This is a genomic window from Streptomyces cyslabdanicus (assembly GCF_052663305.1).
Window position 1 is genome coordinate 1 of record NZ_JBQRUW010000034.1, and the last position, 55,695, is coordinate 55,695.

Sequence of the window (55,695 nt, forward strand, 5' to 3'; positions counted from 1 at the left end):
GTGGGGGGGGGGGGGAAGGGGGGGGGGGGGGGGGGGGGGGGGAGGGCACCCCCCCCCCCCCCCCCCCCCCCCCCCCGGCACCCGGCGGGCGTCAGGAGGACTTCGTCCAGTCCTTGCAGCCCGTGGTCTTGAAGTAGGCGTCACCGGCGGCGACCGTGACGACGGCGGTCCCGGTGACGTTGTCGTTGGCCGCGATGGACTCCAGGGAGTGCAGGGCGTCCTTGGTGCGTTCCCAGTAGCACCCGTCGTCCTTGTTGCCGGCGGACTTGTAGGTGCCGGGGGCGATGTCGACGCCGACCCGGAGCATCCCCGCGTCGCCGCCGATCTTCTGGGTGGCGGGCGCGCCGGACGGCTTCCCCCCGACGGTCTGCCAGCCCTCGCAGCCATTCGTCTTGAAGAGCTTGTCGCTGGCCTTGACGGTCACATAACTCGTGCCGGTGACATTGTCGTTGGCGAGGATCGACTCGAACTCGCCCGAGGCGTCCCTGGCGCGCTCCCAGTAGCAGCTGTCGGAGTTGCCGGCCGTCTTGTAGGTGCCGGGCTGGATGTCCTTGCCGACCACATAGCTGCCGTCGCCGTCGAATGCCGGGGCCTTGTCTTCCTTGTCCTTCGTGCCGGCCCCGCCCTTGTCGCCGGACCCCGATCCGGAGTGCTGTCCGGAGGACGCGGAGCCCTTGTCGGCCTTGTCGGTCGTGCCGTCGCCGCCCCCCGCGGTGGACACCGCCCCGATCACGACGACCCCGACCACCACGCCCAGCGCGATCTTGCCCTTCATGCCCATGACAGGCCCCTCCCCCCGCGATGCGCCGGTGTCCCGGCGGATCGCCCGTTCGATGGGTTAATAAGACCAGAGCTTGTGAACCGAGTCAACACGGTTCACGCTTCGAGTCATGTGCACGCGCGTGAAGGGGGAGCTATTGCATGCATCGGTATGCTCGATGCCACACGGAAGGTGCGGAGCGTGCGCGGGGAACCGGGACGACGCCGCACCCAAGGGCTGCACGGGGCAGAGGGGAGCCGGTGGGTGGAGGACAACGGGACAGAGGTGACCGCCGCCGGTATCGCCCGGCTCGCGGGGGTCGGCCGGGCCGCCGTCAGCAACTGGCGCCGCCGCCACCCCGACTTCCCCCGGCCGGTCGGCGGCACCGAGACCAGTCCCTCCTTCGCACTCACCGAGGTGGAGGACTGGCTGCGCCGCCAGGGCAAGCTCGCCGAGGTGCCGCTGCGGGAGCGGGTGTGGCAGCAGCTGGCCGGCCATCCGGAGGGACCCTTGACGGCACTCGTCCAGGCGGGCTGTGTCCTGGTACTCGTCCATGACCGGCCCGGGGCCTGGAAGGAGGCGAGCGACGGGTCCGACGCGCACCTCGCCGAACTGCTGCCCACTGCCCTCGAACAGGTGCTCACGGTCCGTTTCGGCGCGCCCGTCGTGCCCGTCCCGGACGCCGAACGGCTCCGGGCCTCGGCCCCGCTGCTGCGCGGCGTCGCCGAACTCGCCGCCGAACTGGGCGCCCCGGGGGCGTACGAGTTCCTCCTCGGCCGGCACCTCGACGCCAACCCCCGCCAGTACACGCTCACCCCGGGCGGCCCGGCGGCCCTGATGGCCGACCTCGCGGGACCCGCCCGCACCGTCCTCGACCCGGCCTGCGGCACCGGCGCCCTGCTGCGCGCCGTCGCCCCCGTACCCGACCAGCGGCTCCACGGCCAGGACAGCGACCCCGGACTGGCCGCCCTCACCGCGCTGCGCCTCGCCCTGCACACCGGGGCGGCCGTGCGCACCGCCGCCGGGGACAGCCTCCGGGCGGACGCGTTCGACACCCTCAGGGCCGATGTGGTGCTGTGCCACCCGCCGTTCAACGAACGCAACTGGGGCCATGACGAACTCGCCTACGACCCCCGCTGGGAGTACGGCTTCCCGGCCCGTACGGAATCCGAACTCGCCTGGGTGCAGCATGCGCTGGCCCGCCTCAGGGACGGCGGCACGGCCGTCCTGCTGATGCCGCCCGCCGCCGCCTCCCGGCGCTCCGGCCGCCGCATCCGGGCCGATCTGCTGCGCCGCGGCGCCCTGCGCGCCGTGATCGCCCTGCCGGCCGGCGCGGCGCCCCCGTACAACATCCCCCTGCACCTGTGGGTGCTGTGCCGCCCCGAACGGGCGCCCGCGCACCCGGAGCTGCTGGTCGCGGACGGCGGCGCGGCCGTCGCCGAGGCCCGCGGCGACTCGGACTGGGAGTCCGTGCGCACCGCGGTCCTCGACGCCTGGCGCCCGTTCGCGCGCGGCGGCAGCGCCCCGGAGGTGCCGGGCGTGAGCCGCTCCGTACCCGTCATCGAACTGCTCGACGACGATGTCGACCTGGCCCCCGCCCGTCATCTCCCGCCGCCCGCGGCGGGCGGCGGCGCCGAGGAGCTCACGGCCCTGAGCGCACGTCTCGGCGAGACCCTCCGCCGCACCGCCGAACTCTCCCCGCCCTTCCCCGCGCCCTCGTCCGGGTCCGACGGCGCCCCCCTCGGCACCGCCGAGCCGGCCCGCTGGTCACTCACCACCGTCGGCGAACTCGCCCGCGGGGGCGCCCTGGTGCTGCGTACCGGAGGAAACGGCCCGTCCGCGCGGGTGCTCACCGACCATGACGTCCTGGCCGGCTCCCCGCCGTCCGGGACGCTGCCCGCGGTCGGCGAGGAACCGGTTCTCGTCGAGGAGGGCGACGTCGTCGTGCCCGTCCTCGGCGGCGGCGCCGTCGCACGGGTGATCGACCGGGCGACCGCCGGAGCCGCCCTGGGGCGCAACCTCACCCTGCTGCGCCCCGACCCGGCCGCGCTCGACCCCTGGTTCCTCGCCGGCTTCCTGCACGGCACCGCCAACAACCGCCAGGCCAGCAGCTACGCCTCCACCGCGACCCGGCTCGACGTGCGCCGCCTCCAGCTGCCCCGGCTCCCCCTGGACCGGCAACGCCGCTACGGCGAACGCTTCCGGGCGCTCGCCTCGTTCGAGGAGGCGCTGCGCCTCGCCGGCCGCCTCGGGGAACAGCTCGTCCGCGGCCTGTACGACGGACTGACGGACGGCACGGTCGCACCGGACTGACAGACGGCACACTCACACCGGACTGAGCGCCCGGGCGCTGCCGCGCACCGCACCCGCGACAGCGCCCGCCCGCACCGTTCGGCCGGGGGACACAACGGTTCCGCACAACCCGTGACCGTGTGTCCGAGGAGGGCTATACGCTCGGACTTCGACCTTCGTCCGTCCTCACCACGGTCCAGGAGCAGCCATGTACGGCCACGGCGCGCAGCCGCCCACCCGCACTTCGGGCACGGTCATCTTCCTGCGCGTACTGTTCGCCGCCACCGGCATCCTCACCTGCGGACTGCTCGCCTGCCTTCCGCTGTTCCGGGTGGCCATGCTGCGCGGAAAGGCGAGGGACTGGGTACTGGCCTCGGTCAGCCTGCCGCTGTCCATCGTCTGTTTCGCCGTCGTCGGAGAGCTCCCGGAGGACGATCACCGGAGCGACATCGCGCTGTGCCTGCTCCTTCTCCTCGCCGTGTACAGCACCGTCTACTTCCTGGTCGTCGACATAGCCCACCACCGCACCGCGCCGCCCGTCGGTCCGATGCCGTCGCAGGCCACGACCTATGCACCGCCGGTCTGTCCGACGCCCACGCCGCCGCAGCCGGGCTACGGCTACCCGCCCGCGCAGCCCTACGCCGTCACCCAGTCCACGCCGGTGCCGCCGGCCCCGTACACGCCGGTCCCGCCGCCCCCGCAGCCGCAGCATCCCGCCCCCGCGCGCATCGACCAGGTCCGGGCCGAACTCGACGAGCTCAGCGACTACCTCCGCAAGCACGAGGACGGCCGGTGACCATGGCGACCGGACGCGTCGTAGCCGGACGCTACGAACTGTCCACGATCATCGGCCAGGGCGGCATGGGCCAGGTCTGGACGGGGTACGACCAGCGCCTGGACCGGCGGGTGGCGGTCAAGCTGCTGCGCCCGGACAAGGTGGCCGGCCAGGAGGCCGACGAACTGCGCCGCCGCTTCGTGCGGGAGTGCAGGGTGACAGCGCGGGTCGACCACCCCGGGCTGGTCACGGTGCACGACGCGGGCAGCGAGGGCGAGGAGCTGTTCCTCGTGATGCAGTACGTCGACGGGGCAGACCTCGCCGACCACCTCGCCGAGCACGACCCCTATCCCTGGCAGTGGTCGGTGGCCGTCGCCGCGCAGCTGTGCGCCGTGCTGTCGGCCGTGCACGCCGTGCCGATCGTGCACCGGGACCTCAAGCCCCGCAACGTGATGGTCAAACAGGACGGCACGGTCACCGTCCTCGACCTCGGTGTGGCCTCGGTGATGGACACGGACACGACCCGCCTCACCCACACCGGCTCCCCCATCGGCTCGCCCGCCTATATGGCGCCCGAGCAGGCGATGGGCGGAGCGGTCGGCCCGTACACCGACCTCTACGCCCTCGGCGTGCTGCTGCACGAACTCCTCAGCGGGCAGGTGCCCTTCACCGGAACCACCGCCCTCGGCGTGCTGCACCGCCACCTCTACGAGCCACCCGTCCCGGTACGCCAACTACGCCCCGAGGTGCCCGAGGCGCTCGAAACGCTCGTGCTGCGCCTGCTCGCCAAGGACCCGCAGCATCGTCCGGCCTCGGCCCAGGAGACCTACGAGCAGCTGCTCCCGCTCCTCCCTGGGCGCGGTACGCCCACGGGCGCCCCCCTCGACCCCACACGCCCCTTCCTCCGTCCGCACGCCCCGTGGCCGGACCGGGCCCGTGTCCCGGCCCCCCGGCCGCAGCCGGCCACGGCGGTCGGGAGACCCGATGTCGCGGGGGCCGTGGACGAGGTCAAGCGGCTGCTCGGGGAGGGCCGTGTCACGCAGGCGGTGGACGTCCTCGGCGCGATCCTCCCGGCCGCCGCCGCCCAGCACGGCGAGCACTCCCCGGTCGTACGCACGCTGCGCAAGCAGTATGCGGCCACGCTGATGGACGACGGCCAGTACCGGCTGGCCCTGCCCGAACTGCGGCGCCTGGCCGACGAACGGGCCGCCGAGGCCGGCCCCGCCGACCCGCAGTCCCTCCGGTTCCGCTACGACGCCGCGCAGTGCCTCGAACAGCTCGGCGAACCGGCCGCGGCGCTCACCGAGTACCGGGCCCTGCTGCCGTACTTCGAGAATCGGTTCGCGGAGAACCCGTACACGGCCGCCGACCCCGACCTGCCCTTCGAGCTCCGCCGCCGCATCGGGCATCTGCTCCTGGCCCTCGGCGACCGGGCGGCCGCCCACGACACCCTGCTGCGCCTGCTGCACGACGCGGAGCGCCGCCATGGCCCCGGACACCCGCTTCCGGGCGAGGTCCGGCGGACCCTGCAGTGGCTGGGGCAGGTGCACGGCTGACCGCGGGTTCACCCCGGGGCGCGGTGGCATGCGCCGCGGGTGGCGCCCTGGAGAGCGGCTACCACGCGCGTGTTTTTGCTGCGGCTTGAGTGATTCTTGTGGCCTGCGAGGCGAAAGCTTTTGTGATCAGAGAGGTTTCGTCGACTAGCGTGCCCCCACAGTGCGCACCAGCACGTACACGACAAAAGGGGTGGGGATGGCCGAGCACCGGCAGTCGAAGAAGCGCAGATATCTCACATGGGCGGCGGCCGGGGCCGTCGTCGTCGCCGGCGCCGGGATCGCGGCCCAGACGTCCATGGCGGCCACCACCGCCTGGCCCGCGCAGAAGACCTTCACCGGCCGCGCCTTCGACACCTGCACGGCGCCGTCGCTGAACGCCATGAAGGCCTGGCGCGCCGACAAGTACTACGGCGCCGCCGCCGTCTACATCGGCGGAAAGAACCGCGGCTGCGCCCAGCCCAACCTCACCGCCTCCTGGGTGAAGTCGGTCAGCTCCCAGGGCTGGAAGCTCGTCCCGTTGTACGTCGGCGCCCAGCCGCCCTGCCAGAAGAGCGCCAACCCGGAGAAGCTCACCGCCGCCACCGCCTCCTCCCTCGGCACCGCCGACGCCAAGGACGCGGTGGCCAAGGCCTCCGCGCTCGGCATGAAGGCCGGCAGCCCGGTCTACCTCGACATGGAGCCGTACGACATCACCGACAAGGCGTGCAACAACGCCGTGCTGGCCTACGTCCGCGCCTTCGGCAAGGAGCTGCGCGCCAAGACGTACCGGGCCGGCTTCTACGGCTTCACCAGCTCCAGCGCCAAGGCCGTCGCGACCGCGACGGACAGGACCGACCTGCCGGGCAACCTCTGGTACGCCCTGTGGGACGGCAAGGACACCACCACCACGGACTGGCCGTTCGGCAAGACCCAGTTCACCGACCACAGCCGCGCCCACCAGTACATGGTGAACAGCAAGGAGACCCGCGGCGGCTACACCCTCACCGTCGACCGCGACGCCTGGGACGCCCCGGTGGCGATCACCGGGTGACGTCCGCCAGGGCGGACGTGGAGTGACGGTGCCCGAAGTCGTGGTGAATCGTTGGTCGAATGGGTTGGCCAGAGCCCGGCCGCTGCCTACCATCGATCATCGCAAGACTTTGTGCACCGCCGCACAATCTCCACCCCGGGAGGTTTCCTTGCACCGCCGCCGTCGCACCGCGCTCGTCCTGTCCGCCGCACTCCTCGCGGCGGCACCCCTGCTCACCGCCTGTGGAAGCGACGCGCGTCCGGGCGCGGCGGCCGTGGTCGGCGGTCAGCGGATCACCGTCGGGCAGTTGCAGAGCCGGGTGAGCGAGGTGCGCGAGGCGCAGCGGGCCTCGGTGGCCGACGAGACGCAGTACCAGCAGGCCGTCGCCGCGACCGCCACCCTCACCCGGGACACGCTGCACCAGATGGTGCTCGACCGGGTGCTGGACCGCGCCGCCCGGAACGCCGGCCTCAGCGTCGACCGCAGTGAGATCCAGCAGCTGCGCGCCGGTCTCGAACAGCAGGCGGGCGGTGCCAAGGCGCTCGAGGACACCTGGCTTCAGCGGTACGGAGTGCCACCGCGGCGCCTCGACGACAACCTCCGCCTCCAGCTGGAGGCGCAGAAGCTCGCGGACCATCTGCACACCGACGCCGGCCAGCCGGCCTTCTGGAAGGCGCTGTCCGAGGCCTCCGCCGAACTCCACGTCGACCTCAACCCGCGCTACGGCAGTTGGGACGTCGAGAAGAGCACCCTCGTGGACGCCAAGACGCCCTGGCTGCGGGAAGTCCCGGCGGAGCAGGCGCAGCAGCCGGCCTGACCGGACCCGGGCGGCCGGACGGTCGGACGGTCGGATACCGGAAGGCCGGACGCCGGGCGGCCGGGCCTGTGGACAACCGGGCCGGGGGACCGGCCCCCGGCCTGTGGACAACCCGGGGTGACGTCGCCGGTGTGCGTTACGTTCGGACCGTGAACACCACCAGCGCGACCACCTCCGCAGCGGCCACGGGCCGGATCGTCCTGCTCACCACCAGCCACCGGGTCGCCCCCGGGCTGCTGTCCTGGCCCTCCTGGCAGGCGCTGCGGGCGGCCGACCGGGTGCTGTGCGCGGACGGCGCCCATCCGCAGCTGCCGTATCTGCGCGAGGCCGGCATAGCCGTGGACGAGGCGGCACCCACCGCCGAGGAACTGGTCGACGCGTGCGCCGGCGGGCGTACGGTCGTCGTCGTGGCCACCGGCGAGGGCGAGCCCGCCCTGACCGACGGACTGGCCCGCCTGGCCGGCTCCGGCCGTGTGAACATGCCGGAGCTGGAGCTGCTGCCCGCCTCCTACGACCTGCCCGGCGCCCGCCTGCTCGACCTCGTCCAGGTCATGGACCGCATCCGCGCCGAGTGCCCCTGGTCGTCCCGGCAGACCCACAAGGGCCTGGCCAAGTACGGCATCGAGGAGGCGTACGAACTGGTCGAGGCGATCGAGGACGGCGACCGCCAGGAACTGCGCGAGGAACTGGGCGACGTCCTGCTCCAGGTGGTCTTCCACTCCCGGATCGCCGAGGAGGACCCCGAGGAGCCGTTCTCCATCGACGACGTGGCCGGCACCATCGTCGCCAAGCTGATCCACCGCCACCCGCACGTCTTCGGCGACGAGACCGCCACCACCCCGGAAGAGGTCAAGGAGCACTGGCTGCGCACCAAGGCCGAGGAGAAGCAGCGCACCTCCGTGACCGAGGGCGTCCCCCTCGGCCAGCCCGGCCTCGCCCTCGCCGCCAAGCTGGCCTCCCGGGTCCGCACCGCGGGCCTGGAGGTCCCCCTCCCGCAGAGTGAGGGCTACGGGTACGAGCTGCTGGCCCTGGCCGCCCGCGCCGAGGCGGAGGGCGTCGATCCGGAGGCGGCGCTGCGCGCGGCGGCGCGCGCGTACCGGGACGCGATCGTCAGGACGGAGCGCGGCTGAAGGCCCGAGGGGCACCGGGCGGCATCGGCACGCGGCTCCACCGCGCGGACGGGCCGACGCTAGGGTCGGCCGTATGCACGACCAGCCACCCACCTTGTTCACCCGGGAGTTCGCGAGCGACCCCTACCCGGCCTACGCCTGGCTCCGTGAGCACGCCCCCGTGCACAGGACCCGTCTGCCCAGCGGAGTCGAGGCCTGGCTGGTCACCCGGTACGCGGACGCCCGGCAGGCCCTGGCCGACCAGCGGCTGAGCAAGAACCCGGCGCACCACGCCGGGTCCGCGCACGCCAAGGGCAAGACCGGCATCCCCGGCGAGCGCAAGGCCGAGCTGATGACTCACCTGCTGAACATCGACCCGCCGGACCACACCCGGCTGCGCCGACTGGTCAGCAAGGCGTTCACCCCGCGCCGCGTCGCCGAGTTCGCCCCGCGGGTGCAGGAGCTGGCCGACGGACTCATCGACGGGTTCGCCGGGCGTGGCACCGCCGACCTCATCCACGAGTTCGCCTTCCCCCTCCCCATCTACGCCATCTGCGACCTGCTGGGCGTCCCCCGCGAGGACCAGGACGACTTCCGGGACTGGGCGGCCATGATGATCCGACACGGCAAGGGCCCGCGCGGCGGGGTCGCCCGCTCGGTGAAGATGATGCGCGGCTATCTCGCGGACCTCATCCACCGCAAGCGCGAGGCGCTCCCGGCCGAGCCCGCCCTCGGCGAGGACCTCATCTCCGCTCTCATCCGCGCTTCCGACCACGGCGAGCACCTCACCGAGAACGAGGCCGCCGCCATGGCCTTCATCCTCCTGTTCGCCGGTTTCGAGACCACCGTCAACCTCATCGGCAACGGCACCTACGCCCTGCTCACCCATCCCGAGCAGCGGGACCTGCTCCAGCGGTCCCTCGCCGAGGGGGACGACGACCTGCTGGAGACGGGCGTGGAGGAACTCCTGCGCTACGACGGACCGGTGGAACTGGCCACCTGGCGCTACGCCACCGGGCCGCTCACCATCGGCGGGCAGGACATCGCCCCCGGCGATCCGGTCCTCGTCGTCCTCGCCGCCGCCGACCGGGACCCGGAGAGGTTCGCCGGACCCGACGTCCTGGATCTCGCGCGGCGTGACAATCAGCACGTCGGCTACGGACACGGCATCCACTACTGCCTCGGCGCACCGCTCGCCCGTCTGGAGGGCCAGACCGCGCTGGCCACCCTCCTCACCCGGCTCCCCGACCTTCAACTGGACACAGATCCAGCCGACTTGCGCTGGCGCGGTGGGCTCATCATGCGCGGACTGCGGACGCTGCCAGTGCGGTTCACCCCCGGTCGGTAAGTCGGAGGGAAGTCGGACAAGGCCGGAAAAGGCGCCTGCCGCCGCACCGCGCCTACCCACTGACGGCCACGAAGATGACACCCGCTCAACTGTGTGATCTTCACGTGATCTGTGCGGCATGAACTTGTGACAAGCGATCGTCAGCCGCTACTTTCACCCATCGGCGTGGCACCGAGCCCCGGTCGCCGCGCCGGTCAACGCTGTCGCACGAAAGGTCTCCGTATGCTCTCCGGGAACGGCCGTCACCGTCGGCCCCGTCAGGCTCCGGCCCTCCTCGTCGCCGCCGGAGTGACCGGATCCGCCATCGCCATCCCGCTGATCGGCGCCGGCGCCGCCAGCGCGGCCGACGGCGGCGCGTGGAACAAGGTGGCCAAGTGCGAAAGTGGCGGCGCCTGGAGCGCCAACACCGGCAACGGCTTCTACGGCGGCCTGCAACTGACGCAGGACGACTGGGAGAAGTACGGCGGCCTCGACTACGCTCCGAGTGCCGACCAGGCCAGCCGGTCCCAGCAGATAGCCGTGGCGGAGAAGCTGCTCGCCGACAAGGGCCCCGGTGTCTGGCCGACGTGCGGGCTGCTCTCCGGGCTCAGCAAGAAGTCCGGGGCGGCGAAGGTCGACACCGGCGTGGGTGATTCGTCTGGATCTTCCGACTCCTCCCGAAACTCCATCACGGACGACCTCGGTCTGACCGACTCGTCGCAGGCGTCGACCGGATCGACCGATTCCGTCGACTCGTCCGGCTCGCACGGCTCCTCGGACACCGATCCCGCATCGGTCGACCCCTCCGGCTCGCCGACCGCCTCCCCCGGCGCGTCCTCCCCTTCGCCGACTTCGCCCGCCAAGAAGGGCAAGCCGGGCAAGTCCGACACGTCCCCCGATGTCACGGCAAGCGGGTCCCAGTCGCCTGACGCCTCGCCCTCGTTCGCGCCGGAGACGGGCGAAACGGACAAGTCGTGGCAGGCCGGCGGCACTTCGGCCCTCGTCGACACGGGAGCGCTCGGTTCCGGACGGCATCGCGGCGGCAGTGCCGTCGAGGACTCGGCCGGCGGGCATGCCGTGGCGTCCTCCGGTCGCCACGCCGTCCGCGCCGACAGCTCCTACATCGTCCGCTCCGGCGACTCGCTCGAGTCCATCGCCGACTCCCTCGGCCTCCAGGGCGGATGGGACGCGCTGTATGCCGCGAACAAGAGGGCGATCGGCTCCGACCCGAACCACATCACTGCCGGTCAGACCCTGATTGTCCCTGCCGAAACGCCCCAAAACTAGCGGGAGTTCACGTCACACTTCGCACCGAATGTCCCATTCGACGAAAGTGTGGGATGAGTCTCAGAAGCCCTGATCGTCTTTGGAATTCGGCGGAGCGCATGCCTACGGTCGTGACCGCTCGTCACCGCGAGCCCCGGCTGCCGCAACGCCGAATCCTGCCAGCGGCCGCACGGGAACAGTCGTCGCGTCAAGCGCCGTGGGCAGGAGCGGGGGACCCAAGGTAAGTGCCGCGCCGGGCAGTTGACCGGAGCGGCTAGGGGTGGAGCCGTGCCTCACGCGAGAGGCACGGCCGGGCAACTCATCCGGCCCGAACCCGACAGCTCACCTCGCAGGCGTCGGTGAGGGGATCCTCCATGCTGTTCTCCAGCAAGGGCAAGCACCGCCATACGTCCAGGGCCACCCGTGTCATCGTGCTCGCCGGTGTCGCCGGCGCCGCCGTCGCCGCCCCGCTGATGGCGGTCGGCGAGGCCTCCGCCGCCACCGCCTCCGAGTGGGACGCGGTCGCCCAGTGCGAGTCCGGTGGCAACTGGTCCATCAACACCGGCAACGGCTTCTACGGCGGCCTCCAGTTCACCAACTCCACCTGGGCCGCGTACGGCGGTTCCGCCTACGCGTCGCGCGCCGACCTGGCCTCCAAGTCGCAGCAGATAGCCGTCGCCGAGAAGGTCCTCGCGGGCCAGGGCAAGGGTGCCTGGCCGGTCTGCGGCAAGGGCCTGTCCGGCGCCGCCTACACCGGCAGCGCCCCCGCGGCCCCGTCCTCCTCGTCGGCCTCGTCGTCCTCCTCGTCGTCGAACGGCGGCTCCACCGGGAGCGCCGGCGACCGCTCGACCGAGCAGCAGGCCGCCAACCGCTCCGCGACGCGTCCGGCCCCGACCAAGACCGTCACCACGCCCACCGGCAAGAAGGTCGAGAAGGGCGACGGCGAGTACAAGGTGGTCTCCGGCGACACCCTCAGCTCCATCGCCGCGACCCACCAGGTCCAGGGCGGTTGGCAGAAGCTGTTCGAGCTGAACAAGGACATCGTCGACAACGCCGACCTCATCTACCCGGGCCAGCAGCTCCACCTCAAGTAAGGGCCCGTTCCGCCCCCATGGGCTCCCCGCCCCGGCGTGTTCCCCCCTACGCGCCGGGGCGGGGTTTTTCGCCTCCCGGCCGGCGGGTCGTTCCCGAACCTTCCCCTCCCCTTTGTTCCGAGCGGGAACAATGGGTACCGTCACCCTGTCCAGGAGGCGGTCGGTCGGCCGGTCGCCGCCCCGGGACGGTTAGGCTCTAGTCGCAAGGCTCACGCCCCGCACTTCCAGCGTCACATCCCAGAAGGAGATGCTCGTGCCGTCCATCGACGTCGTCGTAGCCCGGGAAATCCTGGACTCCCGAGGCAACCCCACGGTCGAGGTCGAGGTCGGCCTCGACGATGGCAGCACCGGTCGTGCCGCCGTCCCCTCCGGCGCCTCCACCGGTGCCTTCGAGGCCATCGAGCTCCGTGACGGCGACCCCAATCGCTACCAGGGCAAGGGCGTCGAGAAGGCCGTCCTGGCCGTCATCGAGCAGATCGGCCCCGAGCTGGTCGGCTACGACGCCACCGAGCAGCGCCTGATCGACCAGGCCATGTTCGACCTGGACGCCACCGACAACAAGGGCTCGCTGGGCGCCAACGCCATCCTCGGCGTCTCCCTCGCCGTCGCCCACGCCGCCTCCGAGGCTTCGGACCTGCCGCTCTTCCGCTACCTGGGCGGTCCGAACGCGCACCTGCTGCCGGTGCCGATGATGAACATCCTGAACGGCGGCTCGCACGCCGACTCCAACGTGGACATCCAGGAGTTCATGATCGCCCCGATCGGCGCGGAGTCCTTCTCCGAGGCCCTGCGGTGGGGCACCGAGGTCTACCACACCCTGAAGAAGGTCCTGAAGAGCAAGGGCCTGTCCACCGGTCTCGGCGACGAGGGCGGCTTCGCCCCGAACCTCGGCTCCAACCGCGAGGCCCTCGACCTCATCCTCGAGGCGGTCAAGGAGGCCGGCTACGCCCCCGGCGAGCAGATCGCCCTCGCGCTCGACGTCGCCGCCTCCGAGTTCTACAAGGACGGCAAGTACCTCTTCGAGGGCAAGGAGCGCTCCGCCGCCGAGATGACGGAGTACTACGAGGAGCTCGTCGCGGCCTACCCGCTCGTCTCCATCGAGGACCCGCTGTTCGAGGACGACTGGGCCGGCTGGAAGGTCATCACGGACAAGCTCGGCGACAAGGTCCAGCTCGTCGGCGACGACCTCTTCGTCACCAACCCCGAGCGCCTCGCCCGCGGTATCGAGGAGGGCGCCGCCAACGCGCTGCTCGTGAAGGTGAACCAGATCGGTTCGCTCACCGAGACCCTGGACGCCGTCGAGCTGGCCCAGCGCAACGGCTTCAAGTGCATGATGTCCCACCGCTCCGGCGAGACCGAGGACGTCACGATCGCCGACCTGGCCGTCGCCACCAACTGCGGCCAGATCAAGACCGGCGCCCCGGCCCGCTCCGAGCGCGTCGCCAAGTACAACCAGCTGCTGCGCATCGAGGAGATCCTCGACGACGCCGCGGTGTACGCCGGCCGTTCGGCCTTCCCCAGGTTCCGCTCCGCGGACCAGTAGGCACAGCCGCTCCGCGGACCAGTAGGCACAGCAAGGGCTGAGCTGTTCCGGCGGCTGAGCCGCAAAGGGTAAGGCTTCGCCAGTCGCACGTACGTCCCCGTACCCGGTCCCGTACCGTGTCCGGGGACGTACGCACGTCTGTGCACGGGCACGAACGGGAGGCGCGGGACGATGGCGGTCAAGGACCGGGACCGGTTCTCCACCACGACCAGGCTCAGGCTGCTCGGTGAGCAGACCGCGGCCCGTGTCTACCGTTCGCAGACCCGGCGCCAGGCCCGCCGCTCCCGCCTCACCGGCCGCGCGGCGCTGCTCGCGCTGGTGCTGTGCTCGATGGTGGTCGCCCTGGCGTACCCGATGCGGCAGTACGTCTCCCAGCGCGCCGACATCGCCGATCTGCAACGGCAGAAGCGGCAGGCCCAGCAGCGGGTGGAACAACTGCGCGACCTCAAGGCACGCTGGCAGGACGACGCCTACGCCGAACAGCAGATCCGGCGGCGGCTGCACTACGTGAAGCCCGGCGAGACCGGCTACGTCGTGGTCGACCCGGGCCCGGCCGACCAGTCCCGCGCCGACCGGGGGTCGGCCCGCCGCCCCTGGTACGCCAACGTCTGGGACGGAGTCGACAAGTCCGACGCCTCCGACCAGTGAACCGACAGAGAGATGTACGCAAGGCATGGAAACCCCACCGCCGCCCACTGAGCGCACCGAGCCCACCGAGGCGGACGTCGAGGCCTTCAAGCAGCAGCTCGGGCGGCCGCCGCGCGGGCTGCGCGCGATCGCGCACCGCTGCCCCTGTGGGCAGCCCGACGTCGTGGAGACGGCCCCCCGGCTGCCCGACGGCACGCCCTTCCCCACGCTGTACTACCTGACGTGCCCGCGCGCCGCCTCGGCCATCGGCACGCTGGAGGCCGACGGCGTGATGAAGGAGATGACGGAGCGGCTGGCCACCGACCCGGAGCTGGCGGCCGCCTACCGGGCGGCGCACGAGGACTACGTCCGGCGCCGGGACGAGATCGAGGAGCTGACGGGCTTCCCCAGCGCGGGCGGCATGCCGGACCGGGTGAAGTGCCTGCACGTCCTGGTCGCCCACTCGCTGGCCGCCGGGCCGGGCGTGAACCCGCTCGGGGACGAGGCGATCGCGATGCTGCCCGAGTGGTGGCGCAAGGGCCCGTGCGTGACGCCCGCCGGTCCCGCCGACGCCGAGGAGGGCGGCGCATGACCCGGGTCGCGGCCGTCGACTGCGGCACGAACTCCATCCGCCTGCTGGTCGCGGACGCCGACCCGGCGACGGGCGAACTGCACGAGCTGGACCGGCGCATGACCATCGTGCGGCTCGGCCAGGGCGTGGACCGCACCGGACGGCTCGCCCCCGAGGCGCTGGAGCGGACCTTCGCGGCCTGCCGGGAGTACGCCGAGGCCATCAAGGAGCACGGCGCCGAGCGGTTGCGTTTCGTGGCCACCTCCGCCTCCCGGGACGCCGAGAACCGGGACGAGTTCGTGCGCGGGGTGCTGGACATCCTCGGCGTCGAGCCCGAGGTGATCTCCGGTGACCAGGAGGCGGAGTTCTCCTTCACGGGGGCGACGAAGGAGCTGGCGGGCCGTGCGGACCTCGCCCGGCCCTTCCTGGTGGTGGACATCGGCGGCGGCTCGACGGAGTTCGTCGTGGGCGACGACCACGTCCGCGCGGCGCGCTCGGTGGACGTGGGCTGCGTCCGCATGACGGAGCGTCACCTGGTGCGGGACGGGGTGGTCACGGACCCGCCGACCGAGGAGCAGATCGCCGCCGTACGGGCCGATGTCGAGGCCGCGCTCGACCTCGCCGAGGAGACGGTCCCGCTGCGTGAGGCGCGCACCCTGGTGGGCCTGGCCGGCTCGGTGACGACGGTGTCGGCGATCGCGCAGGACCTGGCCGCCTACGACTCGGCGGCCATCCACCACTCACGCGTCTCCCGCGACCGTGTCCGCGAGATCAGCGACCGCCTGCTGCGCTCCACGCACGCCGAGCGCGCGGCGATCCCGTCCATGCACCCGGGCCGTGTCGACGTCATCGGCGCGGGCGCCCTGGTCCTGCTGGCCGTCATGGAGCGCATCGGCGCACACGAGGTCGTCGTCAGCGAACACGACATCCTCGACGGGATCGGATGGTCTTTGGCCTGACCGCCTACAGGTTGCGGTACACGTCCCGGCGGTCGCCCACCTTGACGACGAGGATGACGAGTTCACCATCGTTGATCTGGTAGGCGACCCGGTAGCTCCCGACCCGGAGCCGGTAGAGCCCGGACGGGCCGGTGAGCTTCTTGACGTCGGCGTCCTCGCGGTACGGGTCGTCACCGAGCGCGGTCAGCGCGGTCAGGATGCGCATGGCGTCGGGCCGACTGATGACCCGGAGTTGCCGCTGCGCCGCCGTGGTGAACCGGAAGGCGTACTTCACGCCGCCTCGCCGTCCCGCTCGGTGAACAGGTCCGCCAGCAGTTCCGCCATCGTCACTGTGGGGCCGCCCTCGGCCAGGACCGCTTCGGCTTCGCGCGCCAGCATGACGTCGGCCGCTTCCTCCAGCGCTTCGAAGTCCGCGATCGGGACCACGGCTGCCACCGGAGCGCCGTTGCGCGTGATGACGGTCGGAACGCCTTGCTCGGCCCGGTTGATGTGGTCGGCGAGGTGCGCGCGGGCTTCCCGTACGGTCACGGTGTTCTCAGTCATGAGATCAGTGTACGCGCTCACGTGTACACGCGGCCCGGTTCGGGAGTCGCGTTCGTGAGTGATGCTCGACGGCATCGCGTGGTCGGTGGCGTAGGCCGCCTCCGCCGGGCCTACTGGCCGGTAGCCTACGGTTGAGCAGTCGGGATACCGTGTGAGCGTCACCGAGGGGCCCGTCGGTGACGCTCCGCCAGGAAAACTTCGTGAACTTCTTCACAAGGAATTCGGCCCTGTCAAGGGCCGAAAGGGCCTCCGGGGGCCCTTTCGGGGTCTCAGCAGGGGGAAAACCGTGCTCGGGTGAGCGCCAGGAAGGGGACTTGGAGGGGCCGCAGGGCCCCTTCGGCGGGGACCTTCTTCGGTCAGACGAGCAGCTCACGCGGCCTTGACAACGGTCCGAACCGGACGGCGGGCGACTGTCGCCGCCGGAACCCGCCGAACGGGGGCGCGGAGTTTAGCACAGGGCCTGCCCAACCTTGTGAAGGGGCGCACGAGCGACCCCCCTGGGGCAGGTGGATACTCGATGCCATGAGCACCACGGAGCGTCCCAGGATCCTCGTAGTAGGCGGTGGGTACGTAGGCCTGTACGCAGCTCGGCGCATCCTCAAGAAGATGCGCTACGGAGAGGCGACCGTCACGGTCGTCGACCCCCGTTCGTACATGACCTACCAGCCCTTCCTCCCCGAAGCCGCAGCCGGCAGCATCTCCCCCCGGCACGTCGTCGTCCCGCTGCGACGCGTGCTGCCCAAGGCGGAGGTCCTCACCGGCCGGGTCACCACCATCGACCAGGACCGCAAGGTCGCCACGGTCGCCCCGCTGGTCGGCGAGGCGTACGAGCTGCCCTTCGACTACCTGGTCATCGCGATGGGCGCGGTGTCCCGTACCTTCCCGATCCCGGGGCTCGCCGAGCAGGGCATCGGCATGAAGGGCATCGAGGAGTCCATCGGACTGCGCAACCACGTCCTGGAGCAGCTCGACAAGGCCGACTCCACCACCGACGAGGAGATCCGCCGCAAGGCGCTCACCTTCGTCTTCATCGGCGGTGGCTTCGCCGGCGCCGAGACCATCGGTGAGGTCGAGGACATGGCCCGCGACGCGGCCAAGTACTACAACAACGTGTCCCGCGAGGACATGCGCTTCATCCTCGTCGACGCCGCCGACAAGATCCTCCCCGAGGTCGGCCCGAAGCTCGGCCAGTACGGCCGGGAGCACCTCGAGGGCCGCGGTGTGGAGGTCTACCTCTCCACGTCCATGGACTCCTGCGTCGACGGCCACGTGGTGCTCAAGAACGGCCTCGAGGTCGACTCCAACACGATCGTGTGGACCGCGGGCGTCAAGCCCAACCCGGTGCTGTCCCGCTTCGGCCTGCCGCTCGGACCGCGCGGCCACGTCGACTGCGCGCCCACCCTCCAGGTGCAGGGCACGGACTACATCTGGGCCGCCGGTGACAACGCGCAGGTGCCCGACCTCGTCGGCCGCCGGGCGGGCAACGAGAACGCCTGGTGCCCGCCGAACGCCCAGCACGCGCTGCGCCAGGCCAAGGTCCTCGGCGACAACGTGATGTCCCAGATGCGGGGCTTCCCGCAGAAGGACTACGAGCACGCCAACAAGGGCGCGGTCGCGGGCCTCGGTCTGCACAAGGGCGTCGCGATGATCGTCATGGGCAAGATGAAGATCAAGCTCAAGGGACGTCTCGCCTGGTACATGCACCGTGGCTACCACGGTATGGCCATGCCGACCTGGAACCGCAAGATCCGCATCTTCGCCGACTGGACCCTCGGCATGTTCCTCAAGCGCGAGGTCGTCTCCCTCGGCGCCATGGAGAACCCCCGCGAGGAGTTCTACGAGGCGGCCAAGCCCGCGCCGGTGCCTGCCGCGAGCAAGACCGAGGAGAAGGCCAAGGCCTCCTGACCTCCCGGTCCGACGAACCAACCGAGGGACCTCCCGCCATCCGTGGTGCGGGAGGTCCTTCGGCGTTCCGGTGGGCGTGAGGCAGCGCCGTTGCGGTGGAACGGCGGAGTTTGCCCAGTCGTAACTCCGTTGCGGGACTGCGCCGGGCGCGTCCCGGTGTTTACGTGGTGGATGACATACCGGCGTTCGTCGTCATGGAGGTGTGCACCATGCCCGATGCCGCGCTGCGGCTCACACGACTCCTCGAACAGCTGCTGGAGACCCCACTTCCCGTACGCGTCCGCGCCTGGGACGGTTCCGAGGCGGGGCCACCGGACGCACCGAAGCTCGTCGTACGCAATCGCCGGGCCCTGCGGCGGCTGCTGTTCAAGCCGGGCGAACTGGGCCTGGCCCGTGCCTGGGTGGCCGGCGACCTGACCGTCGAGGGCGACCTCTACACCGTCCTGGACCTGCTCTCGGGCCTGATCTGGGAGCGCGGTGAGGACGCCCGCGGCCTCGGCCGGACGCTGCGCGACCCGGAGGCCCGCGGCGCCGTGCGCGGCCTGGTGAAGCTGGCCGGCCCGCCGCTGCCGCCCGCCCCGCCCCTCGAGGAGGTCCGCAGGCGCCGCGGCCCCCTGCACACCAGGCGCCGCGACAAGCACGCCATCAGCCACCACTACGACGTCGGCAACGACTTCTACGAGCTCGTCCTCGGCCCCTCGATGGTGTACTCCTGCGCGTACTGGCCGGCCCCCGAGTCCCGCGCCACCCTCGAACAGGCCCAGCACGACAAGCTCGAACTCGTCTCGCGCAAACTGGACCTGAAACCCGGTCAGCGCCTCCTGGACGTCGGCTGCGGCTGGGGATCCATGGCCATCCACGCGGCCCGCGAGCACGGTGCGGGCGTCGTCGGCGTCACCCTGTCCCAGGAGCAGGCGGCGTACGCCCGCAAGCGCGTCGCCGAGGAGGGGCTCACCGACCGGGTGGAGATCCGCGTCCAGGACTACCGGGACGTGGACGACGGCCCCTACGACGCGATCTCCTCCATCGGCATGGCCGAACACGTCGGCGCCGCCCCCTACCTGGAGTACGCGCGTGATCTGCGCGCCCTGCTGAAGCCCGGCGGGCGGCTGCTCAACCACCAGATCGGCCGCCGTCCGCAGCGGGACGAATCGACCTACCACGTGGACGAGTTCATCGACGCCTATGTGTTCCCGGACGGCGAACTCGCGCCCCTGGGCACCACCGTCACCCAGTTGGAGCGGGCCGGTTTCGAGGTGCGCGACGTGGAGGCGCTCCGCGAGCACTACGCGCTCACCCTGCGCCGCTGGGTGGCCAACCTGGAGGCGGACTGGAACCGGGCGGTCCGTCTCACCAGCCCCGGCCGCGCCCGCATCTGGCGCCTGTACATGGCGGCCTGCGCGCTCGCCTTCGAACGCAACCGCATCGGTGTCAACCAGGTGCTGGCCGTGCGGACCCCCGAATCCGGTGACTCGGGGATGCCGCTGCGGGCCCGCACCTGGGGTACGCCCGCTGCCTAGCGCTCCCCCTCCCAGCGCCGGGCGCCCGCTGCCCGGCGCACATGCCGAAGGGGCCCGTTCCGTCATGGAACGGGCCCCTTCGGCGTGGCGGCCGCCGAGGCGCGGCTACTCGGACTTGATGGCCTGAAGCATGTTCAGCCGCGCCGCGCGCCGGGCCGGCCACAGCGCCGCCAGTACGCCGACCACCGCCGCGAGCAGCAGGAAGACGACCAGCCGCGACCAGGGCAGGATCAGCGCGTACGTCGACAGGCTGGAGCCGATCAGCTCACCGGCCGCCCAGCCGAAGAACACGCCGAGCCCGATGCCGAGGACGCCGCCGAACAGGGAGATCACCAGGGACTCCAGGCGGACCATCCGCTTGATGCCCTTGCGGTCCAGGCCGATGGCGCGGAGCATGCCGATCTCCTGGGAGCGCTCGAACACCGACATGGCCAGGGTGTTGATGACTCCGAGGACCGCGACGATCACCGCCATGGCGAGCAGGCCGTAGAGCAGGTTCAGCATCAGGGTGAACACCTGCGCGATGCCGTTGGAGATGTCCTTCTTGTCCTGGATGCTGATCGCCGGGTTGGAGCCGAGGGCCTTCACCAGACGGTCCTTGGTCGCCTCGGACGCCCCGTCGGAGGTCTTGACCATGACCTGCATGTCGTTCGGGCGGGCCTGGTGCGGCGTGAGGGTGGCGTTGTCCAGCATGATCCCGCGGATCATCTGGTTGCCCTCGTAGACCCCGGCGACGGTCAGGCGCTGCTTCTTCCCGTCCTCGAAGGAGGCGGTGAAGACCGAACCGGCCTTCCAACCGTGCGACGTGGCGGTCTTGTTGTCCACGACGACCTTCGTGCCGCCGACCGTGAAGGAGCCCTCGTCGACCCGGAGGTCGGTCAGCTTGCCGATCGCCTTGCCGTTCACCCCGGTCAGGAACTCGGTCTGGCCGTCGATGCGGGAGGGCGCGTTGCGCAGCGGGCTGGTGGCCGTCACGCCCTCGGTGTCGCGCAGCTTGCTGTCGACGTCCGGGGAGAGGAAGGTGCCGTTCGCCATCGACACCACGTAGTCGGCGCGGATCGCGGACGAGGCCATCTTGTCGATCGCGTGCTGGAGGCTGCCCGCCATCACCGTCATGCCGGTGATGAGGGTCAGGCCGATCATCAGGGCGGACGCGGTGGCCGCCGTACGGCGCGGGTTGCGCACCGAGTTCTGCCGGGCCAGCTTGCCGGAGACGCCGAAGACGCGCAGGACGGGGGCCGCGGCGGCGATCAGCGGACGGGACAGCAGCGGGGTCAGGATGAACACGCCGATGATCAACAGCACCGCGCCGATGCCCATGGGCGCCTGGGCGGAGTCGATGTCGTCCATCGTCGTGGCCATCAGCACCGTGACGACACCGGCGGCCGAGAACAGGGCGCCGATGGTGTTGCGCAGCACCAGCGACTTGGTGGTCGCCTGCGCGTGCAGGCTGCTCATCGCCGCCACCGGCGGGATCTTGGCGGCCCGGCGGCCGGGCAGCCACGCGGCCAGCATGGTCACGAGGACGCCGACCGCGAGGGCGGCGACGACGGTGCCGGGCGTGACGACCAGCGGCCCGTCGGGCACGGTGGCGCCCATCGAGCCCAGCAGGGACTTCAGCCCGGCGCCGATGCCGATGCCCGCGACCAGACCGATCACGGCGGCCACCACGCCCACCAGGAACGCCTCGATCAGCACGGACCGGGTGACCTGCCGGCGGGAGGCGCCGACCGCGCGCAGCAGCGCCAGCTCCTTGGTGCGCTGGGCGACCAGCATGGTGAAGGTGTTGGCGATGATGAACGTCCCGACGAACAGCGCGATGCCGGCGAAGACCAGCAGGCCCTGACGCAGTCCGCTCATCGAGTCCGAGATCATCCGCGCCTGGTCGTCGGCGAGCTTCTTGGCGGTGGTCGTCTCGGTCGTCCCCTTCGGCAGCGCCCGGTCCAGCTGCGCCTTCAGCGCCGCCTGGCTGGTGCCCGCCTTCGCCTGCACGTCGATCTCGTCGTACGTGCCCGGCTTGCCGAACAGCTTCTGGGCGGTCGCCGTGTCGAACAGGGCGAGGCTGCCGCCGGCCGCGACGTTGCCGTCGTCGGTGGTGAAGACGCCGACGACGGTGGGCGTGAGGACGGGGCCGTCGACGGAGACGCGGATGGTGTCGCCGACCTTGTACCCGGCGCGCCGTGCGGTCTCGGAGTCGATGAGGACCTGGTCCTCGCCGTGCGGGGCGGTTCCGGCCTTCAGCGGGTACCGGGGGTCCTTCGTGCCCCAGTAGTTGCCGCCCCGGGACTGGAAGCCGCCGCCGATCAGCTTGCCGTGCTTGTCGGCGATCGCGGTGAAGCCGTGCACGACGCCGATGACGGAGCCGGCGCCGGGCACGCGGGCGCTCTCGTCCAGCTGCGCCTGGGTCAGCTCGGGTCGCCTGCCGACCCGGTCGCCCTTGCCCTGCTGGAACTTGGACTGCACGGCCACGTCGACATGGTCGAAGCCCTTGGCGGAACTCTTCTGGAACGCGTCCGAGATGGTGTTGGTGAAGACCAGGGTCCCCGACACGAAGGCGACGCCGAGCATCACGGCGAGCACGGTCATGAGGAGCCGGGCCTTGTGCGCGAGTACGGTGCGCAAGGCGGTGCGGAACATGGGTTCGTCTCAGTCCAGGGGGTGGGAGGTGGTGGGAGGCAGGCGGGGGATCAGCTGCTCTGGGCGTCGGGGGCGGAGGTCCGGGCGCTCCCCCCGGGAAGGCGCCGCATGAGGTCGAGGACCGCGTCCGCCGTCGGCTCGTGCACCTCGTCCACGATTCGTCCGTCCGCGAGGAACACCACCCGGTCCGCGTACGCCGCGGCCACCGGGTCGTGGGTCACCATCACCACCGTCTGGCCCATCTCGCGCACGGAGTTGCGCAGGAAGCCGAGCACCTCGGCCCCGGCGCGCGAGTCGAGGTTTCCGGTGGGCTCGTCACCGAAGATGATCTCCGGCTTGGCGGCCAGCGCCCGGGCGACGGCGACGCGCTGCTGCTGACCGCCCGACAGCTGGGAGGGCCGGTGGCCCAGCCGGTCGCTGAGCCCGACCATCCCGATCACGGAGTCGAGCCACTTCTGGTCCGGCTTGCGCCCGGCGATGTCCATCGGAAGGGTGATGTTCTCCAGGGCCGTGAGCGTCGGCAGCAGGTTGAACGCCTGGAAGATGAAGCCGATCTTGTCCCGGCGCAACCGGGTGAGCTGCTTGTCCTTGAGGGCACCGAGTTCGGTGTCACCGATGCGCACCGAACCGGAGGAGAACGTGTCCAGGCCCGCCACGCAGTGCATCAGCGTGGACTTGCCGGACCCGGAGGGGCCCATGATCGCGGTGAACTCGGCCTGGCGGAATTCGACGGAGACCCGGTCGAGGGCGACCACCTGGGTCTCGCCCTGTCCGTAGATCTTCGACAGATCCGTGGCACGCGCGGCCACGGCGGTGGTCCGGCCGGCGATGGAAGAGGTGGTCACGGGTGGGTGCTCCTGACGGGACGACGACGTTCGCGGGACGTAGACCATCGTCGCCTCCGATCGGGCCCGCGCAGTCACCCGCTGCGCTCGTTCCGGGGGCCGACTGGGGTCGGACCGGGGCCGCGCGCGTCATACCTGGGGAGGAGGGCCGTCCCTGAACCTGGGGAGGAGGACGGCCCTGAACCCGGTGAGGAGGACGGCCCTGAGCTGCGCCCTTCCGGCCCGGCCGGGAAAACGGGTCGATCCCCCCGGTTCGGACGGTGAAATTCCGTCATTCCAGGTGCGCGCCCGGCGCTCACCCGCAAGGCTGTTGGCAAGTACCGATGGCCACCCCCGCGTGCTGATGCTCCCTCAGTTACCAATAAAATAAGACAACATGAATCCACCCGCCCGCTGTTCGGGCAAGGGGTCCCGATAGGGTCGGAGCCGCAGCGCGGAGCCCATGGCCTGCCCGGATGGTGGAAAGCAGACACGGCGAGCTTAAACCTCGCTGCCCCTTCGCGGGCGTGCCGGTTCAAGTCCGGCTCCGGGCACCACCACGTGCACACGGTCCGACCGGCGGATACGCCGTGTGGCCGCGGTCGCCCCTCGGGGGCGCGGGGGCGCGCTGCGCACAGGGCCGCGCCTCTCGGCAGGCGGGTCGGAGCAGACCTCCCCGCGTCCCCGGCCCTGCGCGCCCCCTCATCCCTCGCCGCCGCGCTTCCGTGCGCGAGCGCTTTCCCCGACGCGAACTCTCGTCGACGCGGACAACCATTGACATCGGGTGGGTCCGGACGGAAACTCAGGGGCAATCATAGTGAAAGAAATTTCACCAGACGAACAAGCGGGAACGCGCAAGCGGGAACGCTCAGCCTCCCACCCAGTCATCTCGACCCAGTCGTCTCCGTCCAGTCATCCGCCCGGGCGACGACGCCCATCCGAAGGGAACGACCGATGCGCACCACCGTCGGCATCATCGGAGCCGGACCGGCCGGCCTGCTCCTGGCCCGGCTGCTCCACAACGCCGGGATCGACTCGGTCGTCCTGGAGAGCCGCGACCGCGCCTACGTCGAGCACCGGCAGCGGGCCGGGATCCTGGAGCAGGGCACCGTGGACGTGCTGCGCGCGGCCGGGGCCGGGGAGCGGATGGACCGCGAGGGGCTGCGGCACGACGGGATCGAGCTGCGCTTCGACCGGCGCCGGCACCGCGTCGACTTCCCCGCGCTCACCGGCGGCCGGTCGGTGATGGTCTACGCCCAGACCGAGGTCTGCAAGGACCTCATCGCCCTGCAGCTCCAGGAGGGCGGCCCGCTGCTGTTCGAGGCGGAGGCGCTGGCCGTGGAGGGGGCGGAGAGCGACCGCCCCTCCATCCGGTTCCGCCACCAGGGGCGCGAGGACGTCCTGGAGTGCGACTACGTCGTCGGGTGCGACGGCTTCTGGGGTGTGGCCCGCAAGGCGGTCCCGGCCTCGCTCTCCCAGGTGTTCGAGCGGACGTACCCCTTCGGCTGGCTCGGCATCCTCGCCGACGTGGCCCCCTCGCACGACGAGCTGGTCTACGCCCGCCACGACCGGGGGTTCGCCCTGCTGTCCATGCGCTCCCCGTCCGTCTCCCGCCTCTACCTCCAGGTGCCCGCGGACACCGACGCGCAGGCGTGGAGCGACGAGGAGATCTGGGACGAGCTCGACCGGCGGCTCGAGACCGACGGCGACTGGACCCTGAACCGTGGGCCGATCACCCAGAAGTCGGTGACCCCGATGCGCTCCTACGTCCACGAACCCATGCGTCACGGCCGCCTGTTCCTGGCCGGGGACGCCGCCCACATCGTGCCGCCGACCGGGGCCAAGGGGTTGAACCTCGCCGTCGGCGACGTCGTCACCTTCGTGCGGGCGCTCGTCCACGAGAAGGAGACGGGGTCCGCCGAACTCCTCGACGCCTACTCGCAGACCTGCCTGCGGCGTGTCTGGCAGGCCGAGCGCTTCAGCTACGACATGACGACGATGCTGCACGCCGATCCGGACGCCACCGCCTTCGAGGGACGGCTGCAACGGGCCCGGCTGGACCGGATCAGCTCCTGCCGGGCCGCCGGGACCGACCTCGCCGAGGGCTACACCGGGTTCCCGATCGGCTGACGGACACCCGGGTGGTCTCCGGCCGGTTCCGGACGTGTTCCGGGTCGGTCATGAACGGGGCCCTCCCTGGCCGGGAATCACGCGGCGACGTAGCGTGTTCCGGAGCACGGTGAGGGAAAGATCCTTCCCAGGTACTAGGGTCAGCCCTTTGCCTTTCCATTACTCTTGAGGCCAAGGCCGCGCCGCGCGGCCGTGGAGGAGTGAGATGAGGAGCAGAAACCCGGTCTTCTCGCGACGGGGGTTCAGCCGCGACAACGGCTACGCGGGCTTCAACGCCGCGCCGCAGGCCGGGGGCCCCGCTGTCGGCACGCAGCAGGGCAATCCGTACGCGCAGGGCAACCCGTACGCCCAGCAGAGCGGCAACCTCTACGCGCAGAACCCTTACGCTCAGAACCCCTACGCCCAGCAGGACTTCCAGCAGGGCGCGCCGCCGCAGGCCCCGGCCACCGCCGGCCGGATGACGATGGACGACGTCGTCCTGCGCACCGCGTCCACGCTCGGCACCCTGGTCGTGACGGCCGCGCTCGCCTGGGCGCTGCTGCCGGTCGACAGTGCCAACCTCAACCGTTCCTACGGGATCGCCGTCGGCGCCATGGTGATCGCCCTGGTCCTGGGCCTGGTGCAGTCGTTCAAGCGTAAGGCCTCGCCCGCGCTGATCCTGACCTACGCCGCGGCCGAGGGTGTGTTCCTCGGCGTCGTCTCCAACGTCGTCGACACCCACATCGCCAGCGGCGCGGCCATGCAGGCCGTGCTCGGCACGATGGCCGTCTTCGTCGGCGTCCTGCTGGCGTACAAGGCGGGCTGGATCCGCGTCACCCGCCGGTTCTACGGCTTCGTGATGGCGGCGGCGCTCGGCTTCGTGCTGCTGATGGCGGTCAACATGCTGTTCGCGGTGTTCGGCGGCGGTGACGGCCTCGGCTTCCGCAGCGGCCCGCTCGGCATCCTCTTCGGGGTCATCGGCATCATCCTCGGCGCCTGCTTCCTGGCCCTGGACTTCAAGCAGGTCGAGGACGGCATCGCCTACGGCGCCCCGCGCGAGGAGGCCTGGCTCGCGGCCTTCGGCCTCACGCTGACGCTGGTGTGGATCTACATGGAGTTCCTGCGTCTCATCGCGATCCTCAACCAGAGCGACTAGCTCCAGCGCGCCTCTGGTCCACGGCGCACCTCGCGCCGGACGAACGCAAGGGCCCCGGGTCTTCCCGGGGCCCTTCGTCGTACCGGCACGATGTCCGCCGGTGGCGTCGACGCCGCGCCGCACGCGTGCCTAGAGCAGCTTGCGTGCGGCCCTCCTGAGGTCGTACTCGTGGATGAGCGCCTTGGCGTGGCCGTACGCGAGGTCGTGTTCGTGGCGGAGCCAACTGACCTTCTCCTCGAAGCGGAGCGCGGGGCCTTCTTCTACGGTGCGCAGCCAGTCGGAGACCTCACGACCGGTGCAGTGGGGGATGCGGGCGAGCAGATTGCGATGGGTCTCTTCGGAGAAGACTTGGGACATCGGCGCCTCCGGACGCATTCGAAGCCGGTCCTTCACGTCACCGTGCCTGAGGGTTCCCGTATTGGCAACAGTCGTGCCGTGGCGCGTAGTCTCGCGACGTGGTTGACACGACATCTCTGACCCGGGCAGTGGATCACTTCGCCGACCGCCTCAGGGCGGCGCCGCAGAGCCGGCTGCAACGGGCGGGCGCAGCGGAGGCGCTCGCGCTGGCCCGGGAGTTCGCCCGGCGGGCCCAACTCGCCGAGTGCCCCGGGTGTGAGCCGCGGGAGATGCCGGACGCGGGGATGTTCGCCGCCGCGGACCAGGTCACGGTCGCCGGACACGACCTGGCACTCGTCCTGAAGGACGAGACCGAGGTCGAGGAGGCCGTGCGCCTGGTGCAGGAGGCGCTGAAACGCGCGGGTGTCTGAGACGCGGCGGGTGTCCAAGACGCGCGGGTGTCTGAGACGCGGACGGGTCCCGGTGCGCCGGCTGGGAGCCGGTGCGGGTTCTACAGAGACGCGATGACCCGGTCCGCCAGGATGTACACCTGCTCCGCACCGCAGGTGAAGGTGAGCGTGTAGGCGCCGGAGACGCCCGAACCGCCGAGCAGTACCGGGGTCTCGCCCGCGTGCAGGGCGTCGGCCAGGCGTTCCGCGGTCTCGCGGTGCCCCGGGGTCATGCACAGGGTCGTGCCGTCGGCGAAGACGTAGACGTCGAGGGTGCCCAGTGGGCCCGGGCGGACGTCGGCGAGCTCCACGCCGGACTCGGCCAGGTCCTCCAGCGTGGCGAGCGTCTGCTCGTGGTCGCCGCCGACGGGCGACGGGTGCGGGGTGAAGTCCGGGTGCGAGGGGTGCCGGCGGCGGGCCGCGGCCAGCTCGGGGGACTCGCCCAAGGCGCCGCCCTGGACGCGGTCCTTGCCGGAGTACTCGTCGGCCTCCGAGCCGGACTCGGTCACCGGCTCCAGGTGCTCGAGGCCGGTCAGGTCGGCCTGCCGGGGCAGGAACAGCTCACTGTCGGGCAGCCCCAGCATGGAGGGCGCGTCGGCGGCGTCCCGCGCCTCCTGGGCGGCCCAGAAGGCGCGCGCCTCGGCCAGCTCCCGCTCCCGCTCCTCGGCGAGCGCCTCGACCACGGCGGCACGTATCTGCTCCGTGTCCGCGTGGCCGCGGGCGGCGGGCAGCAGTGCGCGTGCGGTGGCCGCGTGGTTCTGAGCGAGCTGGGTGTGCAGGGCCGCGACCTGACGGCGCAGCACCCACAGGACGCGCAGGACGGCGACGCCCACGGCGCCGGTGGCGGCCGTGGTGAGCAGCAAGGCGATGGGCATGACGCTCACTGACGTACTCCCGGGTTCAAGGTCGACCCCCGACTTCCTACATCAGCTTGAAGGGCGGACTATCCAAGTGTCAGTGCGTAATGTCACGAAACGGACAGAATTATGGTCCGATGCGGCCCCAGGGCCCTCCGAGGTAAGGCGCTGACCTGCGTAAACCTCTCTTTCGAGGGAGATAGGTCACATCCTGAGGGAGATTGGATCACAAAACGGCCCGGAACCAAGGGGTTTCTTGGATTCCGGGCCATTCGGTCACAGCGGGTGGTAAGGCGGCCACTGACGGTCTCTCAAGCGGCCTCTGTGGCGCGGTGGGTCAGCTGAGGCGTTCGATGACCATCGCCATGCCCTGGCCGCCGCCCACGCACATCGTCTCCAGGCCGAACTGCTTGTCGTGGAACTGGAGGGAGTTGACGAGCGTGCCGGTGATGCGGGCGCCGGTCATGCCGAAGGGGTGGCCCACGGCGATCGCGCCGCCGTTGACGTTCAGCCGGTCCAGGTCGATGCCGAGGTCGCGGTAGGAGGGGATCACCTGGGCGGCGAAGGCCTCGTTGATCTCGACCAGGTCGATGTCGCCGACGGTCAGCCCGGCCCGCTTCAGGGCCTGCCGGGACGCCTCGACCGGACCCAGGCCCATGATCTCCGGGGACAGGGCGGAGACGCCGGTGGAGACGATCCGGGCGAGCGGGGTGAGGCCCAGCTCGCGGGCCTTGGTGTCGGACATGATGACGAGCGCGGCGGCGCCGTCGTTGAGCGGGCAGCAGTTGCCGGCGGTGACCAGGCCGTCCGGGCGGAAGACCGGCTTGAGGCCGGCCACGCCCTCCATGGTCACGCCGGGACGCGGGCCGTCGTCCTTGCCGATCACCGTGCCGTCGGGCAGCGTCACCGGGGTGATCTCCCGCTCCCAGAAGCCGTTCTTGAGGGCCTCCTCGGCGAGGTTCTGCGACCGCACGCCGAACTCGTCCATCTCCTGGCGGGTGACGCCCTTGAGCCGGGCCAGGTTCTCCGCGGTCTGGCCCATCGCGATGTAGGCGTCGGGGACCAGTCCGTCCTCGCGCGGGTCGTGCCAGGTCGAGCCGCCCTGCTCGGCCCTGGCCGCGGTGCGGGCCTCCGCCTCGGCGAACAGCGGGTTGTGCGTGTCCGGCAGGCTGTCGGAGTTGCCCTTGGTGAACCGGGAGACCGTCTCGACGCCGGCCGAGACGAACACGTCGCCCTCGCCGGCCCTGATCGCGTGCAGGGCCATCCGGGAGGTCTGGAGCGACGAGGAGCAGTAGCGGGTGATCGTGCAGCCGGGCAGGTGGTCCATGCCCATCCGCACGGCGACGATCCGGCCGAGGTTGTTGCCCTGCTCGCCGCCGGGCAGGCCGCAGCCGAGCATCAGGTCGTTGATGTCCCGGGGGTCCAGCTCGGGGATCTTCGCGAGGGCCGCCTGGATGATCGTGGCGGTGAGGTCGTCGGGGCGCAGGTCCTTGAGGGAGCCCTTGAAGGCGCGGCCGATGGGAGAGCGGGCAGTCGAGACGATGACGGCTTCGGGCATCACGACTCCATGGTGATAGGGCGGCGCGCGCCCAGCACCGCTCGTGGCGGGCGGTGGTCGGGCAACCGGGCGGCCGTGTGGTCGATTACGGACGGCAGCTTGGAAGTTACCGGTACGTACGGCCGGGGTCACTCCGGCCGGGGTGTGACCCTGGCCGCACTTTTCTAAGCGCTTGCTTTTCCTGTTCGGGCCGGGGCGCTCTCACACCGCCCGGAGGCCGCCCTCGGACTCCTCCCAGCTTCCCGAATCGCTCCTCGAATCGCTCCTCGAATCGCTCCTCGAATCGCTCCTCGAATCGCTCCTCGAATCGAGGGGCTCCTCGGACGGGCCCGAAGGAGCCGGCTCGGGCTCGGGCACCCGGCGCCGCCGGCGCCGCTTGAGCAGGGCCCACGGTCCGCGCGGACCGGTCGGCAGCGCCGCCGTGACCTCCGTGCCCGCCTGCGACGCGGCCTCGGCCGCCGCGCGGGCCACCGGCAGGAAGCCCTCGCTCCGCGACACGTCCGGGCTCTCCTCCTCGGCCGGCCACAGGCCCAGCGCCGCGCACACCGTCGGCAGCACCGCCATCGCCGCCGTCGCGTACCCCTCCGCGGAGGGGTGGTAGTTGTCCGGACCGAACAGCTCCCGCGGGTTCGCCGCGAACTCAGGACCCAGCAGGTCACCCAGCGACACGGTCCTGCCTCCCTGCTCCACTGCCCCGATGGTCTGCGCCGCGGCCAGTTGGCGCGAGGCCCGCCGGGCCAGCCACCGCAGCGGCTGCTGGACCAGCTCGATCGTGCCGAGGTCCGGGCAGGTGCCCACGACGACCTCGGCGCCCGCCGTGCGCAGCCGCCGCACCGCCGCCGACAGATGGCGCACCGAGCGCGTCGGAGGCATCCGGTTGGTCACGTCGTTCGCCCCGACCATGATCACGCAGATGTCCGGCACCCGCTCCGGGTCGCCCAGCGCCAGCGGCACCTGGCGGTCCAGGTCGTCCGACCGGGCACCGGGCTGCGCCACGTTGCGCAATCGCACCGGACGTTCCGCCACCGCCGCCAGACCCGACGCCAGCAGCGCGCCCGGCGTCTGCCCGGCCCGGTGCACACCCTGCCCCGCCGCCGTGGAGTCACCGAGCATGACCAGGCTCAGTGGCGGCTCGCCCGGAGTGTCATAGGCGTGACCGAACAGGCCGTCCGCGACCGGCACGTGGTTGTCCGTGCCGTTGCCCACGTGGCGCTTGGCCATCTGTACCTCGGCCAGCAGCAGCCCGACGGCCGCGGCACCGACCAGACCGAGTCCGCCGCCGCCGTACGCGGCACCGGCCGCGATCCGCCGGGCCACTCTCGCCCTCGACATGTTCGTCATGCCCGCCGACCTCCTCGTAGCCGTACATCCACTCCTTGCCCCGTACGGACCGTCGTCCAATCTTGACGGCGAGTGAACGCGCACCCCGGGCGGTCCCCCTGGCTTTAGGCTGGCGGCACACCACGACCACACCTTTTGCAACAACCGGAGACAACGGTGCAATTCCACGACTCGATGATCAGCCTCGTCGGCAACACCCCGCTGTTGCGGCTCAACAGCGTCACCAAGGGGATCCAGGCGACCGTCCTGGCGAAGGTCGAGTACTTCAACCCGGGCGGCTCCGTGAAGGACCGCATCGCTCTGCGCATGATCGAGGCGGCCGAGCAGAGCGGGGAGCTCAGGCCCGGTGGCACGATCGTCGAGCCGACCAGTGGGAACACCGGTGTGGGACTGGCCATCGTGGCCCAGCAGAAGGGCTACAAGTGCATCTTCGTGTGCCCGGACAAGGTATCCACCGACAAGATCAACGTGCTGCGCGCGTACGGCGCCGAAGTGGTCGTGTGCCCGACGGCCGTCGCGCCGGAGCACCCTGACTCCTACTACAACGTCTCCGACCGGCTGGTCCGCGAGACCCCCGGCGCCTGGAAGCCCGACCAGTACTCGAACCCGAACAACCCCCTGTCGCACTACCACTCCACCGGTCCCGAGCTGTGGGAGCAGACCGAGGGCAGGATCACCCACTTCGTGGCCGGCGTCGGCACCGGCGGCACCATCTCCGGCACCGGCCGCTACCTGAAGGACGCCAGCGACGGCCGGGTCAAGGTCGTCGGCGCCGACCCGGAGGGCTCGGTGTACTCCGGCGGGTCCGGGCGGCCGTACCTCATCGAGGGCGTCGGTGAGGACTTCTGGCCGACCGCCTACGACCGGACCGTGGCCGACGAGATCGTCGCCGTGTCCGACAAGGACGCCTTCCAGATGACCCGCCGCCTCGCCAAGGAGGAGGGCCTGCTGGTCGGCGGCTCCTGCGGCATGGCCGTTGTCGCGGCGCTGCGGGTGGCCGAGCGGCTCGGCCCGGATGACGTCGTGGTCGTCCTGCTGCCGGACAGCGGGCGCGGGTACCTGTCGAAGATCTTCAACGACGAGTGGATGGCCGACTACGGCTTCCTGGAGGACGAGGGCTCGAGCGCCCGCGTCGCTGACGTGCTGAGCGACAAGGAGGGCGGCTCCATCCCCTCCCTGGTCCACATGCACCCGGACGAGACCGTCGGCCAGGCCGTCGAGGTGCTGCGCGAGTACGGCGTCTCGCAGATGCCGATCGTGAAGCCGGGCGCCGGCCACCCGGACGTCATGGCGGCCGAGGTGGTCGGATCGGTGGTCGAGCGGGAGCTGCTGGACGCGTTGTTCACCCGGCGGGCCGCGCTGGAGGACCCGCTGGAGAAGCACATGTCGGCTCCGCTGCCCCAGGTCGGCTCCGGCGAGCCGGTCGCCGACCTGATGTCGGTGCTGGGCGTGGCGGACGCGGCGATCGTGCTGGTGGAGGGCAAGCCGACCGGGGTCGTCAGCCGTCAGGACCTGCTCTCCTTCCTGGCCAAGGGCGGAAAGCACTGACGCGCCGCCGCGGCCGGCGTGCCGGCGGGGAACGTGCGGTGACCCGCGGCTGAGAGACAGTCGTGGAAACGGTACGAGCGTGTCACGTGCACGCAGCACCCGCTTCACATACGTCCGGCAGATTGGTGGGCGTCGGAAGGGGCGGGATCGCCTCCCGGGCGCCGAGCGCCGGGGGCGGCCGTCGGCCCCGTCCGGCGCCGTGCGGCGTCGCGGACCTCCGGAGCGGCTCCCGGACCTCCATGGACGCCACGGACGCGATGGCCCGGCCCTGACCCGGCCCGCGTCCCCCGCGGGGACCGCCGTCGTCCCGCCCCCCGGTCGACGGGGGTGCGGCGGTCCCCGCGCATACACCTCGCCCCCGCACGGTCGTGCCGCGGACGTGGCCGCTCACACCTGCCGGGCGTCGTCCTCGGCGCGGCCGCTCACTCCCGCCAGGTGTCGTCCTCGGCGCGGTGGCGGCGGCTGAACAGGCCCGGGTTGGTACGGGCGGCCTGGACGGCGTTGACGCCCACGATCCCGAGCCAGGCGACGATGAGGCCGGGCAGGTGCCCGAGGCCGCCGCCGATCGCGGACAGCGGCACGGCGAGCACCAGCGAGACGATGCCGAAGCCGAAGCGCTCGCCCCAGGAGTCGGTGGCCTTCGGCGAGCGCGAGCCCCGGGCCACGGTCATCTGCTCCTCGGCGAACTGCCGCCGCATCCGGCGTTCGACGGCGCTGTCGATGCGCTGGTCGACCTTCTCCAGAAACGAGTCGACCAGCGCGGACTCGTACTCCTCGCCCAGTTCCCTGCGGGCCTGCAGGGAGGCGTTCAGGTCCTTCTTCAGGTCCGTGTCCCGCGCGTCCATTCCGCTCATGCGGACCAGGCTAGAGAGCCGGGGGGCCCGCCGCACTGGGGATAGCCCCCCTGTCGGGGTGGGGGCGGGCCGCCGTCGGCGTCGCCGGGGCTGCGGCCGGCGACACCGACGGGGCCTGCTCACCGTATGCGCACCGATTGTCGCGATCTGTGTCTGTTGGGGCGGATTTAATGACACTTGGTCGATCCCTTGCCCTGGCTGTATGACCTCATGCAGAGTTCTTGGTGTCTGAATAGAAACTGGTCGGGGAGATACCCTCCCGGGGCGTCGACGACATCTGGAGGGGGAGCACGTCATGAGCGTGACCGACAGCCCTGCCGCGCGGCTGCAGGCGCTCTTCGAAGGGCACCGGCTCACACCGACCCAGCGGCGCATCGCGCACAGCATGGTGCGGAGGGCAGCCGACGTGCCCTTCCTGTCCAGTGTCGAGCTGGCCGAACTGGCCGGGGTCAGCCAGCCGTCGGTGACCCGTTTCGCGGTCGCCCTGGGCTTCGACGGCTACCCGGCGCTGCGCCGGCACCTGCGCGAGGTCGCGCCCGCCGAACCGGCCGCCCGGCCGGCCTCGTGCAACGAGTACCAGCAGGCGGTCGAGGCCGAGATCGAGAACCTGAGGCACCTCGCGGAGGCGCTGGCCGATCCGCGGCCGGTGCGCAGGGCGGGACAGGTGCTCGCCGCCTCGCGCCCGCTGCCGGTCCTCGGCCTGCGGGCCGCGGCCGCCCAGGCCTACGGCTTCGCGTACTTCGCCGCCAAGGTCCACCCGGACGTACGGCTGCTCGACGAGGGCGGCACGATGATCCAGGACCGCATCGACGGCGCCGTACGGGCGGGCGCCTCCGCGCTGCTGTGCTTCGCGCTGCCGCGCCATCCGCGCGAGGTGGTGGACACCCTCGCCCACGCCAAGGAGACGGGGCTGACCGTCGTCACGGTCGCCGACTCGGCGTTCGCGCCGGTCGCCAAGCACTCCGACCTGCTGCTGCCCGCGGCCGTCGGCACCGGACTCGCCTTCGACACCGCGTGCGCGCCGATGCTGCTCGGCCGGGTGCTCCTGGAGGCGATGTGCGACGACCTGCCCGACGCGCAGGCGCGCCTGGAGGAGTTCGACCAGAAGGCGGCGGCACGAGGGTTGTTCGTCGAGTGACGCCTCTGGGGTGAGGCCGGGGACCGGGCGCTCTCAGACTCGTCTCACCAACGCTCGCTAGCCTGCCCGCCCGACGAGGGTGCCGGGTCGACGAGGAGGCAGAGCATGGCGCGCGCTGGTCGCACAGGTCGTGGAGGTCAGGGCCTGGCCCGGGTGGCCGTCGTGGTACGGGCCGGAGCGGCTCCGCTGTGGTGGCTCGGCGGGTTCGCGGCGGCGATCGGCGTACTGGTGCCGGGGCTGACCGGGCGCCGGATCGGTGTGCTGGCAGGGGCCGCGCTGTTCCTGGTGACGGCGGCCGTCGTGGCCTGCGCCCGGCGCCGTCGCTACCGGGCCCTGGCCCGGGGTGCCGCCCGGGCCGGACGCCACGACGTGCTCCAGGACCGGTCGGTGAGCGTGCGCGTCTGGCGCCGGGGGCACCGCTGGTGGCTCGCGCCGGCCTTCCTGGCCGCGCTGGGCAGCTCCTTCGCCCTGCCCGCGGCCGGCGGCCTGCTGCTGGCCGGCGCCGGGGTGGGACTGTGGCTCAAGGCCGCCTGGATCGGCCGGCTGGAGCGGGCCGAGGACACGCTGCTGTGGGTGCGCGTCGACTGGCTGGGCAAGCGGGGCGGGCACCCCGCGGGCAAGGCGGTGCGGGGCTACCGCGGTACCGGCCTCGCGGCGGGCGACGCGGCCCCGGGTGGAGCACGCCGCCGCACCGTGGCGCTCGGATAGGGCGCTGCCGTCACCTGTCCGCCGGACACGCCCCGGGCCCGTCCGGCGGGCCGGGGTCAGACCTCCAGCTCCTCCTCGATCCTCCTCAGTTGGTGGCGGGCCATCGCCAGGTTGGCCCGCTTGGCGTCGAGCACCAGGTAGAGGAACAGGCCGCTCCCGCCGCGCCCGCTGATCAGGCGGATCAGGTGGTACTGGTCGGTCAGGGTGATCAGGATGTCCTCGATCTCCGCCTTGAGGCCGAGGTGCTCCATGGTGCGCATCTTGGCCCGTACGACATCGGTGTTGCCCGCGGCGGCGACGTTCAGGTCGAAGCTCTTGCCGCCGCCCATCGTGCCCAGCGCCATGCCGCTGGTGTAGTCGACGAGCGCGACGCCTGTCGCTCCCTCGATGGAGGCGAGCGCTTCCTTCAGGCAGGTCTCGGTGTTGGCCATGGCCGGGTCTCCTTGTTCCGTCAACTTTCGGTGGTGGTACGCGCGTCGGTGGCGGTGGTGCGGGGCGCGCGGGCGGTCCTGGTGCGTGCGGTGCCGGCCCTGGTGGCCGGTTTCACGGCCTTCGCGGGCGTCCTGCCGGAAGCCCCGGCCGGCTCGGCGTCGACCAGCTCCCCGATGCGGGCGCCCGCCCGGCGGCCCTCCAGGTGGAGGCGGCCGACGTTGACGCGGTCCTCGGCGAGCAGGGTCAGCACCGCGGTGCCGCCCGCCGCATAGGTCGCGACATAGCCGTGGACGCCCCGCACGAGCAGCTCGCGCAGATCGCCCTGGCCGGTCACGTCCGCCATGCGCACGGCGACGCCGAGGGCGGTCGCGGTGAGTGCCGCCACGCTCTCCGGCTCCACGCCGGGGGTGTCGTGGGCCAGTACGAGGCCGTCGACACTGGCGGCGAGGGCGCCGGTGAGCTGGGGTACCCGGGCTCTGAGTCGGCGCAGCTCGTCCAGGATCTCGGGCTCGGCTGCCATCCGGTGTCTCCTTTCAAAGGGCCTCCAGCGCATCCCTGAGCCTCTTCAGCAGCGTGATGTGGGGGTCGGTGGTGTACGCCGGCCGATCGGCGAGCGTGGGGTTCTGCCCGGTGCCGTCCGGTACGGGCGCCTCCCGTGGTACGACGACCGGTGCGACGAGCCCCGCGGCCGCCAGACGCCGTACGTCCACCAGGGTGTGGAACGCCTGCCTGCCCAGCTCCCTGGCCAGGTCGGTGGCCGTGCGGGTGCCGTCGATCCGCTCCAGGAGCGTCTGCTGGCGGGGCGTCGGCTTCGGTGCCGCGGTGGGACGCGTCCGCGTCAGCGGGGCCCTGTCCGGCGCGGCGTCGGGCCAGACGCGGTGCAGCAGCTCGCGGCGGCGCAGGACCTCGCGCTCCAGGGCGGCCACCGGAACCGGCAGGACGGGGCCGAGCCGGTGGACGACGCCGTAGCGGAACCGTCCCGGCGTGCTGCTCGGGGCGAGCGCGAAGTAGGCGGCGTCGTGGAGCGCGCCCAGGTGGCACAGCTCCAGGGCACCCTCGGTCAGGTGGCCGCCGTCCAGCAGCAGGTGTGCGGCGCCCAGCCGGTCGTCGGCCCGGGCGAGAGCGTTCCGCCAGGCCTCGGCCGTCAGCGTCCCGTGGGCGGTGAGCAGCAGGTCCAGACCGGGGGACAGGGGGCTCTCGGCATGCGCCACCCGGCCCTCGGAGAGGTAGAGCGTGCCGTGCTCGCGCACCAGGACGCCGGTGGCGTGCTCGGCGGCAAGCCGGGTCAGCATCGGTGAGACGCCGCCCCAGGCCCGGTCGTCGTCGGCCGGCCTGCTGCGGACCGGCAGCTGGGGCGGGGGAGGGGTGTCGACCACGGTCATCCCAGCACCAGCCGCTCGGCCATCTCGCCCAGGCGTATGCGGGCCAGGGCGAGGTTGCCCTCGGCGCGGGCCAGCCACAGGTGCAGGAACACGCTGCTGTCGAAGGACGTGTCCACGAACCGCAGCAGGTGGTAGCTGTCGCGGTTGCTGACGATCAGGTCCTCCACCGGGGGACGCTCGCCGTCGGGGTCTCCGGCGGCGGCGAAGGCGCCGTGCTCGGCGGCCAGCCGGGCCAGTTCGGCGGCCTCCGCCGCGGTGGTCTCGTGGTCGCCGCCCGGGGACTCCCCGACGGTGCCCAGGGCAAGTCCGCTCGTCCAGTCGACCAGCGCGGCGCCTCTGGCACCGGGCAGCCGCATGGCTTCCAGGAGGCACTCGTCGATTCCGGGCACCGTTGTTCCTCTCCCACCGGGGGTTCGGCTGAGTGATGCCGACGCTACGCACGGTGTGCGCCAGCGGGTGAGGGTTACGGCATTTTCCGGTGGAACATGCGACCGAGGGGCTAACGTGGGTCGACTCAGTCGAATGAAGCGGGTCGAGCGTGCCCGGGTCCCCGCAGGGCGGTGAGTGCCGAGGCGTGCGCTCCTCCCGCCTCGGACACGATCTCCTCGACCGGCTGCGGCTCGCGTACGACGGCGAGGGCGACCCCTCCGGCGCCGTCCGGGGCGAAGCCGTAAACCCCCGTCCGGGGCAGGGAGTTGTAGGCGTAGTGGTGGGCGAAGTAGTAGGCCCCGGTGTCGAGCGCCGCCACGTGGTCGCCCGGCTCCAGCAGGGCGAGCGCGCGGGCCTCGGCGAGCAGGTCGCCCGCGAAGCAGGCGGGCCCCGCCACGTCCTGCACCACCTCGGGTCCCTGCTTCGGCAGCCCCTTCGCGTCGTACGCGGCCAGGCGCAGCGGCCAGGCCTTCGGCACGTAGACCGTGCGTGTCGCGACCTGCACGCCCGCGTGGGTCACGGCGACCGGCCGCCCTCCGGCGCTCTTGGTGTACTCCACCCGGGCCACCACCGTGCCCTGCTTGGCCAGCAGCGACCGTCCGAACTCGGTCACCAGCCCGTACCGCCCCTCGCACAGCCCCGGCACCACCTCGCGCAGCAGCCGCGCGTACCGCGCGTACGTCGGCTCGGTCGCCTCGGAGCCGAAGTTCACCGGCAGTCCGCCGCCGATGTCGAGGGTGTCGATCTGCCGCCGCCCCGCGCGCGTGTTGATCTCCTCGGCCAACTCGTAGGTCCGCGCCACGCCCTGCGTCATCAGAGAGAGCGGGATGCCCTGGGATCCGGTGTGGGCGTGCAGCCGGGTGAGCCACGGACGGTCCAGATACGCCCGCACGACCCACTCGCGGGCGCCCTCGTCGCGCAGCGCCACCCCGAACTTCGAGGTCGCCGTGGCCGTCGACAGCGCCTCGATGGCACCCGCGCCGACCTGCGGATTCACCCGGATCCCCAGCGGTGAGCGAGGGGTGGCGGAGCCCACGAGGGCGTCGATGCGGGCCAGCTCCTGCGGGTTGTCCGCGTTGACGGCGATGCCCAGCTGAAGCGCCTCGCGCAGCTCGGCCGGAGTCTTGGCGGGTGAGTCCAGGACGGTCCGCGCGGGGGGCACCCCGGCCACCCGTGCCAGCGCCAGTTCCCCCGGGCTCGCCACTTCGGCGCCGATGCCCTCCTCGTGCAGCAGGCGCAGGACGGGCACGAGCGGGGTCGCCTTGACCGCGAAGGCGTGCAGCACCGGGGTGCCCGGCGCCAGCACCGCGTCGAACGCCGCCCTCAGCGCCGCCGCGGACTCCCGGATGCCGACGACGTCGAGCAGGCCCACGACGGGGGAACCGGGGCCGAGCAGCCCCTGGCCCACCGCGGCCCGGACCGCCTCGTCCCGGCGTACGACCCGCTCGCGGTCCGCCGCTCCGGCCTCGTCGCCGTGGCTTCGGTCCCTGCCCTCGTCCATGCCGCCCCCGGTCGCGTCGGTGTTCCCTCAGCTCCTGCCTTCCTGACCTGGAGCCGCCCAAACATCCCCCGGTCGCGCGGGTCGGCCCCGCCCCCTGTATTGACTAGCTCTATTCAGCACGCCAGGATGTGAATAACAGCAGCAACAAAGCCACCGGGAGGCAGACCATGTCAGGACCCCGCCCCGTCCGAGCGCCGCGCGGTACGGAACTGAGCGCCCTGGGATGGCAGCAGGAAGCCGCCCTGCGGATGCTCCAGAACAACCTCGACCCCGAGGTCGCCGAGCACCCCGACAAGCTTGTCGTCTACGGCGGCACCGGCAAGGCCGCCCGCGACTGGCGCTCCTTCGACGCCATGGTCGGCACGCTGCGGACCCTCAAGGCCGACGAGACCATGCTCGTCCAGTCCGGCCGCCCGGTCGGCGTGATGCAGACCCACGAGTGGGCCCCGCGTGTGCTGCTGGCCAACTCCAACCTCGTCGGCGACTGGGCCAACTGGGAGGAGTTCCGCCGCCTGGAAGCCCTCGGCCTGACCATGTACGGCCAGATGACCGCGGGCTCCTGGATCTACATCGGCACCCAGGGCATCCTCCAGGGCACCTACGAGACCTTCGCCGCCGTCGCCGCGAAGAAGTTCGGCGGCACGCTCGCCGGGACGATCACCCTGACCGCCGGCCTCGGCGGCATGGGCGGCGCCCAGCCGCTCGCCGTCACCATGAACGACGGTGTGGCCCTCTGCATCGACTGCGACCCGCGCGCCATCGATCGGCGCATCGAGCACCGCTACCTCGACGTGAAGGCCGACTCCCTGGAGCATGCCCTCCAGCTGGCCGTGGAGGCGCGCGACCAGCGCAAGCCCCTGTCCATCGGCGTCCTCGGCAACGCCGCCGAGCTCGTCCCGCAGCTGCTCGCGATGAGCGCGCCCATCGACATCGTCACGGACCAGACCTCCGCCCACGACCCGCTGGCCTACCTGCCGCTGGGCACCGACTTCGAGGACATGGCCGACGCCGCCGCCAAGGACCCGGCCGGCTTCACCACCCGGGCCCGCGAGTCCATGGCCCGGCACGTCGAGGCCATGGTCGGGTTCATGGACGCCGGCGCCGAGGTCTTCGACTACGGCAACTCGATCCGCGGCGAGGCGCAACTCGCCGGATACGAGCGGGCGTTCGCCTTCCCCGGGTTCGTCCCCGCCTACATCCGGCCGCTGTTCTGCGAGGGCAAGGGCCCGTTCCGCTGGGCCGCGCTGTCGGGTGAGGCGTCCGACATCGCCAAGACCGACAAGGCGATCCTGGAGCTGTTCCCCGAGAACGAGTCCCTGGCGCGCTGGATCAAGATGGCCGGCGAGCGCGTCCACTTCCAGGGCCTGCCCGCGCGCATCTGCTGGCTCGGCTACGGCGAGCGCGACAAGGCGGGCGAGCGGTTCAACGACATGGTCGCGAGCGGTGAGCTCCAGGCGCCGGTCGTGATCGGCCGCGACCACCTCGACTGCGGCTCCGTCGCCTCCCCGTACCGGGAGACCGAGGCCATGCTCGACGGCTCCGACGCGATCGCCGACTGGCCGCTGCTGAACGCCATGGTGAACGTGGCGTCGGGCGCGTCGTGGGTGTCGATCCACCACGGCGGCGGCGTCGGCATGGGACGGTCCATCCACGCCGGACAGGTGACGGTCGCCGACGGCACCGCGCTCGCCGGGGAGAAGATCCGCCGGGTGCTCACCAACGACCCCGGCATGGGCGTGATCCGGCACGTGGACGCCGGGTACGACATCGCGGAGTCGGTGGCCGGCGAACGCGGGGTGCGGGTGCCCATGCGCGAGGGTGACCAGGCGTGACGCGGCGTCCGGCTGACCCGAGCGAGGGCCGTCCGGCCGGGACGCGGACCCCGTCGCCCGCCGTGGGCGACTCCTTCCACACGATGTGGCGGGAACTGCTCCCCGTCGGGCGCCACCCCGAGTCCGGCGGTTACCGGCGATTCGCCTGGACCGCGGCCGACGCCGACTGCCGGGCCTGGTTCCGGCAGCAGGCCGAGGACCGAGGGCTGGCCTACGAGGTCGACCGCAACGGCAACCAGTGGGCCTGGCTCGGGAATCCCGCGGCCGGGGACGCCGTGGTTGCCGGGTCGCACCTCGACTCCGTGCCCGACGGCGGGGCCTTCGACGGACCCCTGGGTGTCGTGTCCTCCTTCGCCGCCCTCGACGAACTGCGCGGCAGGAACGCGCGGTTCACCAAGCCGCTGGCGCTCGTCAACTTCGGTGACGAGGAGGGTGCCCGGTTCGGTCTTGCCTGCACCGGCTCACGGCTGACCGCAGGGCAGCTCACCGTCGAGCAGGCGCACCGGCTCACCGACGCCGACGGGGTCACGCTGCCCAGGGCCATGGAGGCCGCCGGGTACGACCCCGACGCCATCGGTCCCGACCCGGAGCGGCTCGCGCGCATCGGCGCCTTCGTCGAACTGCACGTCGAGCAGGGACGCGCCCTCGACCTGACCGGCGACGCGGTCGGTGTGGCCAGCGCCATCTGGCCGCACGGGCGGTGGCGGTTCGACTTCCGCGGCGAGGCCAACCACGCGGGCACGACCCGGCTCGTCGACCGGCGCGACCCGATGCTGCCGTACGCCGAGACCGTGCTCGCCGCCCGGCGCGAGGCCGCGCTCGCCGGTGCCGTCGCCACCTTCGGCAAGATCGCCGTCGAGCCGAACGGCGTCAACGCCATCCCGTCCCTGGTGCGCGGCTGGCTCGACTCCCGCGCCGCCGACCAGGCGAGCCTGGACACCGTGGTCACCGGCGTCGAGAAGGCGGCCCGCGAGTACGCCGCCGCGCACGGTGTCGACCTGGACGTGGTGCGCGAGTCCTTCACGCCCGTCGTCGAGTTCGACCACGCGCTGCGCGACGAACTCGCCCGCGTCCTGGGCCAGGACACCGACCTGAAGGTGCCGGTCCTCGGCACGGGTGCCGGACACGACGCCGGGATCCTGTCCGGGAGCGTCCCGACCGCCATGCTGTTCGTGCGCAACCCCACCGGTGTCTCGCACTCCCCGGCCGAGTTCGCGGCCGAGGACGACTGCGTGGCCGGGGTGCGCGCGCTCGCCGACGTACTGGAAGGGCTGGCCTGCACGTGACCACCACCGAGCAGACGCGGACGTACTGGCTGGAACAGGCCTGGCTCGGCACCCTCCCCGAAGCCCTCGACGGCGCTCGAGCAGGGGGGACCCCCGTCGAGCCGGGCGTGGCGCTCGACGTGCGCGGCGGCCGCGTCGCGGCCGTCCGCACCGGCGTGCCCGTTCCGCCGCCGGGCGCCGAGGTGCTGCGGGGCCTCACGGTCCCGGGACTCGCCAACGCGCACAGCCACGCCTTCCACCGCGCCCTGCGCGGCACCGTCCAGGTCGGATCGGGGACGTTCTGGACCTGGCGCGAGGTCATGTACGCCACCGCCGACCGGCTCACCCCCGAGACGTACCACGCGCTGGCCCGAGCGGTGTACGCCGAGATGGCGCTGGCCGGCATCACGGCGGTCGGCGAGTTCCACTACGTCCACCACGCCGCGGGAGGCACCCGCTACGCCGACCCGAACGCGATGGGCGAGGCCCTGATCGAGGCCGCCGCCGAAGCCGGGATCCGCATCACCCTCCTCGACACCTGCTACCTGTCCTCCGGGTTCGGTCAGCCGCCCGACACCCATCAGCTCCGCTTTTCCGACGGGACGGCCGAGGCCTGGGCCGAACGCTGTTCAGTTCTCAAGGAACGGGATCACGCGCGGATCGGTGCCGCCGTGCACTCCGTACGGGCCGTGCCCGCGCGGGAACTGACGACGGTGGCGCGGTGGGCCCAGGAGCGGCGGGCCCCGCTCCATGTGCACCTGTCGGAGCAGACCGCCGAGAACGACGCCTGCCAGGCCGCCCACGGGTGCACCCCGGCCCGGCTGCTGGCCGACCACGGCGTCCTCGGCCCGCGCACGACCGGCGTGCACAACACCCACCTGACCGACGATGACATCGCCCTGCTCGGCGGATCCGGCACCGGCACCTGCATGTGCCCGACCACCGAGCGGGACCTGGCCGACGGCATCGGACCCGCCGTCGCCCTTCAGCGCGCAGGCTCCCCGCTCTCCCTCGGCTCCGACAGCCACGCCGTCGTCGACCTGCTCGAAGAGGCCCGCGCGATGGAGCTGAACGAGCGGCTGCGCACCCGCGCCCGCGGCCACTGGACGGCCGCCGCCCTGCTGCGGGCCGCCACCGCCGACGGGCACGCCGCCCTCGGCTGGTCCGACGCCGGCAGCCTCACCCCGGGCGCCCTCGCCGACTTCACGACGATCGCGCTGGACTCGGTCAGGACAGCGGGGACGCTGCCCAGGCTCGGCGCCGAGACGGCCGTATTCGCGGCGACCGCAGCGGACGTACGCCATACGGTCGTGGCCGGCCGGCACATCGTGCGGGACGGTGCCCACACCCTCGTACCGGACGTGCCGTCGGCGCTGGCAGGCGCCGTCGAGGCACTGCGCGGCTGAATCCCCCCGTCACCCCTGAGGACGCCATGAGCAGCACCGCCATCACCAACATCGCCACGCTGGTCACCAACGACCCCTCCCTCGGTGACGGATCCCCCCTCGGCCTGGTCCGGGACGCGGCCGTCGTCATCGACGGCGACCGCGTCGCGTGGACCGGTGAATCCAGCAAAGCACCCGCCACTGACAACCGGATCGACGCCGGCGGCCGGGCGGTGATCCCCGGCTTCGTCGACTCCCACTCCCACCTGGTCTTCGCGGGCGACCGCACCGAGGAGTTCAACGCCCGCATGTCCGGCCGGGCCTACAGCGCGGGCGGCATCCGCACCACGGTCGCCGCCACCCGCGCCGCCACCGACGCGGAGCTGGAGGCCACCCTGACCCACTACCTGGCCGAGGCCCTGCGCCAGGGCACGACCACCTTTGAGACCAAGTCCGGCTACGGCCTCACCGTCGCCGACGAGGCCCGCGCCCTGCGCATCGCCGCCGCGCACACCGACGAGGTCACCTACCTCGGCGCCCACATCGTCTCCCCGGACTACGCCGAGGACCCGGCGGCGTACGTCGCCCTGGTCACCGGGGAGATGCTGGACGCCTGCGCCCCGCACGCCCGCTGGATCGACGTCTTCTGCGAGCAAGGGGCCTTCGACGGCGACCAGGCCCGGGCGATCCTCACCGCGGGCCGGGCCAGGGGCCTGCATCCGCGGGTCCACGCCAACCAGCTCACCTACGGCCCGGGCGTCCAGCTCGCCGTCGAGCTTGACGCGGCCAGCGCCGACCACTGCACCCACCTGACCGACGCGGACGTGGACGCGCTGGCGAACGGCAACACGGTCGCCACGCTGCTGCCCGGAGCCGAGTTCTCCACCCGCGCCCAGTGGCCCGACGCCCGTCGCCTCCTCGACGCGGGTGTCACGGTCGCCCTGTCCACCGACTGCAACCCGGGCTCGTCGTTCACCTCGTCGGTGCCCTTCTGCGTCGCGCTCGCCGTACGGGACATGGGCATGACGCCGGACGAGGCGGTCTGGGCGGCGACGGCGGGCGGTGCGAGGGCCCTGCGCCGCGGCGACGTCGGCCGGCTGTCCCCGGGCGCCCGTGCCGACCTCGCCGTCCTGGACGCGCCCAGCCACGTCCACCTGGCCTACCGGCCGGGCGTCCCGCTGGTCACCCAGGTCTGGCGGCGCGGCGTACGCGAGGTCTGACCGGCAAGGCCGGATTCCGGAGGCACCGGCCGGCAGGACGGGGGAGAGGCGGGGGCGCGGTCCGCCCGGCACCACCGAGGCACCGGACGGAAACGTCCCCCTTCACCCCTTCACCCCGTCTCACCCCGTCACGCCCCTTCACCCCGTCACGCCGTCAGGCGCTCACTCCTCGAGGGTCAGGCCCCTGCGCAGTTGTCCGAGCGTGCGCGAGAGCAGCCGGGAGACGTGCATCTGCGAGATGCCGAGTTCCTCGCCGATCTCCGACTGGGTCATGTTGGCGACGAACCGCAGGGACAGGATCTTCCGGTCCCGGGAGGGCAGTTGGGCGATCAGCGGCTTCAACGCCTCGACGTACTCGATGCCTTCGAGCCCGTGGTCCTCGTAGCCGATGCGGTCCGCGAGGGCGCCCTCGGAGTCGTCCTCCTCGGGCTGGGCGTCCAGCGACGACGCGGTGTAGGCGTTCGAGGCGGCCATGCCTTCCACCACCTCGTCGTTGGACAGACCGAGGTGCTCGGCGAGTTCCGCGACCGTCGGGGCGCGGTCGAGCCGCTGGGCCAGTTCGTCACCGGCCTTGGCGAGGTCGAGGCGCAGTTCCTGGAGCCGGCGCGGGACCCGCACGGACCACGAGGTGTCACGGAAGAAGCGCTTGATCTCACCGATGATGGTGGGCATCGCGAACGTCGGGAACTCCACGCCCCGGGACAGTTCGAACCGGTCGATCGCCTTGATCAGGCCGATGGTGCCGACCTGGATGATGTCCTCCATCGGCTCGCTGCGGGAGCGGAAGCGGGAGGCGGCGAACTTGACGAGCGCGAGGTTGAGTTCGACGAGCGTGTTGCGGACGTAGGAGTAGGCGTGGGTGCCTTCCTCGAGGGACTCCAGCCGCTCGAAGAGGGCCTTGGACAGGGCCCGCGCGTCGTCGGGGGCCACTTCGTCGTACGGGGGGATGTCCGGGAGTCCGGCCAGTGCGTCGGCCTGATCGGCCCGCTCGGCGCGTACGTCGGGGAACTCGAGGGGATCCAGGTGCTCCGCGGGGGGTGTCGACGTCGCCATCTGGGTATGCGATGCGTCGAGCCGGGGTGACATGATGTCCTCCATCGTTCTCGGCATATGGCTGCCGAAGCCAATATGTGCACTGCGGTGTGCGGCGCCTCCAAAGCCGGCCGTGTTGGGTGCGGGTCCCTACTAGCCCTACCCGCTTTCCCAACACCGCCGCAAGTTCCTTATGTGGGGCTATGTCCGGTTGTGTGTGCTTGTTCGGGTGCCGAAGAGATAAGGGAGGGCGTAGTGTTCGAGGGCGTCAATCAGCAGCCAAGAACCCGGGAGAGAGACCACATGGACCGCGGGACGGTCGGCAACGCACAGTCGGGCCGGCTTCTGGTGGAGGTGCGGCAGGAGGGGGCAAGCGCCGTCGTGACGCCGGCGGGTGAGCTCGATCACCACACGGCCGACCTACTGCGCGAACCGCTCGAGGAGTGCCTCGACAAGGGACACTCGCGCCTGGTGGTGGACTGCTCACGTCTGGAGTTCTGCGACTCCACGGGGCTGAACGTCCTGCTGGGCGCACGGCTGAAGGCGGAGGCGGCCGGAGGGGGTGTGCATCTGGCCGGGATGCTGCCGGTGGTGGCCCGCGTGTTCGAGATCACGGGGGCGGACGCGGTCTTCACCGTGCACGACTCCCTGGCCCACGCCCTGGCCGACGAGGCCGGCGGCTGAGCCGGCCTCGGCCGCGCTGACGTGCCCCTTCCGTGTTCCGCGCCCGGCGTATGCCGGGCGCACGCACGGCGGGCCGAAAACGGGGGTGTTCCCCTCGATCGGCCGGGCAGGAGACATCCTGAGTGGATCGGCCGCCCTCGCGGGAGCCGGCGGCCGGGATTTCGGCGTGTGTACGGACGTATCGAACGTGTACGTGTGAGACGTACCGAACGTGTACGTGTGAAGTGACGGGTGACTTTTGAATCGTGAACTGGTGAATCGGTGAGGTGAAGCGCTGATGAGCACCACCCGGTCTTACTCGCCGGGCGACCGCGGCCCGGAGCCCAGCGGCGCTTCCGGGGCGTCCGAGGGGGACGCGCCGGCGGGCGCGGTACCCCCAGGGGGTGCGACGGCCGTGCCGGCGGCCCCGTCCGGGAGTCGCCAGACCCGCAGGCTGAGCTTCGACGGCGAGAGCGGCGTCGTGCCGCTCGCCCGCGACTTCACCCGCCAGGCGCTGTACGCGTGGGGCTGGCTGCCCGCCGCGACCGCCGACCAGCGGGCCGCTGCCGAGGACGTGCTCCTCGTCGTCTCCGAACTGGTCACCAACGCCTGCCTGCACGCCGAGGGCCCCGACCAGTTGGAGATCACCTGCGACAGCAAGGTGATCCGCATCGAGGTCTCCGACCGCGGCACCGGCCAGCCCGCCCCGCGCACTCCGCACCGCGCCGGCCGCCCCGGCGGCCACGGCATGTTCATCGTCCAGCGGCTGTGCCTGGACTGGGGCGTCGTCCGCGCCCCCGGTGTCAGCGGCAAGAGAGTGTGGGCCGAGCTGGGGGCACCGGCCTGAATCCGTCCGGGCCGCCCACGGACACCCTCACGCCCGGGCCGGCGTCGGCCTCCACCGGCACCACGGCAAACAAGAAGGGCCACCGCATCCTCGGATGCGGTGGCCCTTCTTGTTTGCCGGCCAGGTCTCAGTGCACGTCGCCCATGAGTTCCTTGACCTTCTTGCGGTACATCCACACCGCCACACCGGCGATCACGGCGAGGGCGGCCTCCAGGACCACGATGCCGGCCTTGTTCAGGTTGACACCGGCGATGGAGAGCAGGCCGGTCGTGGCGTCGCCGGCGGTGACGGCCAGGAACCAGACGCCCATCATCTGGGAGGCGTACTTCACGGGCGCCATCTTCGTCGTCACCGACAGGCCCACGGGGGAGAGAGTCAGCTCACCGACGGTCTGGACGAAGTAGATCGCCACCAGCCACATCGCGGCCGCCTTGTGACCGCCCTCGGCGATTCCCAGCGGGGCGAGGAAGAGGAAGAAGGAAGCGCCGATCAGCACCAGGCCCATCGCGAACTTCACCGCGGTGCTCGGCTCCTTGCCGCGCCGCGCCAGTGCCAGCCACGCCCAGGCGAAGACGGGGGCCAGCGCCATGATCAGCACCGGGTTGACCGACTGGTACCAGGAGACCGGGAAGTTCCAGCCGAAGATCGTGTTCTTCGCCGAGGAGTCGGCGAACAGCGAGACCGTCGAACCGCCCTGGTCGTAGATCATCCAGAACACGGCCGCGGCGACGAAGAACCAGATGTACGCGGTCATCTTCGACTGCTCGGCGCGGTCGAGTTCCTTGTCCCGCTTGATACGGGCGATGACCACCACGGGGATGATCAGACCGGCCAGCGTGATCGGGACCAGCAGCCAGTTCAGCGTGTAGAGGCCGGAGAAGCCCACGATCGCGTAGAAGACGACCGCGACGCCCGCCCACAGGGCGGCCTTCATCAGGGTGGACTTCTTCTCCGCCGCCGACAGCGGGGTCGGGACGATGTCCGAGCGGGAGCTCAGGTGACGGGTGCCGAGCAGGAACTGGGCCAGACCCAGCGCCATGCCGACCGCGGCGAGCGCGAAGCCCAGGTGCCAGTTCACGCTCTCGCCGATGGTGCCGATGGCCAGCGGCGCGGCGAAGGCGCCCAGGTTGATGCCGATGTAGAAGACCGTGAAGCCACCGTCGCGGCGCGGGTCGTCCGGGCCGTCGTAGAGGTGACCGACCATGGTGGAGATGTTGGCCTTCAGCAGACCGGAGCCGATCGCGACCAGACCGAGGCCCGCGAAGAACGTGCCGGTGCTCGGCAGGGCCAGCATGAGGTGGCCCAGCATGATGATCGTGCCCGCGACGGCGACCGTCCTGCGGGGGCCCAGGATCCGGTCCGCGACCCAGCCGCCCGGCATGGCGAGCAGGTACACGAGCGACAGGTAGACCGAGTAGATCGCGGTCGCGGTGGCCGCGTTCATGTGCAGGCCGGAAGGCGCCACAAGGTACAGCGGGAGCAGTGCCCTCATGCCGTAGTAGGAGAACCGCTCCCACATCTCGGTCATGAAGAGGGTGGCCAGGCCGCGGGGGTGGCCGAAGAAGGTCTTCTCGGAACCGGGGGTGCCCGGATGGACCGAGTCCTTCGTCAGGCTGGACGCCATGGTCGTTCCTTGCTGGTCGGGACGCGCCGCTCTCGGCGGGTACGCGCCCGGTGGGGGTTGGCCGGCACCGGCAGGCCCGAGGTCCACCCCACGCCCGGGGGGAGTCCGCTCCGGGTCGCGAAGCGGCGGACTACGGCCACCGGGATCCACACCTCCGCTCGCGTCGACGCGCGTACGAGGCCCGGCCCCAGGTCATTCTTCCAGGGCCGGCCGGGGCCGACCCGATCACAAAAGAGACCTTCAGCGTCAAGACGATCGCCAAAGGTCCCCTGTGTGCATCAGACGTTTCAATCCACCATACGGCAGGACACTGCCGGATATGGAAGGACTTGAGAGATGGATCACAGGCCGTCGGGGAACCCCTGCCCCCTTTTCGAAGGTCTATTACCGAAATCTCAAACGATCACATCCTGGGTCGACCGGTGTGTGCCACGCGACCGCTCGCGCGGCGCCCGACCGGCCGCAAGGTAAGAGCCGCGCGTGTCGATCACACCGCAGCACCACCCCGGCGGGCGGCACGGTCGGACTACCATCGGCTCATGACCCGTGTACTGCTCGCCGAGGACGACGCGTCCATCTCGGAGCCGCTGGCCCGCGCTCTGCGCCGGGAAGGTTACGAGGTCGAGGTGCGTGAGGACGGACCCGCCGCGCTCGACGCCGGAATGCAGGGCGGTGTCGACCTGGTCGTGCTGGACCTCGGGCTGCCCGGCATGGACGGCCTGGAGGTCGCCCGCCGGCTGCGCGCCGACGGCCACACGGTGCCCATCCTGATCCTGACCGCGCGCGCCGACGAGGTGGACACCGTCGTCGGCCTCGACGCGGGCGCCGACGACTACGTCACCAAGCCCTTCCGGCTCGCCGAACTGCTCGCCCGCGTCCGGGCCCTGCTGCGGCGCGGCGCCGCGGAGCCGCAGCAGCCGCCCGCCACGCACGGCGTGCGCATCGACGTCGAGTCCCACCGCGCCTGGATGGGCGACGAGGAACTCCAGCTCACCGCCAAGGAGTTCGACCTGCTCCGGGTGCTCGTGCGGGACGCCGGCCGGGTCGTCACCCGCGACCAGCTGATGCGCGAGGTCTGGGACACCACCTGGTGGTCGTCCACCAAGACCCTCGACATGCACATCTCCTGGCTGCGCAAGAAGCTCGGCGACGACGCGGCGAACCCCCGGTACATCGCGACCGTGCGCGGCGTGGGCTTCCGGTTCGAGAAGAGCTGAGCCGGCCCGCCCGCGCTCTCGTCAGCTACGCCCCTCGCGCTTTCGTCAGGTAGGAGGACATGCGCCGCCGACTGATCCAGTCCACGCTCGCCGTGGTGCTCGTCGTGATCGCCGTCTTCGGCCTGTCCCTGGTGATCGTCGAGACCCGGACCATCAGCAGCAGCGCCCAGGAGTGGGTCGACTCCGAGGCGCTGCGGCTGGCCAGCATCGTCGACAGCAGGCTGCTCGGCGAGGCGACGGTCAACGCGGAGATCCTGCGCAACCAGGTGGCCGACGGCCAGTACGCCGTGATCGGCATCCCCGGGCAGCGCCCCATCCACGTCGGCGCCAAACCGTCCGGCGAGGTGATCCACTCCACGGCCAGGGGAGAGCAGGGCGAGACCGTCCGGGTGGAGGTGCCCCGCTCCTCGGTGACCCGTGAGGTCGGCCGCACGCTGCTGATCATCGGCCTGGTGGCGCTGCTCGCGGTGGTCGCCGCGGTGCTGCTCGCCGTTCGCCAGGCCAACCGGCTCGCCTCCCCGTTGACCGACCTGGCCGAGACCGCCGAACGGCTCGGATCCGGCGACCCGCGCCCCCGCCACAAGCGCTACGGCGTCCCGGAACTCGACCGCGTCGCGGACGTGCTCGACGGGTCGGCCGAGCGCATCGCCCGGATGCTGACCGCCGAGCGGCGGCTCGCCGCCGACGCCTCCCACCAGCTGCGTACGCCGCTGACCGCGCTGTCCATGCGCCTGGAGGAGATCACCCTCACCGACGACCCGGACACGGTGAAGGAGGAGGCCAACGTCGCCCTCACCCAGGTCGAGCGGCTGACCGACGTGGTGGACCGCCTGCTGACCAACTCCCGCGACCCGCGTACCGGCTCCGCCGTCTCCTTCGACCTCGACGAGGTCCTCCAGCAGCAGATCGCCGAGTGGCGCCCCGCCTACCGCAGCGCCGGCCGGGCGATCGTCAGCTCCGGCAAGCGGCACCTCCAGGCCGTGGGCACGCCGGGCGCCGTCGCGCAGGTGCTGGCCGCGCTGATCGAGAACTCCCTCATGCACGGCGGCGGCACGGTGGCGCTGCGCACCCGCGTGACCGGCAACCAGGCCGTGGTGGAGGTCACCGACGAGGGCTCCGGCGTCCCCGCCGACCTGGGCGCCCGGATCTTCGAGCGCACCATCAGCGGCCGCAACTCCACGGGCATCGGGCTCGCCGTCGCCCGCGACCTCGCCGAGGCCGACGGCGGCCGTCTGGAACTGCTCCAGGCCCAGCCGCCCGTCTTCGGCCTGTTCCTGTCCCGCACCCCGCCGCTGAAGAGGCAGTCGGAGGACCACCCGATGGTGCGCTGAGCCGCGGCCTGCCCTCGCAGCGCCCGGGCATGTCCTACCCGGGCATGTCCTAGCGGACGGCCTCGCGCCGGGGCTTCTTCGACTGGGTCTGGAGGAAGGACTCCGCGCCCGCCACGGTCTCCCGGGCCGGCAGGGTACGGAAGACCCAGGTGCGGTACGACCAGAAGCGGAACAGGGTGGCGACGCCGATGCCGAGGAACTTGAAGACGTTGCTCTGCAGCGGGCTGTCCCAGCCGAAGCCGTACGTCGCCAGGTACAGCACGCCGTTCTCGATGACCAGGCCTACCGCGCTGAACAGCAGGAACAGCGTCAGTTCCCGGGTGCGCCCGCCCTTGTCGCGGTCCCGGTACGTGAAGTAGCGGAAGCCGATGTAGTTGAAGACGATCGCGACGACGGTCGCGATGACACTGGCCCGCACCACCTGAAGTCCGGTCACGTGCCGCATCAGGTTGAACACGAACAGGTTGACCAGCAGCGCCGCTCCGCCCACCGCGCCGAACTTGGCGACCTCGCGCCACAGCCGGTCCACGCGCCTGCGCAACGCGCCCCGGGACGCCGGGGGCGCCGGTCGAAGCCCCGAGGAACCGTGTTCCATGGTCGTGCAGGCCCCCGTCTTGGTCGGTTCGGTCAACCCGCCCATGCTAACCAGCCCTCCACGCCCGCGCTTGTGCATGCGGCATCCCCTGGGGAACAGGTCGGAAAGAGTCCGGGAAAAGGCGGGAAAGAGCCGTCGAAGCGACTGGTAAGAACGCCGGCGGGGACGCCGGTGCGGTCGGGGCGTACGTCAGTGCGGCGGGTGACGATCCCCGCGCGGTGAGCGCGGCCGGAGCCGGTACGGGCGCGGCGGGCGCGGCAGCGGGGCGCGCCGCGGCGGCCGATACCCTAGGAGCGTGACGTTCCCGGTAGTCGGCATGGTCGGCGGTGGCCAGCTCGCTCGTATGACACACGAGGCGGGCATCCCGTTGGGCATCAGGTTCAAGCTTCTCAGTGACACTCCCCAGGACTCCGCGGCGCAGGTGGTGAGCGACGTCGTCATCGGCGACTACCGCGACCTGGACACGCTGCGCGCGTTCGCGCGCGGCTGCGACGTGATCACCTTCGATCACGAGCACGTCCCCACCGAGCACCTGCGGGCCCTGGAGGCGGACGGCATCCCCGTGCGCCCCGGCCCCGACGCGCTCGTGCACGCCCAGGACAAGGGTGTGATGCGTGCCAAGCTCGACGCGATCGGCGTGCCGTGCCCGCGGCACCGGATCGTGGCCGATCCGGCCGATGTCGCCGCCTTCGCCGCCGAGGGGGAGGGCTTCCCCGTGGTGCTGAAGACGGTCCGCGGTGGCTACGACGGCAAGGGCGTGTGGGTGGTCGACTCCGCCGAGGAGGCCGCCGAGCCCTTCCGCGCCGGCGTGCCCGTCCTCGCCGAGGAGAAGGTCGACTTCGTCCGGGAGCTGGCCGCCAACGTCGTACGCTCCCCGCACGGCCAGGCCGTGGCCTACCCGGTGGTGGAGTCCCAGCAGGTGAACGGCGTCTGCGACACCGTGATAGCCCCGGCCCCCGACCTGGACGAGGAGCTGGCGCTCCGGGCCGAGCAGCTCGCGCTGACCATCGCCAAGGAGCTGGGCGTCGTCGGCCACCTCGCCGTCGAGCTGTTCCAGACCCGCGACGGTCGCATCCTCGTCAACGAGCTGGCGATGCGTCCGCACAACTCCGGCCACTGGTCGATGGACGGCGCGATCACCTCCCAGTTCGCCAACCACGTCCGCGCGGTCCTCGACCTGCCGCTGGGCGACCCGCGCCCGCGCGCGAAGTGGACGGTCATGGTGAACGTCCTCGGCGGCGACTACCCCGACATGTACTCCGCGTACCTGCACTGCATGGCCCGCGACCCGCAGCTCAAGATCCACATGTACGGCAAGGACGTGAAGCCCGGCCGCAAGGTCGGCCACGTCAACACCTACGGCGACGCCCTGGACGACGTGCTGGAACGCGCCCGTCACGCAGCCGGCTACCTGAGAGGCACCATCACCGAATGAGCCCTGTTGTTGGCATCGTCATGGGGTCGGACTCCGACTGGCCCGTCATGGAGGCCGCCGCCGAGGCGCTCGACGAGTTCGAGATCTCCTACGAGGTCGACGTCGTCTCCGCGCACCGCATGCCGCGCGAGATGATCGCGTACGGCGAACGGGCGGCGGACCGCGGACTGAAGGCGATCATCGCGGGCGCGGGCGGCGCCGCCCACCTGCCCGGCATGCTCGCCTCCGTCACCCCGCTGCCGGTGATCGGCGTGCCCGTCCCGCTGAAGTACCTGGACGGCATGGACTCGCTGCTGTCGATCGTGCAGATGCCGGCCGGGGTCCCGGTGGCGACGGTGTCGGTCGGCGGCGCCCGCAACGCGGGTCTGCTCGCCGCCCGGATCCTCGCCGCGCACGACGAGGATCTGCTCACTCGGATGCGGGAGTTCCAGCAGGAGCTGAACGACCAGGCCACCGAGAAGGGCAAGCGGCTGCGCGCCAAGGTCGAGAACTCCGGCGGCTTCGGCTTCGGCACGGGGAAGTGACGCCGATGTCCTCGCTGAACGAAGCCCGGTCCCTGCTGCGCGAGTTCCCCGTCGTCGACGGCCACAACGACCTCCCCTGGGCGCTGCGCGAGCAGGTCCGCTACGACCTCGACGCCCGCGACATCGCCGCCCCCCAGAACGCCCACCTGCACACCGACCTGCCCCGCCTGCGCGAGGGCGGCGTCGGCGCCCAGTTCTGGTCGGTCTACGTCCGCGCGGACCTGCCGGACGCGGTGCCGGCGACGCTGGAGCAGATCGACTGCGTACGGCAGCTGCTGGACCGCCACCCGGCCGACCTGGCCCCCGCCCTGACCGCCGACGACATGGAGGCGGCCCGCGCGGAGGGCCGGATCGCCTCCCTCATGGGCGCCGAGGGCGGCCACTCCATCGCGAACTCCCTGGGCACCCTGCGCGGGTTGTACACGCTGGGCGTGCGCTACCTGACCCTCACCCACAACTACAACGTGGCGTGGGCGGACTCGGCGACGGACGAACCGGGCGTGGGCGGCCTGTCGGCCTTCGGCCGCGAGGTGGTCCGCGAGATGAACCGGCTCGGCATGCTGGTCGACCTCTCCCACGTGGCCGCGACGACCATGCGGGACGCGCTGGACACGTCGACGGCCCCGGTGATCTTCTCCCACTCCTCCTCCCGGGCCGTTTGCGACCACCCCCGCAACATCCCGGACGACGTGCTGGAGCGGCTGCCCGCCAACGGCGGGATCGCGATGGTGACGTTCGTGCCGAAGTTCGTGCTCCAGGCGGCCGTGGACTGGACGGCCGCGGCCGACGAGAACATGCGCGCGCACGGCTTCCACCACCTCGACACCACCGCCGAGGCGATGAAGGTCCACCGCGCCTTCGAGGAGGCCAACCCGTGCCCGGTCGCCACGGTCGCGACGGTGGCCGACCACCTCGACCACATGCGCGAGGTCGCCGGCATCGACCACCTGGGCATCGGCGGCGACTACGACGGCACGGCCTTCACCCCCGACGGCCTGAACGACGTCTCCGGCTACCCGAACCTGATCGCGGAACTCCTGGACCGCGGCTGGTCCAGGACGGACCTGGCCAAGCTCACCTGGCAGAACGCGGTCCGCGTCCTGGGCGCCGCGGAGGACGTCGCCCGTGACGCACAGGCCACCCGGGCACCGTCCAACGCGACGATCGACGAACTGGACGGCTGAGTTCCGCCACCGGACGGCAGGAGACCGCGTACGTGTGTCTCCTGCCGTCCGGCGTATCCGGCGACCGGCGGACGTCCCTCAGCAGGCGCACAGGCAGAACGGGTGCCCGGCGGGGTCGGCGTAGACCCGGAAGTTGCTGCCGCGCTGCTCGGCCAGGGGCTTCGCCCCGAGCGCCAGCACCCCCTGCTCCGCCGTGTCCAGGTCCTCCACCACCAGGTCCAGGTGGAACTGCTGCGAGGCGTCCGCGGCCGGCCACGTCGGCGGCACGTGCCCCGGCGCCCGCTGGAACGCCAGCGCCGACCCGCCCGGCACCTTCAGGTCCACCCAGTCGCCCTCGCCCTCCACGGTCCCGCCGAGCACCTCGGCGTAGAACCCGGCGAGGGCGCGCGGGTCGGGGCAGTCCAGGACGACGACACCCAGCTTGGCGAGAGCCATGACTTCCTCCCAGTCGAAGACGAGGTCACCCGGTGTTACCCGTAGAGAGGGACAACAGGTAACCGTTACCGCATGCTTCCCCATAGCGGGTAACGGCGCAACCGTATTCAGGAGGTACCGTCGCTGACATGAGTGAGAGATCGTCCGCGCCCGGGAGCCTGGCGCTGGTCGAGG

Annotated in this window: 52 protein-coding genes, 1 tRNA gene and 1 riboswitch (1 of these 54 only partly in view); of the genes, 34 read left to right on the forward strand and 19 right to left on the reverse strand. The window is 71.7% G+C overall.

All coding sequences use genetic code 11. From position 1 onward, the window contains the following. Positions 1-91 precede the first annotated feature (91 nt). Positions 92-781 carry an Rv1352/Rv1906c domain-containing protein gene (locus ACTYVM_RS20080; RefSeq protein WP_445527227.1) on the reverse strand — a complete coding sequence of 230 codons (690 nt, stop codon included), beginning with the start codon at positions 779-781 and terminating at the stop codon, positions 92-94. A gap of 243 nt (positions 782-1,024) precedes the next feature. Here ACTYVM_RS20080 and ACTYVM_RS20085 point away from each other — a divergent pair, with 243 nt between their 5' ends. The 13 genes from ACTYVM_RS20085 (at position 1,025) to ACTYVM_RS20145 (ending at position 15,705) form a co-directional block, all read left to right on the forward strand. Further along, positions 1,025-3,073, forward strand: coding sequence for an N-6 DNA methylase (locus tag ACTYVM_RS20085; protein WP_445527228.1), 2,049 nt, complete (start codon positions 1,025-1,027; stop codon positions 3,071-3,073). 187 nt (positions 3,074-3,260) lie between these two features. Then, positions 3,261-3,848 (forward strand): hypothetical protein, encoded by a 588-nt coding sequence (locus ACTYVM_RS20090; protein ID WP_445527229.1) that lies wholly within the window; start codon positions 3,261-3,263, stop codon positions 3,846-3,848. Further along, positions 3,845-5,383: a serine/threonine-protein kinase gene (locus ACTYVM_RS20095; protein WP_445527230.1), complete on the forward strand. Its 1,539-nt coding sequence runs from the start codon at positions 3,845-3,847 to the stop codon at positions 5,381-5,383. The genes ACTYVM_RS20090 and ACTYVM_RS20095 overlap by 4 nt, the downstream gene beginning before the upstream one ends. A gap of 196 nt (positions 5,384-5,579) precedes the next feature. Beyond that, complete coding sequence (locus ACTYVM_RS20100; RefSeq protein WP_445527231.1) at positions 5,580-6,413, forward strand: glycoside hydrolase domain-containing protein; 834 nt, start codon at positions 5,580-5,582, stop codon at positions 6,411-6,413. A 148-nt stretch (positions 6,414-6,561) separates the two neighbouring features. Then, a complete protein-coding gene (locus ACTYVM_RS20105; protein ID WP_445527232.1) occupies positions 6,562-7,209 on the forward strand; it encodes a SurA N-terminal domain-containing protein in 648 nt (215 codons plus the stop codon). 149 nt (positions 7,210-7,358) lie between these two features. Continuing rightward, entirely contained in the window at positions 7,359-8,339 is a 981-nt protein-coding gene (locus tag ACTYVM_RS20110; protein WP_445527233.1) for a nucleoside triphosphate pyrophosphohydrolase, read from the forward strand. 73 nt (positions 8,340-8,412) lie between these two features. Next, positions 8,413-9,666 (forward strand): cytochrome P450 family protein, encoded by a 1,254-nt coding sequence (locus ACTYVM_RS20115; protein WP_445527234.1) that lies wholly within the window; start codon positions 8,413-8,415, stop codon positions 9,664-9,666. 222 nt (positions 9,667-9,888) lie between these two features. Continuing rightward, positions 9,889-10,932, forward strand: coding sequence for a transglycosylase family protein (locus ACTYVM_RS20120; RefSeq protein WP_445527235.1), 1,044 nt, complete (start codon positions 9,889-9,891; stop codon positions 10,930-10,932). Between the two features lie 182 nt (positions 10,933-11,114). Next, a riboswitch (cyclic di-AMP (ydaO/yuaA leader) is annotated at positions 11,115-11,282 on the forward strand. Between the two features lie 3 nt (positions 11,283-11,285). Continuing rightward, positions 11,286-12,005 (forward strand): transglycosylase family protein, encoded by a 720-nt coding sequence (locus ACTYVM_RS20125; RefSeq protein WP_445527236.1) that lies wholly within the window; start codon positions 11,286-11,288, stop codon positions 12,003-12,005. A gap of 247 nt (positions 12,006-12,252) precedes the next feature. After that, on the forward strand, positions 12,253-13,548 hold the full coding sequence (gene eno / locus ACTYVM_RS20130) for a phosphopyruvate hydratase (protein ID WP_400032216.1): 1,296 nt from the start codon (positions 12,253-12,255) through the stop codon (positions 13,546-13,548). A 171-nt stretch (positions 13,549-13,719) separates the two neighbouring features. Then, positions 13,720-14,196, forward strand: a complete 477-nt coding sequence (locus tag ACTYVM_RS20135) for an FtsB family cell division protein (RefSeq protein ID WP_445527237.1) — start codon at positions 13,720-13,722, stop codon at positions 14,194-14,196. 25 nt (positions 14,197-14,221) lie between these two features. Then, complete coding sequence (locus tag ACTYVM_RS20140; protein WP_445527238.1) at positions 14,222-14,767, forward strand: DUF501 domain-containing protein; 546 nt, start codon at positions 14,222-14,224, stop codon at positions 14,765-14,767. After that, positions 14,764-15,705 carry a Ppx/GppA phosphatase family protein gene (locus ACTYVM_RS20145; protein WP_445527239.1) on the forward strand — a complete coding sequence of 314 codons (942 nt, stop codon included), beginning with the start codon at positions 14,764-14,766 and terminating at the stop codon, positions 15,703-15,705. Before ACTYVM_RS20140 ends, ACTYVM_RS20145 begins: the two co-directional genes overlap by 4 nt. A gap of 4 nt (positions 15,706-15,709) precedes the next feature. Here ACTYVM_RS20145 and ACTYVM_RS20150 read toward each other — a convergent pair whose 3' ends face one another. Both ACTYVM_RS20150 and ACTYVM_RS20155 read right to left on the reverse strand, forming a co-directional pair. After that, positions 15,710-15,979: a type II toxin-antitoxin system RelE family toxin gene (locus ACTYVM_RS20150; protein WP_445527240.1), complete on the reverse strand. Its 270-nt coding sequence runs from the start codon at positions 15,977-15,979 to the stop codon at positions 15,710-15,712. Further along, positions 15,976-16,248 (reverse strand): type II toxin-antitoxin system Phd/YefM family antitoxin, encoded by a 273-nt coding sequence (locus ACTYVM_RS20155; RefSeq protein ID WP_445527241.1) that lies wholly within the window; start codon positions 16,246-16,248, stop codon positions 15,976-15,978. The genes ACTYVM_RS20150 and ACTYVM_RS20155 overlap by 4 nt, the downstream gene beginning before the upstream one ends. A gap of 522 nt (positions 16,249-16,770) precedes the next feature. On the opposite strand from ACTYVM_RS20155, the gene ACTYVM_RS20160 reads away from it, so the two are divergent. Further along, the gene (locus ACTYVM_RS20160) at positions 16,771-18,153 is read left to right on the forward strand and encodes an NAD(P)/FAD-dependent oxidoreductase (RefSeq protein WP_445527242.1); all 1,383 of its coding nucleotides are present in this window, start codon (positions 16,771-16,773) and stop codon (positions 18,151-18,153) included. Between the two features lie 209 nt (positions 18,154-18,362). Further along, complete coding sequence (locus tag ACTYVM_RS20165; RefSeq protein WP_445527299.1) at positions 18,363-19,673, forward strand: class I SAM-dependent methyltransferase; 1,311 nt, start codon at positions 18,363-18,365, stop codon at positions 19,671-19,673. A gap of 105 nt (positions 19,674-19,778) precedes the next feature. Here the strand turns inward: ACTYVM_RS20165 and ACTYVM_RS20170 are convergent, their stop codons facing one another. Together ACTYVM_RS20170 and ACTYVM_RS20175 are read right to left on the reverse strand one after the other, a co-directional pair. Continuing rightward, entirely contained in the window at positions 19,779-22,310 is a 2,532-nt protein-coding gene (locus ACTYVM_RS20170; protein WP_445527243.1) for an ABC transporter permease, read from the reverse strand. Positions 22,311-22,360: 50 nt separating this feature from the next. Beyond that, positions 22,361-23,155, reverse strand: a complete 795-nt coding sequence (locus tag ACTYVM_RS20175; protein ID WP_445527244.1) for an ABC transporter ATP-binding protein — start codon at positions 23,153-23,155, stop codon at positions 22,361-22,363. Positions 23,156-23,604: 449 nt separating this feature from the next. Between ACTYVM_RS20175 and ACTYVM_RS20180 the strand changes: the two genes are divergently transcribed. The 3 genes from ACTYVM_RS20180 to ACTYVM_RS20190 all read left to right on the forward strand — a co-directional run bounded on the left by ACTYVM_RS20180 (position 23,605) and on the right by ACTYVM_RS20190 (position 26,399). Continuing rightward, positions 23,605-23,691, forward strand: a tRNA-Leu gene (locus ACTYVM_RS20180). A gap of 397 nt (positions 23,692-24,088) precedes the next feature. Next, positions 24,089-25,264: a 4-hydroxybenzoate 3-monooxygenase gene (locus ACTYVM_RS20185; protein ID WP_445527245.1), complete on the forward strand. Its 1,176-nt coding sequence runs from the start codon at positions 24,089-24,091 to the stop codon at positions 25,262-25,264. 205 nt (positions 25,265-25,469) lie between these two features. Then, entirely contained in the window at positions 25,470-26,399 is a 930-nt protein-coding gene (locus ACTYVM_RS20190; protein WP_445527246.1) for a Bax inhibitor-1/YccA family protein, read from the forward strand. A 129-nt stretch (positions 26,400-26,528) separates the two neighbouring features. Here the strand turns inward: ACTYVM_RS20190 and ACTYVM_RS20195 are convergent, their stop codons facing one another. After that, positions 26,529-26,756 carry a DUF4287 domain-containing protein gene (locus ACTYVM_RS20195; RefSeq protein ID WP_276111179.1) on the reverse strand — a complete coding sequence of 76 codons (228 nt, stop codon included), beginning with the start codon at positions 26,754-26,756 and terminating at the stop codon, positions 26,529-26,531. Between the two features lie 98 nt (positions 26,757-26,854). Between ACTYVM_RS20195 and ACTYVM_RS20200 the strand changes: the two genes are divergently transcribed. Continuing rightward, entirely contained in the window at positions 26,855-27,166 is a 312-nt protein-coding gene (locus tag ACTYVM_RS20200; protein WP_400032197.1) for a hypothetical protein, read from the forward strand. Positions 27,167-27,246: 80 nt separating this feature from the next. Here ACTYVM_RS20200 and ACTYVM_RS20205 read toward each other — a convergent pair whose 3' ends face one another. The 3 genes from ACTYVM_RS20205 to ACTYVM_RS20215 all read right to left on the reverse strand — a co-directional run bounded on the left by ACTYVM_RS20205 (position 27,247) and on the right by ACTYVM_RS20215 (position 30,940). Next, a complete protein-coding gene (locus tag ACTYVM_RS20205) occupies positions 27,247-28,059 on the reverse strand; it encodes a hypothetical protein (RefSeq protein WP_445527247.1) in 813 nt (270 codons plus the stop codon). Positions 28,060-28,378: 319 nt separating this feature from the next. Then, positions 28,379-29,599 carry an acetyl-CoA C-acetyltransferase gene (locus ACTYVM_RS20210; protein WP_445527248.1) on the reverse strand — a complete coding sequence of 407 codons (1,221 nt, stop codon included), beginning with the start codon at positions 29,597-29,599 and terminating at the stop codon, positions 28,379-28,381. Positions 29,600-29,800: 201 nt separating this feature from the next. Continuing rightward, complete coding sequence (locus tag ACTYVM_RS20215; RefSeq protein WP_445527249.1) at positions 29,801-30,940, reverse strand: SGNH/GDSL hydrolase family protein; 1,140 nt, start codon at positions 30,938-30,940, stop codon at positions 29,801-29,803. Between the two features lie 156 nt (positions 30,941-31,096). Here ACTYVM_RS20215 and ACTYVM_RS20220 point away from each other — a divergent pair, with 156 nt between their 5' ends. Further along, complete coding sequence (locus ACTYVM_RS20220; RefSeq protein WP_445527250.1) at positions 31,097-32,488, forward strand: cystathionine beta-synthase; 1,392 nt, start codon at positions 31,097-31,099, stop codon at positions 32,486-32,488. Positions 32,489-32,910: 422 nt separating this feature from the next. On the opposite strand, the gene ACTYVM_RS20225 is transcribed toward ACTYVM_RS20220, so the two are convergent. Then, positions 32,911-33,342, reverse strand: coding sequence for a hypothetical protein (locus ACTYVM_RS20225; protein WP_445527251.1), 432 nt, complete (start codon positions 33,340-33,342; stop codon positions 32,911-32,913). A gap of 295 nt (positions 33,343-33,637) precedes the next feature. Between ACTYVM_RS20225 and ACTYVM_RS20230 the strand changes: the two genes are divergently transcribed. Next, positions 33,638-34,480 carry a MurR/RpiR family transcriptional regulator gene (locus ACTYVM_RS20230; RefSeq protein ID WP_445527252.1) on the forward strand — a complete coding sequence of 281 codons (843 nt, stop codon included), beginning with the start codon at positions 33,638-33,640 and terminating at the stop codon, positions 34,478-34,480. A 105-nt stretch (positions 34,481-34,585) separates the two neighbouring features. Beyond that, complete coding sequence (locus tag ACTYVM_RS20235; protein WP_445527253.1) at positions 34,586-35,188, forward strand: hypothetical protein; 603 nt, start codon at positions 34,586-34,588, stop codon at positions 35,186-35,188. Positions 35,189-35,244: 56 nt separating this feature from the next. On the opposite strand, the gene ACTYVM_RS20240 is transcribed toward ACTYVM_RS20235, so the two are convergent. The 5 genes from ACTYVM_RS20240 to ACTYVM_RS20260 all read right to left on the reverse strand — a co-directional run bounded on the left by ACTYVM_RS20240 (position 35,245) and on the right by ACTYVM_RS20260 (position 38,932). Continuing rightward, the gene (locus ACTYVM_RS20240) at positions 35,245-35,619 is read right to left on the reverse strand and encodes a roadblock/LC7 domain-containing protein (protein WP_445527254.1); all 375 of its coding nucleotides are present in this window, start codon (positions 35,617-35,619) and stop codon (positions 35,245-35,247) included. A 20-nt stretch (positions 35,620-35,639) separates the two neighbouring features. Then, positions 35,640-36,140 (reverse strand): roadblock/LC7 domain-containing protein, encoded by a 501-nt coding sequence (locus tag ACTYVM_RS20245; protein ID WP_445527255.1) that lies wholly within the window; start codon positions 36,138-36,140, stop codon positions 35,640-35,642. A gap of 13 nt (positions 36,141-36,153) precedes the next feature. Then, a complete protein-coding gene (locus ACTYVM_RS20250) occupies positions 36,154-37,002 on the reverse strand; it encodes a transcriptional regulator (protein WP_445527256.1) in 849 nt (282 codons plus the stop codon). After that, the gene (locus ACTYVM_RS20255; protein WP_400032175.1) at positions 36,999-37,391 is read right to left on the reverse strand and encodes a hypothetical protein; all 393 of its coding nucleotides are present in this window, start codon (positions 37,389-37,391) and stop codon (positions 36,999-37,001) included. The genes ACTYVM_RS20250 and ACTYVM_RS20255 overlap by 4 nt, the downstream gene beginning before the upstream one ends. Positions 37,392-37,516: 125 nt before the next feature. Continuing rightward, entirely contained in the window at positions 37,517-38,932 is a 1,416-nt protein-coding gene (locus ACTYVM_RS20260) for a type III PLP-dependent enzyme domain-containing protein (RefSeq protein ID WP_445527257.1), read from the reverse strand. Between the two features lie 167 nt (positions 38,933-39,099). Here ACTYVM_RS20260 and hutU point away from each other — a divergent pair, with 167 nt between their 5' ends. From hutU to hutI, 4 genes are all read left to right on the forward strand, one after another. After that, entirely contained in the window at positions 39,100-40,764 is a 1,665-nt protein-coding gene (gene hutU / locus ACTYVM_RS20265; protein ID WP_445527258.1) for a urocanate hydratase, read from the forward strand. An 83-nt stretch (positions 40,765-40,847) separates the two neighbouring features. After that, positions 40,848-42,050, forward strand: a complete 1,203-nt coding sequence (locus ACTYVM_RS20270) for an allantoate amidohydrolase (protein WP_445527300.1) — start codon at positions 40,848-40,850, stop codon at positions 42,048-42,050. Next, positions 42,047-43,435, forward strand: a complete 1,389-nt coding sequence (locus tag ACTYVM_RS20275; RefSeq protein ID WP_445527259.1) for a formimidoylglutamate deiminase — start codon at positions 42,047-42,049, stop codon at positions 43,433-43,435. The genes ACTYVM_RS20270 and ACTYVM_RS20275 overlap by 4 nt, the downstream gene beginning before the upstream one ends. A gap of 26 nt (positions 43,436-43,461) precedes the next feature. After that, a complete protein-coding gene (hutI, locus tag ACTYVM_RS20280; protein WP_445527260.1) occupies positions 43,462-44,634 on the forward strand; it encodes an imidazolonepropionase in 1,173 nt (390 codons plus the stop codon). 162 nt (positions 44,635-44,796) lie between these two features. On the opposite strand, the gene ACTYVM_RS20285 is transcribed toward hutI, so the two are convergent. After that, positions 44,797-45,720 (reverse strand): RNA polymerase sigma factor SigF, encoded by a 924-nt coding sequence (locus ACTYVM_RS20285; protein WP_400032733.1) that lies wholly within the window; start codon positions 45,718-45,720, stop codon positions 44,797-44,799. A 249-nt stretch (positions 45,721-45,969) separates the two neighbouring features. Between ACTYVM_RS20285 and ACTYVM_RS20290 the strand changes: the two genes are divergently transcribed. Together ACTYVM_RS20290 and ACTYVM_RS20295 are read left to right on the forward strand one after the other, a co-directional pair. Beyond that, positions 45,970-46,350 carry an STAS domain-containing protein gene (locus ACTYVM_RS20290; RefSeq protein WP_445527261.1) on the forward strand — a complete coding sequence of 127 codons (381 nt, stop codon included), beginning with the start codon at positions 45,970-45,972 and terminating at the stop codon, positions 46,348-46,350. A gap of 277 nt (positions 46,351-46,627) precedes the next feature. Next, positions 46,628-47,176 carry an ATP-binding protein gene (locus ACTYVM_RS20295; RefSeq protein WP_445527262.1) on the forward strand — a complete coding sequence of 183 codons (549 nt, stop codon included), beginning with the start codon at positions 46,628-46,630 and terminating at the stop codon, positions 47,174-47,176. 127 nt (positions 47,177-47,303) lie between these two features. Here ACTYVM_RS20295 and ACTYVM_RS20300 read toward each other — a convergent pair whose 3' ends face one another. After that, positions 47,304-48,800, reverse strand: coding sequence for an oligopeptide:H+ symporter (locus ACTYVM_RS20300; RefSeq protein WP_445527263.1), 1,497 nt, complete (start codon positions 48,798-48,800; stop codon positions 47,304-47,306). Positions 48,801-49,339: 539 nt separating this feature from the next. Here ACTYVM_RS20300 and ACTYVM_RS20305 point away from each other — a divergent pair. Both ACTYVM_RS20305 and ACTYVM_RS20310 read left to right on the forward strand, forming a co-directional pair. Continuing rightward, on the forward strand, positions 49,340-50,017 hold the full coding sequence (locus ACTYVM_RS20305; RefSeq protein WP_030653180.1) for a response regulator transcription factor: 678 nt from the start codon (positions 49,340-49,342) through the stop codon (positions 50,015-50,017). Between the two features lie 59 nt (positions 50,018-50,076). After that, positions 50,077-51,348, forward strand: coding sequence for a sensor histidine kinase (locus ACTYVM_RS20310; protein WP_445527264.1), 1,272 nt, complete (start codon positions 50,077-50,079; stop codon positions 51,346-51,348). Positions 51,349-51,397: 49 nt separating this feature from the next. Here ACTYVM_RS20310 and ACTYVM_RS20315 read toward each other — a convergent pair whose 3' ends face one another. Further along, positions 51,398-51,943, reverse strand: a complete 546-nt coding sequence (locus ACTYVM_RS20315) for a GtrA family protein (protein ID WP_445527301.1) — start codon at positions 51,941-51,943, stop codon at positions 51,398-51,400. A gap of 295 nt (positions 51,944-52,238) precedes the next feature. On the opposite strand from ACTYVM_RS20315, the gene ACTYVM_RS20320 reads away from it, so the two are divergent. The 3 genes from ACTYVM_RS20320 to ACTYVM_RS20330 are packed head-to-tail and all read left to right on the forward strand — an operon-like array spanning position 52,239 to position 55,086. Then, positions 52,239-53,378, forward strand: a complete 1,140-nt coding sequence (locus ACTYVM_RS20320; RefSeq protein WP_445527265.1) for a 5-(carboxyamino)imidazole ribonucleotide synthase — start codon at positions 52,239-52,241, stop codon at positions 53,376-53,378. Beyond that, positions 53,375-53,902 (forward strand): 5-(carboxyamino)imidazole ribonucleotide mutase, encoded by a 528-nt coding sequence (gene purE / locus ACTYVM_RS20325; protein ID WP_445527266.1) that lies wholly within the window; start codon positions 53,375-53,377, stop codon positions 53,900-53,902. The genes ACTYVM_RS20320 and purE overlap by 4 nt, the downstream gene beginning before the upstream one ends. A 5-nt stretch (positions 53,903-53,907) precedes the next feature. Beyond that, the gene (locus ACTYVM_RS20330) at positions 53,908-55,086 is read left to right on the forward strand and encodes a dipeptidase (RefSeq protein ID WP_445527267.1); all 1,179 of its coding nucleotides are present in this window, start codon (positions 53,908-53,910) and stop codon (positions 55,084-55,086) included. A gap of 78 nt (positions 55,087-55,164) precedes the next feature. On the opposite strand, the gene ACTYVM_RS20335 is transcribed toward ACTYVM_RS20330, so the two are convergent. Then, positions 55,165-55,521, reverse strand: coding sequence for a VOC family protein (locus tag ACTYVM_RS20335; protein ID WP_445527268.1), 357 nt, complete (start codon positions 55,519-55,521; stop codon positions 55,165-55,167). Between the two features lie 128 nt (positions 55,522-55,649). Here ACTYVM_RS20335 and ACTYVM_RS20340 point away from each other — a divergent pair, with 128 nt between their 5' ends. Continuing rightward, on the forward strand, positions 55,650-55,695 hold the start of the coding sequence (locus ACTYVM_RS20340; protein ID WP_445527269.1) for a CGNR zinc finger domain-containing protein. Its footprint extends 461 nt past the window's final position; 46 of the gene's 507 nt are visible here — the first part of the coding sequence; it begins with the start codon at positions 55,650-55,652; its stop codon lies off the right edge, out of view.

What these genes read in the sequence shown, in the direction of transcription:
- ACTYVM_RS20080 (WP_445527227.1), bottom strand. Translation starts at nt 781, where the DNA reads ATGGGCATGAAGGGCAAGATCGCGCTGGGCGTGGTGGTCGGGGTCGTC.
- ACTYVM_RS20090 (WP_445527229.1), top strand. Translation starts at nt 3,261, where the DNA reads ATGTACGGCCACGGCGCGCAGCCGCCCACCCGCACTTCGGGCACGGTC.
- ACTYVM_RS20100 (WP_445527231.1), top strand. Translation starts at nt 5,580, where the DNA reads ATGGCCGAGCACCGGCAGTCGAAGAAGCGCAGATATCTCACATGGGCG.
- ACTYVM_RS20115 (WP_445527234.1), top strand. Translation starts at nt 8,413, where the DNA reads ATGCACGACCAGCCACCCACCTTGTTCACCCGGGAGTTCGCGAGCGAC.
- ACTYVM_RS20120 (WP_445527235.1), top strand. Translation starts at nt 9,889, where the DNA reads ATGCTCTCCGGGAACGGCCGTCACCGTCGGCCCCGTCAGGCTCCGGCC.
- ACTYVM_RS20125 (WP_445527236.1), top strand. Translation starts at nt 11,286, where the DNA reads ATGCTGTTCTCCAGCAAGGGCAAGCACCGCCATACGTCCAGGGCCACC.
- eno (WP_400032216.1), top strand. Translation starts at nt 12,253, where the DNA reads ATGCTCGTGCCGTCCATCGACGTCGTCGTAGCCCGGGAAATCCTGGAC.
- ACTYVM_RS20135 (WP_445527237.1), top strand. Translation starts at nt 13,720, where the DNA reads ATGGCGGTCAAGGACCGGGACCGGTTCTCCACCACGACCAGGCTCAGG.
- ACTYVM_RS20140 (WP_445527238.1), top strand. Translation starts at nt 14,222, where the DNA reads ATGGAAACCCCACCGCCGCCCACTGAGCGCACCGAGCCCACCGAGGCG.
- ACTYVM_RS20145 (WP_445527239.1), top strand. Translation starts at nt 14,764, where the DNA reads ATGACCCGGGTCGCGGCCGTCGACTGCGGCACGAACTCCATCCGCCTG.
- ACTYVM_RS20155 (WP_445527241.1), bottom strand. Translation starts at nt 16,248, where the DNA reads ATGACTGAGAACACCGTGACCGTACGGGAAGCCCGCGCGCACCTCGCC.
- ACTYVM_RS20160 (WP_445527242.1), top strand. Translation starts at nt 16,771, where the DNA reads ATGAGCACCACGGAGCGTCCCAGGATCCTCGTAGTAGGCGGTGGGTAC.
- ACTYVM_RS20165 (WP_445527299.1), top strand. Translation starts at nt 18,363, where the DNA reads ATGCCCGATGCCGCGCTGCGGCTCACACGACTCCTCGAACAGCTGCTG.
- ACTYVM_RS20170 (WP_445527243.1), bottom strand. Translation starts at nt 22,310, where the DNA reads ATGTTCCGCACCGCCTTGCGCACCGTACTCGCGCACAAGGCCCGGCTC.
- ACTYVM_RS20185 (WP_445527245.1), top strand. Translation starts at nt 24,089, where the DNA reads ATGCGCACCACCGTCGGCATCATCGGAGCCGGACCGGCCGGCCTGCTC.
- ACTYVM_RS20190 (WP_445527246.1), top strand. Translation starts at nt 25,470, where the DNA reads ATGAGGAGCAGAAACCCGGTCTTCTCGCGACGGGGGTTCAGCCGCGAC.
- ACTYVM_RS20195 (WP_276111179.1), bottom strand. Translation starts at nt 26,756, where the DNA reads ATGTCCCAAGTCTTCTCCGAAGAGACCCATCGCAATCTGCTCGCCCGC.
- ACTYVM_RS20205 (WP_445527247.1), bottom strand. Translation starts at nt 28,059, where the DNA reads ATGCCCATCGCCTTGCTGCTCACCACGGCCGCCACCGGCGCCGTGGGC.
- ACTYVM_RS20210 (WP_445527248.1), bottom strand. Translation starts at nt 29,599, where the DNA reads ATGCCCGAAGCCGTCATCGTCTCGACTGCCCGCTCTCCCATCGGCCGC.
- ACTYVM_RS20215 (WP_445527249.1), bottom strand. Translation starts at nt 30,940, where the DNA reads ATGACGAACATGTCGAGGGCGAGAGTGGCCCGGCGGATCGCGGCCGGT.
- ACTYVM_RS20225 (WP_445527251.1), bottom strand. Translation starts at nt 33,342, where the DNA reads ATGAGCGGAATGGACGCGCGGGACACGGACCTGAAGAAGGACCTGAAC.
- ACTYVM_RS20230 (WP_445527252.1), top strand. Translation starts at nt 33,638, where the DNA reads ATGAGCGTGACCGACAGCCCTGCCGCGCGGCTGCAGGCGCTCTTCGAA.
- ACTYVM_RS20235 (WP_445527253.1), top strand. Translation starts at nt 34,586, where the DNA reads ATGGCGCGCGCTGGTCGCACAGGTCGTGGAGGTCAGGGCCTGGCCCGG.
- ACTYVM_RS20240 (WP_445527254.1), bottom strand. Translation starts at nt 35,619, where the DNA reads ATGGCCAACACCGAGACCTGCCTGAAGGAAGCGCTCGCCTCCATCGAG.
- ACTYVM_RS20245 (WP_445527255.1), bottom strand. Translation starts at nt 36,140, where the DNA reads ATGGCAGCCGAGCCCGAGATCCTGGACGAGCTGCGCCGACTCAGAGCC.
- ACTYVM_RS20250 (WP_445527256.1), bottom strand. Translation starts at nt 37,002, where the DNA reads ATGACCGTGGTCGACACCCCTCCCCCGCCCCAGCTGCCGGTCCGCAGC.
- ACTYVM_RS20260 (WP_445527257.1), bottom strand. Translation starts at nt 38,932, where the DNA reads ATGGACGAGGGCAGGGACCGAAGCCACGGCGACGAGGCCGGAGCGGCG.
- hutU (WP_445527258.1), top strand. Translation starts at nt 39,100, where the DNA reads ATGTCAGGACCCCGCCCCGTCCGAGCGCCGCGCGGTACGGAACTGAGC.
- ACTYVM_RS20270 (WP_445527300.1), top strand. Translation starts at nt 40,848, where the DNA reads ATGTGGCGGGAACTGCTCCCCGTCGGGCGCCACCCCGAGTCCGGCGGT.
- hutI (WP_445527260.1), top strand. Translation starts at nt 43,462, where the DNA reads ATGAGCAGCACCGCCATCACCAACATCGCCACGCTGGTCACCAACGAC.
- ACTYVM_RS20285 (WP_400032733.1), bottom strand. Translation starts at nt 45,720, where the DNA reads ATGTCACCCCGGCTCGACGCATCGCATACCCAGATGGCGACGTCGACA.
- ACTYVM_RS20290 (WP_445527261.1), top strand. Translation starts at nt 45,970, where the DNA reads ATGGACCGCGGGACGGTCGGCAACGCACAGTCGGGCCGGCTTCTGGTG.
- ACTYVM_RS20295 (WP_445527262.1), top strand. Translation starts at nt 46,628, where the DNA reads ATGAGCACCACCCGGTCTTACTCGCCGGGCGACCGCGGCCCGGAGCCC.
- ACTYVM_RS20300 (WP_445527263.1), bottom strand. Translation starts at nt 48,800, where the DNA reads ATGGCGTCCAGCCTGACGAAGGACTCGGTCCATCCGGGCACCCCCGGT.
- ACTYVM_RS20305 (WP_030653180.1), top strand. Translation starts at nt 49,340, where the DNA reads ATGACCCGTGTACTGCTCGCCGAGGACGACGCGTCCATCTCGGAGCCG.
- ACTYVM_RS20310 (WP_445527264.1), top strand. Translation starts at nt 50,077, where the DNA reads ATGCGCCGCCGACTGATCCAGTCCACGCTCGCCGTGGTGCTCGTCGTG.
- ACTYVM_RS20315 (WP_445527301.1), bottom strand. Translation starts at nt 51,943, where the DNA reads ATGGAACACGGTTCCTCGGGGCTTCGACCGGCGCCCCCGGCGTCCCGG.
- purE (WP_445527266.1), top strand. Translation starts at nt 53,375, where the DNA reads ATGAGCCCTGTTGTTGGCATCGTCATGGGGTCGGACTCCGACTGGCCC.
- ACTYVM_RS20330 (WP_445527267.1), top strand. Translation starts at nt 53,908, where the DNA reads ATGTCCTCGCTGAACGAAGCCCGGTCCCTGCTGCGCGAGTTCCCCGTC.
- ACTYVM_RS20335 (WP_445527268.1), bottom strand. Translation starts at nt 55,521, where the DNA reads ATGGCTCTCGCCAAGCTGGGTGTCGTCGTCCTGGACTGCCCCGACCCG.